The sequence below is a fragment of the Sphingomonas sp. ABOLH genome, assembly GCF_003951715.1.
Lineage (GTDB): Bacteria > Pseudomonadota > Alphaproteobacteria > Sphingomonadales > Sphingomonadaceae > Sphingomonas > Sphingomonas hankookensis_A.
Window position 1 is genome coordinate 1 of the sequence record NZ_QQWV01000017.1, and the last position, 57,671, is coordinate 57,671.

At 67.4% G+C, this 57,671-nt stretch carries 45 protein-coding genes (1 of these 45 running past the window's edge); 30 read left to right on the top strand and 15 right to left on the bottom strand.

Going from position 1 to position 57,671, the window contains the following annotated elements:
* The first annotated feature begins 516 nt into the window (after window positions 1–516).
* Window positions 517–1,380, top strand: coding sequence for a DNA N-6-adenine-methyltransferase (locus CA237_RS09825; protein ID WP_164523858.1), 864 nt, complete (start codon window positions 517–519; stop codon window positions 1,378–1,380).
* Between the two features lie 199 nt (window positions 1,381–1,579).
* Here the strand turns inward: CA237_RS09825 and CA237_RS09830 are convergent, their stop codons facing one another.
* Complete coding sequence (locus tag CA237_RS09830) at window positions 1,580–2,659, bottom strand: hypothetical protein (RefSeq protein WP_164523859.1); 1,080 nt, start codon at window positions 2,657–2,659, stop codon at window positions 1,580–1,582.
* A gap of 634 nt (window positions 2,660–3,293) precedes the next feature.
* Between CA237_RS09830 and CA237_RS09835 the strand changes: the two genes are divergently transcribed.
* Both CA237_RS09835 and CA237_RS09840 read left to right on the top strand, forming a co-directional pair.
* Window positions 3,294–4,211, top strand: coding sequence for a helix-turn-helix domain-containing GNAT family N-acetyltransferase (locus CA237_RS09835; protein WP_126013949.1), 918 nt, complete (start codon window positions 3,294–3,296; stop codon window positions 4,209–4,211).
* Window positions 4,208–4,756: a GNAT family N-acetyltransferase gene (locus CA237_RS09840; RefSeq protein WP_066689554.1), complete on the top strand. Its 549-nt coding sequence runs from the start codon at window positions 4,208–4,210 to the stop codon at window positions 4,754–4,756. The genes CA237_RS09835 and CA237_RS09840 overlap by 4 nt, the downstream gene beginning before the upstream one ends.
* An 11-nt stretch (window positions 4,757–4,767) precedes the next feature.
* Here CA237_RS09840 and lldD read toward each other — a convergent pair whose 3' ends face one another.
* Window positions 4,768–5,904, bottom strand: coding sequence for an FMN-dependent L-lactate dehydrogenase LldD (lldD, locus tag CA237_RS09845; protein ID WP_126013951.1), 1,137 nt, complete (start codon window positions 5,902–5,904; stop codon window positions 4,768–4,770).
* Between the two features lie 281 nt (window positions 5,905–6,185).
* Complete coding sequence (locus tag CA237_RS09850) at window positions 6,186–6,419, bottom strand: hypothetical protein (RefSeq protein ID WP_241215467.1); 234 nt, start codon at window positions 6,417–6,419, stop codon at window positions 6,186–6,188.
* Window positions 6,420–6,860: 441 nt separating this feature from the next.
* Here CA237_RS09850 and ettA point away from each other — a divergent pair, with 441 nt between their 5' ends.
* A complete protein-coding gene (gene ettA / locus CA237_RS09855) occupies window positions 6,861–8,540 on the top strand; it encodes an energy-dependent translational throttle protein EttA (RefSeq protein WP_066689556.1) in 1,680 nt (559 codons plus the stop codon).
* Between the two features lie 5 nt (window positions 8,541–8,545).
* A complete protein-coding gene (locus tag CA237_RS09860; protein WP_066689557.1) occupies window positions 8,546–9,727 on the top strand; it encodes a histidine kinase dimerization/phosphoacceptor domain -containing protein in 1,182 nt (393 codons plus the stop codon).
* Window positions 9,728–10,105: 378 nt separating this feature from the next.
* Here the strand turns inward: CA237_RS09860 and CA237_RS09865 are convergent, their stop codons facing one another.
* From CA237_RS09865 to CA237_RS09885, 5 genes are all read right to left on the bottom strand, one after another.
* Window positions 10,106–10,882: an NYN domain-containing protein gene (locus CA237_RS09865; protein ID WP_066689558.1), complete on the bottom strand. Its 777-nt coding sequence runs from the start codon at window positions 10,880–10,882 to the stop codon at window positions 10,106–10,108.
* A gap of 32 nt (window positions 10,883–10,914) precedes the next feature.
* Window positions 10,915–12,561 carry a YbaL family putative K(+) efflux transporter gene (gene ybaL, locus CA237_RS09870; protein ID WP_066689559.1) on the bottom strand — a complete coding sequence of 549 codons (1,647 nt, stop codon included), beginning with the start codon at window positions 12,559–12,561 and terminating at the stop codon, window positions 10,915–10,917.
* 105 nt (window positions 12,562–12,666) lie between these two features.
* Entirely contained in the window at window positions 12,667–13,008 is a 342-nt protein-coding gene (locus CA237_RS09875; RefSeq protein ID WP_126013953.1) for a hypothetical protein, read from the bottom strand.
* A 24-nt stretch (window positions 13,009–13,032) separates the two neighbouring features.
* Window positions 13,033–13,515, bottom strand: a complete 483-nt coding sequence (greB, locus tag CA237_RS09880) for a transcription elongation factor GreB (protein WP_066689561.1) — start codon at window positions 13,513–13,515, stop codon at window positions 13,033–13,035.
* Window positions 13,512–15,560, bottom strand: coding sequence for a lytic transglycosylase domain-containing protein (locus tag CA237_RS09885; protein WP_232307913.1), 2,049 nt, complete (start codon window positions 15,558–15,560; stop codon window positions 13,512–13,514). Before CA237_RS09885 ends, greB begins: the two co-directional genes overlap by 4 nt.
* 69 nt (window positions 15,561–15,629) lie before the next feature.
* Here CA237_RS09885 and dapA point away from each other — a divergent pair, with 69 nt between their 5' ends.
* From dapA to CA237_RS09925, 8 genes are all read left to right on the top strand, one after another.
* Window positions 15,630–16,514 carry a 4-hydroxy-tetrahydrodipicolinate synthase gene (dapA, locus tag CA237_RS09890; RefSeq protein WP_066689563.1) on the top strand — a complete coding sequence of 295 codons (885 nt, stop codon included), beginning with the start codon at window positions 15,630–15,632 and terminating at the stop codon, window positions 16,512–16,514.
* 71 nt (window positions 16,515–16,585) lie between these two features.
* Complete coding sequence (locus tag CA237_RS09895; RefSeq protein ID WP_126013955.1) at window positions 16,586–19,198, top strand: ATP-binding protein; 2,613 nt, start codon at window positions 16,586–16,588, stop codon at window positions 19,196–19,198.
* A gap of 188 nt (window positions 19,199–19,386) precedes the next feature.
* Window positions 19,387–19,869 (top strand): SsrA-binding protein SmpB, encoded by a 483-nt coding sequence (gene smpB, locus CA237_RS09900; protein ID WP_066689565.1) that lies wholly within the window; start codon window positions 19,387–19,389, stop codon window positions 19,867–19,869.
* Window positions 19,862–20,443: a DUF2062 domain-containing protein gene (locus tag CA237_RS09905; protein ID WP_232307914.1), complete on the top strand. Its 582-nt coding sequence runs from the start codon at window positions 19,862–19,864 to the stop codon at window positions 20,441–20,443. Before smpB ends, CA237_RS09905 begins: the two co-directional genes overlap by 8 nt.
* Before the next feature lie 227 nt (window positions 20,444–20,670).
* Entirely contained in the window at window positions 20,671–22,734 is a 2,064-nt protein-coding gene (locus CA237_RS09910; RefSeq protein WP_066689566.1) for a M13 family metallopeptidase, read from the top strand.
* A 404-nt stretch (window positions 22,735–23,138) separates the two neighbouring features.
* A complete protein-coding gene (locus CA237_RS09915) occupies window positions 23,139–25,526 on the top strand; it encodes an ATP-binding protein (protein WP_066689567.1) in 2,388 nt (795 codons plus the stop codon).
* 57 nt (window positions 25,527–25,583) lie between these two features.
* A complete protein-coding gene (locus tag CA237_RS09920; protein ID WP_066689568.1) occupies window positions 25,584–25,937 on the top strand; it encodes a response regulator in 354 nt (117 codons plus the stop codon).
* 63 nt (window positions 25,938–26,000) lie between these two features.
* Window positions 26,001–27,188, top strand: coding sequence for a hypothetical protein (locus tag CA237_RS09925; RefSeq protein ID WP_066689569.1), 1,188 nt, complete (start codon window positions 26,001–26,003; stop codon window positions 27,186–27,188).
* Between the two features lie 29 nt (window positions 27,189–27,217).
* Here the strand turns inward: CA237_RS09925 and CA237_RS09930 are convergent, their stop codons facing one another.
* Window positions 27,218–27,556 (bottom strand): hypothetical protein, encoded by a 339-nt coding sequence (locus CA237_RS09930; RefSeq protein WP_066689570.1) that lies wholly within the window; start codon window positions 27,554–27,556, stop codon window positions 27,218–27,220.
* Window positions 27,557–27,905: 349 nt separating this feature from the next.
* Between CA237_RS09930 and recA the strand changes: the two genes are divergently transcribed.
* Complete coding sequence (gene recA, locus CA237_RS09940) at window positions 27,906–29,000, top strand: recombinase RecA (protein WP_198158514.1); 1,095 nt, start codon at window positions 27,906–27,908, stop codon at window positions 28,998–29,000.
* A gap of 217 nt (window positions 29,001–29,217) precedes the next feature.
* A complete protein-coding gene (locus CA237_RS09945) occupies window positions 29,218–29,862 on the top strand; it encodes a glutathione S-transferase (RefSeq protein ID WP_066689571.1) in 645 nt (214 codons plus the stop codon).
* On the opposite strand, the gene CA237_RS09950 is transcribed toward CA237_RS09945, so the two are convergent.
* Both CA237_RS09950 and CA237_RS09955 read right to left on the bottom strand, forming a co-directional pair.
* The gene (locus CA237_RS09950; RefSeq protein ID WP_066689572.1) at window positions 29,853–30,587 is read right to left on the bottom strand and encodes an alpha/beta hydrolase; all 735 of its coding nucleotides are present in this window, start codon (window positions 30,585–30,587) and stop codon (window positions 29,853–29,855) included. The two genes, CA237_RS09945 and CA237_RS09950, sit on opposite strands and share 10 nt — an antisense overlap.
* A gap of 87 nt (window positions 30,588–30,674) precedes the next feature.
* The gene (locus CA237_RS09955) at window positions 30,675–32,096 is read right to left on the bottom strand and encodes a PLP-dependent aminotransferase family protein (protein ID WP_066689573.1); all 1,422 of its coding nucleotides are present in this window, start codon (window positions 32,094–32,096) and stop codon (window positions 30,675–30,677) included.
* A 53-nt stretch (window positions 32,097–32,149) separates the two neighbouring features.
* On the opposite strand from CA237_RS09955, the gene CA237_RS09960 reads away from it, so the two are divergent.
* The 7 genes from CA237_RS09960 (at window position 32,150) to CA237_RS09990 (ending at window position 40,310) form a co-directional block, all read left to right on the top strand.
* Complete coding sequence (locus tag CA237_RS09960; RefSeq protein ID WP_066689574.1) at window positions 32,150–34,909, top strand: pitrilysin family protein; 2,760 nt, start codon at window positions 32,150–32,152, stop codon at window positions 34,907–34,909.
* Window positions 34,910–34,986: 77 nt separating this feature from the next.
* Complete coding sequence (locus CA237_RS09965; RefSeq protein WP_164523860.1) at window positions 34,987–35,754, top strand: Plug domain-containing protein; 768 nt, start codon at window positions 34,987–34,989, stop codon at window positions 35,752–35,754.
* Window positions 35,724–36,560 carry a hypothetical protein gene (locus tag CA237_RS09970; protein ID WP_066689576.1) on the top strand — a complete coding sequence of 279 codons (837 nt, stop codon included), beginning with the start codon at window positions 35,724–35,726 and terminating at the stop codon, window positions 36,558–36,560. The genes CA237_RS09965 and CA237_RS09970 overlap by 31 nt, the downstream gene beginning before the upstream one ends.
* Complete coding sequence (locus tag CA237_RS09975; protein ID WP_066689577.1) at window positions 36,514–37,278, top strand: TonB-dependent receptor; 765 nt, start codon at window positions 36,514–36,516, stop codon at window positions 37,276–37,278. Before CA237_RS09970 ends, CA237_RS09975 begins: the two co-directional genes overlap by 47 nt.
* 19 nt (window positions 37,279–37,297) lie before the next feature.
* A complete protein-coding gene (locus CA237_RS09980) occupies window positions 37,298–39,100 on the top strand; it encodes an ABC transporter ATP-binding protein/permease (protein ID WP_232307915.1) in 1,803 nt (600 codons plus the stop codon).
* A 47-nt stretch (window positions 39,101–39,147) separates the two neighbouring features.
* Window positions 39,148–39,471, top strand: coding sequence for a thioredoxin domain-containing protein (locus CA237_RS09985; protein WP_066689578.1), 324 nt, complete (start codon window positions 39,148–39,150; stop codon window positions 39,469–39,471).
* On the top strand, window positions 39,468–40,310 hold the full coding sequence (locus CA237_RS09990; protein ID WP_066689579.1) for a hypothetical protein: 843 nt from the start codon (window positions 39,468–39,470) through the stop codon (window positions 40,308–40,310). Before CA237_RS09985 ends, CA237_RS09990 begins: the two co-directional genes overlap by 4 nt.
* Window positions 40,311–40,333: 23 nt before the next feature.
* On the opposite strand, the gene CA237_RS09995 is transcribed toward CA237_RS09990, so the two are convergent.
* Window positions 40,334–43,882 carry a hydantoinase B/oxoprolinase family protein gene (locus tag CA237_RS09995; protein ID WP_084401451.1) on the bottom strand — a complete coding sequence of 1,183 codons (3,549 nt, stop codon included), beginning with the start codon at window positions 43,880–43,882 and terminating at the stop codon, window positions 40,334–40,336.
* A gap of 107 nt (window positions 43,883–43,989) precedes the next feature.
* On the opposite strand from CA237_RS09995, the gene CA237_RS10000 reads away from it, so the two are divergent.
* From CA237_RS10000 to CA237_RS10025, 6 genes are read left to right on the top strand one after another with little or no spacing between them, the layout of a single operon-like run.
* Window positions 43,990–44,499, top strand: a complete 510-nt coding sequence (locus CA237_RS10000; RefSeq protein ID WP_066689581.1) for a winged helix DNA-binding protein — start codon at window positions 43,990–43,992, stop codon at window positions 44,497–44,499.
* 15 nt (window positions 44,500–44,514) lie between these two features.
* Window positions 44,515–45,180: a DUF969 family protein gene (locus tag CA237_RS10005; RefSeq protein WP_066689582.1), complete on the top strand. Its 666-nt coding sequence runs from the start codon at window positions 44,515–44,517 to the stop codon at window positions 45,178–45,180.
* Complete coding sequence (locus CA237_RS10010) at window positions 45,177–46,142, top strand: DUF979 domain-containing protein (RefSeq protein WP_066689583.1); 966 nt, start codon at window positions 45,177–45,179, stop codon at window positions 46,140–46,142. The genes CA237_RS10005 and CA237_RS10010 overlap by 4 nt, the downstream gene beginning before the upstream one ends.
* Entirely contained in the window at window positions 46,139–47,125 is a 987-nt protein-coding gene (locus CA237_RS10015; protein ID WP_066689584.1) for a DUF2891 domain-containing protein, read from the top strand. Before CA237_RS10010 ends, CA237_RS10015 begins: the two co-directional genes overlap by 4 nt.
* A 58-nt stretch (window positions 47,126–47,183) precedes the next feature.
* On the top strand, window positions 47,184–48,686 hold the full coding sequence (locus CA237_RS10020) for a tryptophan halogenase family protein (RefSeq protein WP_066689585.1): 1,503 nt from the start codon (window positions 47,184–47,186) through the stop codon (window positions 48,684–48,686).
* Entirely contained in the window at window positions 48,683–49,354 is a 672-nt protein-coding gene (locus CA237_RS10025; protein ID WP_066689586.1) for a DUF6445 family protein, read from the top strand. The genes CA237_RS10020 and CA237_RS10025 overlap by 4 nt, the downstream gene beginning before the upstream one ends.
* Here CA237_RS10025 and CA237_RS10030 read toward each other — a convergent pair.
* Window positions 49,329–51,392, bottom strand: a complete 2,064-nt coding sequence (locus CA237_RS10030; protein WP_066689587.1) for a hypothetical protein — start codon at window positions 51,390–51,392, stop codon at window positions 49,329–49,331. The genes CA237_RS10025 and CA237_RS10030 overlap by 26 nt on opposite strands.
* Window positions 51,393–51,564: 172 nt before the next feature.
* Window positions 51,565–54,108 (bottom strand): TonB-dependent receptor, encoded by a 2,544-nt coding sequence (locus tag CA237_RS10035; RefSeq protein ID WP_126013959.1) that lies wholly within the window; start codon window positions 54,106–54,108, stop codon window positions 51,565–51,567.
* Window positions 54,109–54,281: 173 nt separating this feature from the next.
* Here CA237_RS10035 and CA237_RS10040 point away from each other — a divergent pair, with 173 nt between their 5' ends.
* Window positions 54,282–56,504, top strand: a complete 2,223-nt coding sequence (locus tag CA237_RS10040; RefSeq protein ID WP_232307916.1) for a glycoside hydrolase family 3 N-terminal domain-containing protein — start codon at window positions 54,282–54,284, stop codon at window positions 56,502–56,504.
* 35 nt (window positions 56,505–56,539) lie between these two features.
* On the opposite strand, the gene CA237_RS10045 is transcribed toward CA237_RS10040, so the two are convergent.
* The gene (locus tag CA237_RS10045) at window positions 56,540–57,256 is read right to left on the bottom strand and encodes a 2OG-Fe(II) oxygenase family protein (RefSeq protein ID WP_066689589.1); all 717 of its coding nucleotides are present in this window, start codon (window positions 57,254–57,256) and stop codon (window positions 56,540–56,542) included.
* On the opposite strand from CA237_RS10045, the gene CA237_RS10050 reads away from it, so the two are divergent.
* A protein-coding gene (locus CA237_RS10050; protein ID WP_232307917.1) for a 2OG-Fe(II) oxygenase family protein crosses the window boundary here: on the top strand, window positions 57,249–57,671 show its start. Its footprint extends 432 nt past the window's final position; the window shows 423 of its 855 coding nt (coding positions 1–423); the start codon lies at window positions 57,249–57,251; the stop codon falls past the right edge of the window. The two genes, CA237_RS10045 and CA237_RS10050, sit on opposite strands and share 8 nt — an antisense overlap.

Below are 57,671 nucleotides of genomic sequence, written 5' to 3' on the forward strand. Positions count from 1 at the left end.
GTCGTACGAGCGCTCGTACGACCAGTCTCAGAACCGAAAACTTCCCGCACCGCCCGCGCCCTCGTCAAAGACGATAAGCATCCCGGCTACGGCCAAACGGGCAAGGCGGCCCTCAGGCCACGCTTACCCTATGGGCTCCACAAGACGCTCTACAACGGCTGGATGCGTTGGGGTGAGGCGGGCGTGTTGCCCCACGAACCGGGTACTATGTGACTGCGAGGATCACGCACGCGCCAAGACGCAGCGGGACCGCATCTCGGGCGGCTGCATGCGCGGACGCTGCTCCGTCAAGATTTTTCCGCGATCGCGCTGAACGACCGCTATTGGGGGTCGTAGCTCCTATCTGATGGTGGGTGAACGAACGGCGGAAAAGTCACTTTTGTCCTAAAACCGCCGGGCCGCTTTCCACCAAACGCCACTGAAGACTAACACTGCGGGGCTGGTCAATTATGGCAACTCGCACGAACCAGTAGGTCAGGATATGAACCACGGAGGGGTCAGATACTAATCGAGGAATTGCGGGACGTCCGCCGCGCATCGGGTCTATCGCAACGGGCTCTAGCCAACCGAATCGGAGTGGATACGCAGACCATCAAAAGGTTGGAGGGCGGCGTAGGTTCGTTGGCCACATTGATCGCGGCGATGACGGCATTGAACTTCCGGGCAACGGGCGTCGGTCGTGGCAGTTCGCTGTCCGAACAGCTGCGGGATTGTCGAAGCAAGCGCGCATGGTCGTTGGAACAGGTGGCGGCCAAGACTGGCTTGTCGAGGACCACCGTCGCTAGCCTGGAGCGCGGCGGAGGATCGGTTGCCAGTCTCATGAAAGTGCTGGTGGTCCTCGCACCCAATGCTCGTCGGCAAGCGCCTGAGCGCTCGTACTGGGGGCAAGGGGACAAGGCAGATCGGGACAGTCGTTTCACACCGCCCGATTTCATGGATGATATCTACACTGCCTTCGGTGCCGTCGATCTCGACCCGTGCGCTGACGTGCGTAGCCCTGTCATCGCAAATCGCAGGATATTGGTGAGCGAGGGCGGTGACGGACTCGTAGAAGACTGGTCCGGTGGACTGGCTTACGTCAATCCGCCCTTTTCGAACATGCTGGCGTGGTTACGACGCGCCTACGAACAATGGCGTGTCGGCAATGTTCGGACCGTGGTCTGCCTTGTCCCGGTCCGAACCGACTCGGCCTTCTTTCATGATACGCTGATAGCCGAAGCTGATATCTTTCTTTTGCAAGGGCGGGTTAAGTTCCTCAGCCCGCAAGGCAAGTCACAACATACACCATTCTCGCTCATGATCGTGACATTGGGAACGACGGCCGAGCAACGGCGACGGTACGCTGAACTTGCGTCCGGCCATTGGTTGGCGCGCATTTGACGTGTCACGACTGCCAACCGAACAGTTCGCTTTCGAATGCCAAGAACGCCTCCGCGCGCGATACCGACCTTCCGGTGCAACGGCGTATGATCGATGCAATGCGTCTACCAAACCGCGGTTTGACGGTTCGCTGTCTATATCCTCAGCCCATGCAGTGGGGGCGGCGAACATGTTGGGGACGTTCTCGACAGGAGATGCCTCAGACAGTTGATTGGGCCGCCTCGTCAAGCTCGGCAGGGCGGATGAAACGCTTGGGTATTTTGAGCCGGACGAACGTTTGCATGCCATCGCGCTGCGCGGACGTAATCCTTATGTTTTGCAGCACGGGGTGATCGACGACCGTGGTAGCGCTTTGTCCGGGAAGCGCATCCGTCACGGTTTCGGGAAACGGGCGATTAATAATAAACGTGTGCCCGGCAACCAGGCCAACATCAACGATCCGCACACTGGCCATGATACGCCCCGATCGCAGATAGATCGACGTCCGGCTCCCAGCGTTCTCACCAAGAATTATTTCTTGGCCGCCCCCCTCACGCGGATCGCAGCCTCCTAACAGACTTGTTGCACACACCGCCAAATCCGCGCCAGCGAGCGCAATTGCGCGTTCCGCGAGTATATCAATCTCGAACACAGCAGCGCTCGCCGTCATCCTTGCCAACGCACGCTGACGCTTGCGCTGTTCCGATGCGTGGCAGCTGATGCTGCTCATCAACTCACGTGGTGTCCAATCGACAATCCGCTGGGTATATGGCCTCAGCGCATCGTTCAGCATCGACACATTCGCCTCAAGCTGGAGATGACGGCCAGCCAACTTGACATCTACCCGCTGGGGGGCCGTTTTGAGCGACACAAGCGTCATGCCGGCTGCCGATCGCTCGATCGCCGCATCGATCATCCGACGAGCCTGGGCAAACCGGTCTGTGTGCCGTTGCCGGGCGCGGTGAACCTCATGAACCCGTTGAAAAACGAGCTCTGGCAAGTCCGGCAGACCCGGCCCACCCATCTCGCTCGTAAGCCTGTCAGGGGCGAACAGGCAGAGGACTACGGCCCCGATACCAACTTCTATGACGACCCCTGTTTCCCTGAACTGGGCGCCGGCCGCCACGCGCCGCACGAGTTGTACGACCGGTGCCGAAGCGGCCATGGCTTCGCAGGCGGCGATGCGTTGGCGCAGGCGCATCTGAAGATCGCGGATTTCTAACGCAGTCAGTTCGCTCGATACGTCGGTCACATCTGGTCCATCTTCGGTGAGAAGGCATTGGTCGACGGCTTGGTTCATGACTTCGTCCATTCTCCGGAGGTGCGGCTTTTCCACTCTTTCTGCGGAACTTACCTACATTCGCTTAATGCGAGGGACCTTCAGGGCGTTGTTCGGCGCCAGCTGCCTGGACGATGTCTGAGGAGACAATTCGCGTCAGCTTGGATCGAACACGAGGTGGAGAGCTGCCTCAATCACGTTGAACCGAGGCTTGCGCGGTGCCCCACAGTTCATCGCAGGGCGAAAGGACGTCTAAGCCGTATGATCCAACAGCCGGCATGCTAACCGACGTGGCCGTGCCGGGCAGTAGGAGACAACAAGGCCGCGTGGACCGCGAACGAAATGCGATATGGACCACTTCAGCAACGTCTCGTCGACGCCCTGCCAACGGCTTGGAGTTGATCCGACTCAACTCATCGCAAGGCCTCTGGACCGATATACACAACCGATGCACAAGGATGCCGCGATCCTGCAAGAACCGCGGAAATCCGTGGGTTTGTGGTGACGGTATTTCGGGTTCGAATCCTGTCTCCCCGACCACGAAATCCACCACACATCTTTTGCTCGATCGGGCCGAATAGGCGCCGACCGGTTTGGCACGTCGCTTTCCGTCAGTACTTGACTCAGTCAACTATCCTGCGCCAACTAGGACTGCATGGAAGATGCAGACGTCACCGCAGTCCGGCAGTTCAACCGCTTCTATACCCAGACGATCGGCGCCCTCGACGCGCGCTTTCTGGGGACCGAAGCGAGCCTCCCCGAAGCGCGCCTGTTGTTCGAGATCGCGACACGCGAACCGGTAACCGCCAGCGTCCTGCAGGACGCGCTCGGTATGGATGCGGGCTATCTCAGCCGTCTCGTCGCCCGGTTCGAAAAGCGCGGTTGGATCGTCCGGGTCCGCCGCGACGATGACGCCCGCGCGCGCGATTTGCGGTTGACCGAGGCGGGACGCGACGCCTTCGCCACGATCGACCGGCGGCAGAGCGATGCGGTCGGCGACCTGCTGGGCATGGTCGAGGGACAGGCGCGGCGCGATCTGGTCGAGGCATTGACGCGCGCGCGGCTGCTGCTCGATCCGGCGTCGGGCGGGGCGTTCGTCGTCCGGCCGTTCCGTGCGGGTGAACCGGCGCTGATCGCCGCGCGGCAATCGGTCCTCTATCGCGACAGCCATGGCTGGGGTCGCGACGTCGAGGTGATCGAAAGCGAGGTGACCGCGGCGTTCCTGCGCAACTTCAACCCCGAGCGCGAACAATGCTGGGTCGCGGAGATCGACGGCGTGATGGCCGGCGCGGTGTTCGTGACCGACGAGGGAGACGATATCGCGCGACTGCGCCTGCTGCACGTCGAACCCTTTGCCCGCCGGCGCGGCATCGGCGATGCGCTGGTTGGGCACCGTGTCGATTTCGCCCGGACGAAGGGCTACCGCGCACTGGTGCTGTGGACGCAGACCGTGCTGGAGGCGGCACGCCGGATCTATGCGGCGCACGGGTTCGACTGTGTCGAGACGGCGATGCACGAACGGTTCGGCATGCCGCTACAGGGCGAAACCTGGCAGCGGAAGCTGGCCGCATGAACGAAGCGCTGACCATCCGCATCGCGACCGAGGCCGATCTCGAACCGCTTCGGGCGTTGATGGCGCTGGCGATCGATCGCGGACAGGCCGCGGTGCTGACCCCCGGACAGGTCGTCGCCAGCCGCGCGGTGATGGGCCTCGATACGCAGCTGATCCGCGACGGCACCTATTTCGTCGTCGAAGAGGGCGGGGTGCCGGTCGGCTGCGGCGGGTGGAGCCGGCGCGCGACGCTCTATGGCGGCGATCACAGCACCGACCTGCGCGATCCAGCGCTGCTCGATCCGGCGAAAGATGCTGCCCGCAACCGCGCAATGTATACCCACCCCGACCAGGTCCGCCGGGGGATCGGCCGGATGATCCTCGACCGCTGCGAACAGGCGGCGCGGGCGGAGGGGTTTGCCGCGGCCGAACTGATGGGAACGGCCGGCGGCGTGCCGCTCTATGCCGCCTGCGGCTACCACCCGGTCGAGCGCGCCGATGCGCAGGTCGATGGGGTGACCGTTCCGCTCACCCGCATGCGCAAGACGCTGACCGCGTCGGCATAGCGCGCGGCCGGTCAGGCGGTGACGAGGCTGGCCCGGTCGATCTCGGCGATCGAACGGGCACCGGTCAGCGCCATGGCGACGCGTATTTCACTCTCGAACAGGTTCAGCAGGCGGGTAACGCCGGCTTCTCCGGCGGCGGCAAGCGCATAGATGAAGGCGCGCCCGATCATCGTCGCATCGGCGCCGAGCGCCAGCATCCGCACCACGTCCAGCCCCGAGCGGATACCGGAATCGGCCAGAATCCCGATCTGTCCCCTCACCGCATCGGCGATGGCGGGCAGGGCGCGCGCGGTGGAAAGGACGCCGTCGAGCTGTCGTCCGCCATGGTTCGACACGACGATGCCATCCGCCCCGAAGCGTACCGCGTCGCGCGCGTCGTCGGGGTCCAATATCCCCTTGATGATCATCGGGCCCCGCCAGACATCGCGGATCCATTCGAGATCGCGCCACGATATCGCCGGATCGAAATTCGCACCCAGCCAGCCGATATAGTCGGCAAGCGCGGTCGGCGTGCCGCGATAGGTGGAGATATTGCCCAGGTCGTGCGGCCGCCCGAACAGCCCGACGTCCCATGCCCAGCGCGGATGGGTGAGCGCCTGGACCATCCGGCGCAGCGGGGCGTGGGGGCCCGACATGCCGCTATGCGCATCGCGGTAGCGCGCGCCCGGCACCGGCATGTCGACGGTAAAGACCAGCGTCGTGACGCCCGCCGCCTGCGCCCGTTCCAGCGCGTCGCGCATGAAGCCGCGATCCTTCAGCACATAGAGCTGGAACCAGATCGGCGCGCTGGACGCGGCCTGTACCTCGCGGATCGCGCAGACCGACACCGTCGACAGGGTGAAGGGCACGCCCTTCGCCGCCGCGGCGCGTGCCGCCTGCACCTCCCCCCGGCGGGCATACATGCCGGTCAGGCCGACCGGGGCCAGCACCACCGGCATCGCCATGCGCGTGCCGAACAGATCGATGTCGAGCCGCAGGTCGGCGACGTCGCGCAGCACCCGCTGGCGCAGCGCGATATCGGACAGGTCGTCCACGTTCCGCCGCAGCGTGTGTTCGGCATAGGCACCGCCGTCGATATAGTGGAACAGGAACGGTGGCAGCCGCCGGCGTGCGATGGCGCGAAAATCGGTGGGCGCGGACACGATCATGGCGGGGCCTTACAGGGGGCGTCGGACGGGAGGGGTGGCCGCCGCACGTTCGCGTGACCGGACATTCTCGTCAATCGCGCTGTCGGCAATCTGCCGGAACGCTACCGCGCCGCAGCGTGCAATATTCGCTCACCGACAGGTCGCAAAGGTGCCGCAATCGCGCCACCGTGATGCTGTCCGCGTAACGACCGTTATCGGCCACGAAAAAGGGGCGCCACCGTTGCCGGGGCGCCCCTTCTTCATTCCGGCTTCCCGCGTCGGTGAGGACGCGGGAACGGGAATTACATGCCGTTGTGCTCGGCGGCGTTCTCGATCGCGTCCGACGCGTCTTCGGCGTTTTCCGAAGCGTTCATCAGGTCGGCAGCGACGGCTTCGTTCGAGGTGTTCTCGGCCTGCGCTTCGAGGTTGTCCGCCAGCATTTCCAGGTTGTCCGACGCGGCGTCGGCAGCGTTGTCGGTCGGGGTGTTCTTGCAAGCGGCAACCGACAGGAGGCCGGCGGCGGCGGCGACGAGCATGATCTTCTTCATTCGGGTTACTCCCAGAAAATTCCATTTCGCGAATATCCCGGCGTCACCGCCGTCGCGAGATAGCCGCAATAGCGCCTTGTACGCCGCCGTCAATCTCCAATTGTGGCAAGATTGCGGCTTTGCGACCAATGGTGGACCGCGCCAGCGTTACGACGAAGTGACATTTTGGCAGGAAACAGAGCCGAAAATGGCGGAAAACGCGATGTCATGCTGCAATCGCGAAAGGGTGCCGCCGTCGATCGGCCCGGGCCGCCGGAACGACGCCGCCACCGGATCGAGTCGCTGCCGAATGGACGACGGCGACGGTCGAATCGGGCCGACCGCCCGCGCGCCCGGTCCATGGCGCCCGCGTTGCCAATTCGCCGGCCCATCGCTACATCGCGCCAGAACCTTTTATATCACCCGATATTCGAAACGGAGCCGTCGGCAATGGCCGTGCAGTACAGCTATGTGATGAAGGGTCTGACCAAGACCTTCCCCGGCGCCAACAAGCCGGTGCTCAACAATATCCACCTGCAGTTCCTGCCCGACGCGAAGATCGCGATCATCGGCCCGAACGGCGCGGGCAAGTCGACTCTGATGAAGGTCATGGCCGGCATCGACACCGAATTCACCGGCGAGGCCTGGGCCGCCGAGGGGATCAAGGTCGGCTATCTGCCGCAGGAGCCGAAGCTCGATCCGACCAAGACGGTGATGGAGAACGTCAAGGACGGCGTGCGTCCGGTCGCCGACCTCGTCGATCGCTTCAACGCCATCTCGGCCGAAATGGGCGATCCGCAGGACGATACCGATTTCGACGCGCTGATGGAGGAGATGGGCGAGCTTCAGGCGAAGATCGACGCGGTCGACGGCTGGAGCCTCGACAACCAGCTCGAAATCGCGATGGAAGCGCTGCGCTGCCCGCCGGGTGATGCTTCGGTCGAAAATCTGTCGGGCGGTGAAAAGCGCCGCGTTGCGCTGTGTAAGCTGCTGCTCGAAAAGCCGCAGATCCTGCTGCTCGACGAACCGACCAACCACCTCGACGCCGAAAGCGTCGCGTGGCTGGAAAACTACCTCAAGGAATATACCGGCAACGTCATCCTCGTGACCCACGACCGGTACTTCCTCGACAACGTCGTGAACTGGGTGCTCGAGCTGGATCGCGGCCGCTACTACACCTACGAAGCCAATTATTCGGGCTATCTGGAAAAGAAGGCCAAGCGCCTCGAACAGGAAGAGCGCGAGGAAGCCGGCCGGCAAAAGGCGATCCGCGACGAGCTGGACTGGATGCGGCAGACGCCCAAGGCGCGCCAGACCAAATCCAAGGCGCGTATCCGTGCGTTCGACGAACTGGTCGAAAAGCAGGAAAACCGCGCGGTCGGCAAGGCGCAGATTCTCATCCAGATCCCCGAACGCCTCGGCGGCAAGGTGATCGAGGCGAAGAACCTGACCAAGGCCTATGGCGACAAGCTGCTGTTCGAAGGTCTCGACTTCAACCTGCCGCCCGGCGGCATCGTCGGCGTGATCGGGCCGAACGGCGCGGGCAAGTCGACGCTGTTCAAGCTGATCACCGGCCAGGAGCAGCCCGATGGCGGCTCGATCGAGGTCGGGCAGACGGTGAAGCTCGGCTATGTCGACCAGTCGCGCGACGACCTCGACCCCAACAAGAATGTCTGGGAAGAGGTCTCGGACGGCCTCGACGTGTTCCGCTTCGGCAAGCAGGAACTGGGCACGCGCGCCTATGTCGGCGCGTTCAACTTCAAGGGGCAGGACCAGCAGAAGAAGGTCGGCCAGCTGTCGGGCGGTGAACGCAACCGCGTCCACATCGCCAAGATGCTGAAGGAGGGCGGCAACGTCCTGCTGCTCGACGAACCGACCAACGACCTCGACGTCGAGACGCTGCGCGCGCTCGAAGAGGCGCTGGAATCGTTCGCGGGCTGCGCCGTGGTCATCAGCCACGATCGCTTCTTCCTCGATCGCCTGTGCACCCACATCCTCGCGTTCGAAGGCGACAGCCATGTCGAATGGTTCGAGGGCAATTTCGAAGCCTATGAGGAAGACAAGCGCCGCCGCATGGGCGATGCGGCCGATCGTCCGACGCGGCTGGCGTACAAGAAGCTGACGCGCTGATCGTCATGCCGGTGGTCGAGGAAAATGGGGCGGGGTCGGACGATCCCGCCGATGCGATCCGCTATCGCCTCGACCAGCAGCGTATTCTGGCCGAGTTCGGCGGCATCGCGCTGCGCAGCCGCGACATCGACGAGATCGTGCGGGCGGCGGTCGAACTGGCCGCGCGCGGCATGCGGACGCGGCTCGCCAAGTTCCTGCATCACGACGACCAGGGCGGCGCGCTGATCGTCCGTGCCGGCATAGGCTGGAACGAGGGCGTGGTCGGGCAGGCGGAGATGGGCGACGATCTCGCCTCGCCCGCCGGCTTCGCCTTCCGCACCGGCGAGGCGGTGATCTCCAATCACCTGAGCGACGAAAAGCGCTTCCGCACGCCGGACTTCATGGCCGACCATGGCGTCAAGCGGGCGATCAACGTGCTGGTCGAAGCGAACGGCAAGCGCTTCGGCGTGCTGGAGGTCGACAGCCGCAAGGATGGCCGGTTCGAGGAAGACGACCTCGCCTTCATGCAGGGCTTCGCCAACCTGATCGGGGTCGCGATCGAACGGCTGGAGGCCGAAGCCTCGCTGCGCGCCGCGATCGAGCATCAGGAACTGCTGACGCGCGAGGCGTCGCACCGGGTCAAGAACAGCCTCGCCATGGTGTCGGCCATGCTCAACCTGCAGATGCGCGAGGATGACGACCCGCGGGTGCAGCGGATGCTGGGCGACGCGCAGGCGCGGATCGTCGCCATCGGCCAGGCGCATGACCAGTTGTGGCAGGGCGACCGGGTCGGCGTCGTTGCGCTGGAGCGGCTGCTATGCGGCATCGTCGACCAGTTGAAGGAACAGGCGCCCGACCACGCGATCGACTGCGACATCGCGCCATTGGTGGTCAGCGGCGACACCGCGATCCCGCTCGGGCTGTTGCTGACCGAACTGGTCACCAACGCGATCAAATATGCCTATGGCGAGGGTGGCGGGGCGGTGCGGATCGCGACGCGTTGCGACGACGGGCAATTATGGCTGGAAGTCGTCGATCGCGGGCAGGGGCTGCCGGCCGGCTTCGATCCGACCGCGGCGCGACCGACGAGTCTGGGCATGCGCATGGTCGGCAGTCTGGCACGGCAGCTGGGCGGGACGCTCAGTTTCGAGAATGCAGCGCCGGGGACGCAGGTGACGTTCGTGATGCCTTTGCCGGAGTCGGTGTAGGGCATTTGCTATCCCCTCCTCCAATCCGTTCACTTCGAGCAGGTTCGAGCGAAGTCGAGAACCGACCGTCGAGAAGACCTTTCCGCGTTCCCCACCGTTCGTCCTGAGTAGCCACTGAGCCTGTCGAAGTGGCGTATCGAAGGACCGCCACCGGTGCTTCGATACGGGTTTTCGACTTCGCTCAGCCCCTACTCAGCACGAACGGATGCGGGCGAAATCCCGCCTGTTACCCGTTCGGTTCGAGCAGCTTCGAGCTCGTCGAGAAGCGTCTGTCGAGAACGGCCCGATTGTGGCCCCGCCTTCTCGACGGACGGTTCTCGACAGGCTCGAACCTGCTCGAAGCAAACGGAGTGCGTGAGGAAAGGGCAGGCGTCCCCCTCAAACCCGCTTGACGAACACCCCCGTATCGCGCCGCTCCACCTCGAACTCCTTCACCTTCTCGATCAGGTCCGACAGCCGCTTGAACCCGTAGTTCCGCGTGTCGAAGCTCGACCGGTTGGCCGCGCGCTGGCCGACTTCGGACAGGCTGGCAAAGCCCTTCTTGTCGACCTTCGACGCGTCATAGGCATCGGACAGCAGCTTCACGAGCGCGGCATCGACCTTCTGCTGGCGCCGCGCCGGGGCAGGGGCGGGCTTGGCGGCAGGCGCCGCAGCCGGCGCGGCGACGCCGCCGATCGCCGGTGGCAGCGGCATGTTCGCCACGTCCTCGACATCCAGCGACGCGACGTCGATAAAGCGGGTGCAACTCTCGCGAAACCCTTCGGGCGTCCGGTCGGTGCCGAAACCATAGACCGGCACCCCTTCCTGCCGGATGCGCTGGGCCAGCGGCATGAAGTCGCTGTCCGACGACATGATCCCGAAACCCGTAATGCGGCCGCGCAAAAGCAGGTCCATCGCGTCGATGGTCATGCGCATGTCGGTCGCGTTCTTGCCCTTGGTGATGTCGAACTGCTGGAACGGCTCGATCCCGTGGCGCATCAGCAGCGCCTTCCAGCTTTTCAGCCCCGGCTTCTCCCAATTGCCATAGGCGCGGCGGACATTGACCGTGCCGAACTCGGCCAGCACTGTCAGCACGGAATCGAGATAGGCGGCGCCGGCATTGTCGGCATCGATCAGCAACGCGACGTTGCCGGTGGGGGCGTGATGGGTGGCCATGGCGTTCGTCTATCCTGTCCCGGCGGCGGCGGCTATGCCTCCTGCAACCGCTGTTCCTCGGCCCGGCGCAACATGGTGCGCGCCAGCTCCTCCTCGCCCAGCACGACCTGATCGACGCCGTGGCGCGTGAGATACTGCACCTCCTCTGCCGAATGCGCCCGCGACAGGATGTAGAGGCCGGCGTTCATGCCCCGGGCATGCTGGACGATCGCGCCCGCCTCGAACCCGCCGGGGATGGCGATCAGCAGCTTGGTCGCCTCCGCTACCCCCGCGTCGCGCAGCACATTGGGGTCGAGCGCATTGCCCAGCACCACGCTCCACCCATGCGCCTGCGCCGTGCGCGCGGTATCGGCCTGGTCCTCGATCACGACGAAGGCGCGGCCGGCATCGCGCAGCCCTTCGGCGATCAACCGCCCGACCCGCCCCGCGCCGATCAGCACGACATGATCCTCGCGCGCTTCCTCGCGCGCCGCCTCGCGTTCCTGCGCGGGGCTCGGCTCCTCGCCGCGTCCGGCGACCGCGCCGAACAGGAACGGGTTGACCATGATCGACAGGATCGCGCCCGCCAGGATCAGGTCGCGCCCCTCGCTCGGCAGGATGTTCAGGCTGGTGCCGATGCCGGCGAGTATGAACGAGAATTCGCCGATCTGCGCAAGGCTGGCGGCGATGGGCGCGGCGGTGCGGTTGGGGTGGCCGAACAGGCGGACGATGGCGAATGCCGCCGCCGACTTGCCGATGACGATGATGGCGATGGTCGCGATCAGGGGGCCGGGCTGTTCGACCAGCACCTGCGGATTGAACAACATGCCGACCGACACGAAGAACAGCACCGCGAACGCATCGCGCAAGGGGAGCGTTTCCTGCGCCGCACGCCGGCTGAGCGGCGTTTCGCCCAGGATCATGCCGGCGAAGAATGCGCCCAGCGCAAACGACACGTCGAACGCCAGCGCCGCCCCGAACGCCACACCCAATGCGATGGCCAGCACCGCCAGCCGGAACAGCTCACGCGATCCGGTATGCACCACCCAGTGCAGCGCCCAGGGGATTACCCGCCGCCCGACGACCAGCATCAGCGTGACGAAGCCGGTGACCTTCAGCAGCGTCATCACGATCGCGGTCACGATCGCACCGGGCGCGGCGGCCTTGGCCGGGTCGACCGCGGCGGCGACGACCGGCAGCAGGACGAGCGCCAGCACCATCGCCAGATCTTCGACGATCAGCCACCCGACCGCGATCCGCCCGCGCTCGGTCTGGACCAGCGCGCGGGCCTCCAGCGCGCGCAGCAGCACGACGGTACTCGCGACCGACAGGGCGAGGCCGAACACGATGCCGGCCATCAACGACCATCCGAGAAACTGCGACAGGCCCCAACCCATCGTCGTCGCGACGGCAATCTGCACCACCGCGCCCGGGACGGCGATGCGCCACACCGACAACAGGTCCTTCAGCGAAAAATGCAGCCCGACCCCGAACATCAGCAGGATGACGCCGATCTCCGCCAGTTCGGTGGCGATCCCCGAATGCGCGACGAAGCCGGGCGTGAACGGCCCGATCAGCACACCCGCCAGCAGATATCCGGCGATCGGCGAAACGCGCAGCTTGAGCGCGACCGCCCCCAGCGCGAACGCCGCGACCAGTGCGGTGACGATGGTTCCGATCAGCGGCGTGTAATGGGGCATTGCGTCTCCTCGGTCGGGTTCCTCCCAAGCGAACGGACGGCAGGGCGGCTGGGTTCGTCAACGTACCAAATTTACCGCCCGATGGCAGTCGGTAACGCCGCGTCGTTACTCGATATCGTCGGCATATCCTGCCAGTGCGGCGATGGCGGCCGGGTCGTCGGCATGGCGCTGGCGAAGCGAGCGCAGGGCGGCGTCGGTGCCGGTACAGGTCCGCTCCATCCCGTATTTCAGGAACACCGCACGCGCCGGGCCGGTCGCTTCCTCGCCGCGCAGATGGTCGCATTCATCGCGTTTCAGGCGAAAGGCGACGACATCGGCGGGGAGGGCGGGGACATTGCCGGTCGACGCGTCGGTTCTGTGGGTCTCGACATGGATGACGGGTGCGTCCGATGGGGCGCCTCCGCAACCCGACAGCAACAACCCGATCGTCGCCATGAGCAACCGCACATCATTCCCCCGCCAAGCGTCGAATCACGGATAGACGATCGCCATCACCTCAACTTCCTTCGCCCCCGCCGGCAGGGCGACCGTCCGCACGTCGCCGACCGCGCTGCCGCGCAAGGCCCGCGCCATGGGGGAGTTCCACCCGATCCGCCCCTTGCCGGCATCGGCCTCGTCGTCGCCGACCAGTTCGAGCGTGCGGTGGTTGTCGTCCTCGTCGGCGATGGTCACCGTCGCACCGAACCATGCCCGGCCGCGCTCGGTCTGCGTCGCCGGATCGACCACCCGCGCCGCCTTCATGCGCTTGGCGAGAAAGCCTAGCCGCCGGTCGATCTCGCGCAGCCGTTTGCGGCCATAGATATAGTCGCCATTCTCCGACCGGTCGCCATTGCCCGCGGCCCAGGCGATGACGTCGACCAGCTTCGGCCGCTCCTCGCCCAGCAACTGGTCATATTCGGCCTTCAACACGGCATAACCCGCCGGGGTGATGTAATTCGGACGCGGTTCGCTCATCCCGGTCGGTTCTTCCCCAGATACCAGCTCAGATTGTTCGGCCCCTTCGACCGTGCCTTGTCGGCATGGATCAGGTCATAGACGACCGCATTTTCCAGCACGCGCTGCACATAGCCGCGCGTTTCGGTGTACGGAATCTTCTCCACCCAATCGACGATGTCGACTCCCGGCGTGCGCGGGTCGCCATTGGCGCGCAGCCATTTGTTCACATTGCCCGGCCCGGCATTGTAGGCGGCAATGGCGAGCGGATAATAGCCGCCATAATAATCGAGCATCCGCTGAATGAAGCTCGACCCCAGCGCCATGTTATACGCCGGATCATTGAGCGAGGACGGATTGTAGGAAAGCCCCAGCTTCCCTGCCGTCTCGCGCGCGGTGCCCGGCATCAACTGCATCAGCCCGCGCGCGCCGGTGCGGCTGACGGCGGTGCGGTCGAACTGGCTTTCCTGCCGCGCGATCGCGTGGATCAACGTGAACTGATCGCGCTGCGCCCCGCTGACCTGCACCGACGGATAGCCCGCCAGCGTATAGTCGCTATGCCCGTTCAGCAGCGCGCTGCGCCCGACCATGACGCTCAGGTCCGGGCGGTCGATCGCCTGCGCCAGCTCGACCGCCAGCGCATGATCGGTGTCGCTGCGTGCGTCCTCGGCGATCTTGCGGACGAACAGCCCTTGATCGCCATATTGCCCGGTGCGGCCCAGATAGCGCGTCGCCTTGACCACATCGCTGTTCATGTACGCCGCGCGCACGGCCGCCGGGACCGCTGCGGGATCGGCGGTATTGCCCGGTGCACGCAGGGGGCGGCCGATCCGCTCGCTGGCCAGCTGTCCGTAATATAGGTCGCCCAGATCGGCGGCCTGCGCGTACCAGCGGTCGGCGGTGGCGCGGTCGCCCGCTGCCTCCGCCGCGCGCCCCGCCCAGTAATAGCCCTTGGTCCGGACGGTCGGCGTGCGCGATCCGCTGGCATAGCGGGCGAACATGCCGGTCGCATCCGCCGGCCGGTTCAGCTTCTGCAGCGCGACCGTCCCCGCCAGCCACGCGAGGCTGGTATAGTCGTCGCGCTCGCCATAGGCCGCGTCGGCGATCACCGTCCCCGCCGGGAACGCATCGTCGATCTGCGACGCGATGCGATAGGCGAGGTCGAACTGGCTGTCCGCCTGCGCCGCCTTGGCATTGGTCAGCAGGACCTCCAGCCATTCCTCGACATCCCCCGGACTGCGCGACAGACGGCGCGGCTGCGCGAGGTAGGAGCGGGCCGCCACCGACTGACCCGTAGCGCGCAGCCAGCTGGCGCGGTCGCCGATATAGCCCGGATCGGTCCGGTCGACGCCCGGCTGTTCGCCCCGGACGCTGGCATCCGCCGCATTGGTGCGGAACGCCATGCGCGCATCGAAGGTCGGCCGCATCGCCGCCGAGACATAGCCGATCTGCCGCCCGGCGGCGGTCGTCGCGCCCTGCCACAACAGCCGGTCCATCCGCGCGTCATGATCCTGCGGGGTCAGCGCCGAGGCGAACCGGCCGAGCAGCTTCGCCTCGTCATTGGTGCGCAGCGCCCCCCGGCGCCATGCCGTGCGCGCCGCTTCATGCGCCTCGGCCATCCGCCCGCTCGCCGCCAACGCCTCCGCCATGCGCAGCCGCCCGGCGGCGGTCAGCGGCGGATAGCGGTCGAAGAAGCGCAGCACCGTCGCCGGGTCCTGCGCGCCGTCCGCCAGCACCGTCTCCGCCGCCGCGCGCCGGCTGGTTTCCCCGGGAAAACCGGGATGCGCCAGCAGGAACCGGGCATAGTCGGTAAAGGGATAATTGTCGGATTGCTGCAACCGTTTCCAATCGGCCAGCACCGGCTGGATCGGGTCATAGGCCGGGGCCGATGCCACCGGCTGGACCATCGGTCGCACGGTGATCGGCGCTGGCTGCACCATCGACGGCGGCAGCGGTTGGACGGAGATCTGCGCGGCGGGATGGAACATCCCGGCGGCCATGGCGGCGCTCGCGACGCCGGTGAGCAGGAACGCGCTCTTGAACACGGTGGTCAGCATACTGGACATGATATGGAAGCCCGCCCTATCTGTCGCCACCTTTTCGGCTCGAAACCCTGTCTGCGGAGCGCGTTTTCCATGTTTTCCGGTTCGATTCCCGCGCTCGTCACCCCGTTCGCCGACGGTCGGTTCGACGAAGCATCGTTCCGCGCCCTGGTCGACTGGCAGATCGAGAGCGGGTCGAGCGCGCTGGTTCCCTGCGGCACCACCGGCGAAGCGGCGACGATGACGATCGAGGAGCATGACCATGTCGTGCGCGTCTGCGTCGATCAGGCACGTGGCCGCGTACCGGTGATCGCGGGCTGCGGGTCGAACGACACCGCCGTCGCGCTGCACCACATCCATGCCGCGAAGGCCGCGGGCGCCACCGCCGCGCTGCTCGTCCCGCCCTATTACAACCGCCCGAATCAGGAAGGGGTGTTCCGCCATTTCGAGGTGCTGGCGTCGCAGGGCGGCCTGCCGATCGTGCTCTACAACGTGCCCGGCCGCACCATCACCGACATCGCGGTCGAGACGGTCGAGCGGATCGTGAAGGCGTTCCCCGACGTAGTGGTCGGCATCAAGGACGCGACCGGACAGATGGCGCGCGTCGCCGAACACCGTGCGCGCTGCGGCACCGGTTTCGCCCAGCTGTCGGGCAATGACGACATGACGCTCGCCTTCATGGCGATGGGCGGGGTCGGCGCGATCTCGGTCACCGCCAATGTCGCGCCCGCCATGTGCGCCGAGTTTCAGGACGCCTGCGCCGCCGGCGACTTTGCCCGGGCGCTGACCATTCAGGACCGGCTGTTCCCGCTGCACGCCGCATTGTTCAGCGATGCGTCGCCCGGTCCGGTCAAATATGCGATGGGCCGCGTCCGCCCGGGCTTTCCGACCGACCTGCGCCTGCCGATGACGCCCGCGTCCGAAGCCTCGCGCGCGGCGGTCGATGCCGCGCTCGCCCATGCCGGGCTGGTGCGCTGAGGATGGGAAGGTCGAAGCGGGGGGATGCATCCATTGCCGTAGCGGGGGCTGCGGCGTAACACGCAGGGCCTATGCCAAACGGACCTCTCTCAACCCAGACGGTGACCGGTGCGGAAATCGCCGCCCGCGACTGGTCGACGACCCCGCTGGGCCCGATCGAGGGGTGGCCGGTGTCGCTGCGCTCGCTGCTGGCGATGATGCTGTCCTGCCCGACGCCGATGTTCCTCGCCTGGGGGCCGGAGCTGCGCTGCTTCTACAACGATGCCTATCGCCCGATCCTGGGGCTACGGCTCGACGGCGCGCTGGGCGAACGCTTCGATATCGTCTGGGCCAGCATCTGGGACGAACTGGTCCCGCTGGTCGACCAGACTCTTGCCGGCGGCAGCATCGTCGCCACCGACATGAAGCTCGACCTCGCCCGCACCGGCGAGCCGGAGGAGAGCTGGTGGACCTTCACCTATTCCCCGGCCTTTGACGATGCAGGGCAGGTCGCCGGCCTGTTCTGTGTGACGGGGGAGACGACGTCGCGCATCGTGGCCGAGCGGGAACGGGCGGCCGCCGACGAACGGCTGCAACTGGCCCTGTCCGCCGGGCGCAATATCGGTGCGTGGGACTGGGACGTGCAGGCCGACATGATCCGCGCCGACAGCCGGTTCGCGCTGCTCTACGGCGTCGATCCGAAGATGGCGGAGCAGGGCGCGCCGATCGCCCGCTTCTTCGAAGGAATCCATCCCGACGACCTGCCGATGGCCCAGCGCGCGATCGAACGCGCGATGGACCCGACCGGCGACGGCACCTTCATTTCGGAATATCGCGTCGTCGACCAGGGCGGCAATTGCCGCTGGGTGTCGGCGCAGGGCCGCTGCACCTTCGACGATAGCGGGCGCCCGCTGCGCTTTCCCGGCGTCAGCTACGACATCGACGACCGGAAACAGGCCGAACTGGCGGCGCTGGCGGCCAAGGCGGAGCGCGAATTCGTCCTGTCGCTCAGCGCCCGGCAACGCGCCGCGACCGATCCGGACGCGATCATGCGCTTCACCGCCCGCGCGCTTGGCGAATGGCTCCGCGTCGACCGGGTCGCTTTCGCCCGCGTCGCGGCCAACCGCGTGCGCTATATGGGCGGGTGGAACGACGGGGTCCTGCCGCCGCTGACCGGCGAACATTCGCTCGACCGCTTCGGGCAGGGCAATACCGCGCTGCTGCGCGCCGGGCGGACGATCGTATCGGACGAATTCGCGATCGACCCCGATTTCGTCGGTAGCGAGGCATCATCCTATTCAGCCGTCTCTGGCTTCTGCGTGCCGCTGCGGCAGGACGGGCGGCTGGAAGGGCTGCTGATCGTCGGTCATGGCGCACCGCGTCACTGGCTGCCGGGCGAAATCGCGCTGTTGCAGGAAGTGGCGGAGATCAGCTGGGTCACCGTCCAGCGCGCCGACGCGCTGCTTCGGTTGCAGGCGAAGGTCGGGCGGCAGGATGCACAGCTCGAACGCGTCGCCACCGAACTGCACAATGCCGCCAGCGCCCGCGCCGCCGCCGAGACGCAGGTGCGCCAGTTGCAGAAGATGGAGGCGGTCGGCCAGCTGACCGGCGGCATCGCGCACGATTTCAACAACATGCTCGCGGTCGTGATCGGCGGGCTGGACATGATCGAGCGCCGCATCGCCAGCGGGCGCGGCGATGTCGAGCGTTATGTCGAGGCGGCGAAGGACGGCGCTACCCGCGCCGCCGCGCTCACCCAGCGCCTGCTCGCCTTCTCCCGCCAGTCGCCGCTGGCGCCCGAACCGGTCGAGGGCAACCGCCTGATCGCCGACCTGACCGAGCTGCTGACCCGGACGCTCGGCGAACGGATCGCGGTGGAGACGGTGCTCAGCGCCGGGCTGTGGCGGGCGGAGGCCGATCGCGGCCAGCTCGAAAATGCCATCGTCAACCTCGCGGTGAATGCCCGTGATGCGATGCCCGATGGCGGCAAGCTGACGATCGAGACCGCCAATGCCCATGTCGGCGACGATTATGCGCGCGAGGCCGACATGGCCGCCGGGCAATATGTCATGATCGCCGTCACCGATACCGGCACCGGCATGGCGCCCGACGTGCTGGCCAAGGCGTTCGAGCCGTTCTTCACCACCAAGCCGGTCGGGCGCGGCACGGGCCTTGGCCTCAGTCAGGTGTTCGGCTTCGTCCGCCAGTCCCGCGGCCATGTCCGCATCTATTCCGAACCCGATGTCGGCACGACCGTCCGCCTGTACCTGCCGCGCTTTTATGGCGAGACGCCGACACCCACGCCGCGCGCCGCGCTCCAGCCGATCCGCCGCGGCAGCCCGGACGAAACGGTGCTGGTGGTCGAGGACGAATCGCGCGTCCGCAGCTTCTCGGTCGAGGTGCTGCGCGACCTGGGCTATGGCGTCCTCCATGCCTCCAACGGACCGGAGGCGCTCGAACTGCTGGCACAGGGGGTGCGCGTCAGGCTGCTGTTCACCGACGTCGTGATGCCGGGCATGACCGGCCGCGAACTGGCCGACCGGGCGCTGGCGATGCGGCCCGACCTGCGCGTGCTCTATACCACCGGCTATACCCGCAACGCGGTCGTCCATAACGGCGTGCTCGACCCCGGCACGCGGCTGCTCCCCAAGCCGTTCGGCGTGGACGAACTGGCAAGAAAGGTACGCGAAGCCCTCGACGCGTAATCAAGATCCTCCCCGCTATGCGGGGAGGGGAACCAGCCGCAGGCTGGTGGAGGGGGGCCGCCGCACACACAACGGCAGCGTTCGCGGCCAACCCCCTCCACCCCCGCTTCGCCGCGGTCCCTCCCCGCGAGCGACGAGGAGCACGACGGACGCTTCCCTCCACGCCCCCGACACCCTATGTCCCGCCCATGAGCCGTCCGCGTCCCCAGTTGTTCGACAAGAAGAAGACCGTCGCCGAAAACCGCCGCGCGCGGTTCGATTACGAAATCGACACGGTCTACGAAGCCGGCATCGCGCTGACCGGGACCGAGGTGAAGTCGCTGCGCTTCGGCGAAGGGTCGATCACCGAAAGCTATGCCGATGTCCGCGACGGACAGGTGTGGCTGATCAATTCGAACATTCCCGAATTCAGCCACGGCAACCGCTTCAACCACGAACCGCGCCGCCCGCGTAAACTGCTGCTTCACGAACGCGAGATAAACAAGATGCACGGGGCGGTGGCGCGCGACGGCATGACGCTGATCGCGCTATCGGTGTATTTCAACGGAAAAGGGCGGGCGAAGGTCGAACTGGCACTGGCCAAGGGTCGCAAGAACCACGACAAGCGCGAACATATCAAGGAGCGGGACTGGAAGCGTGAACAGGGAAGGTTGCTCCGCGACCGTGGCTGATGCAGGCGGCGACGACGACCGGCGGCTGGGCAGCCGTGCGCTGCGCTGGGTCCGTGCGAACCTGCCGACCCGCGAATCGATCGAATCGATCCGCTTCCTGCGCCCCGTCGCGCACCGCGTCCTCGCCCCCGAACTCTGGCGCTTCACCCGCCGTTCGGTTCCCCGTGGCGTGGCACTCGGCATGTTCACCGGCATCCTGATCCCGCTGGGACAGATTCCCGCATCCGCCGTCCTTGCGCTTCCGCTGCGCGCAAACGTTCCGGCGGCGGCGCTGACCACCTTCTTCACCAACCCCATCACCACGCCGCTGCTGTTCATCCTCTACTACAAGGTGGGCGCCTGGCTGCTCCACATCGACCGCGTGGTGCCGGGCGACCCGATCGGCGACGCGGTCGCCGCACCGCCCGGCTGGCTCGAATGGCTGGTGGCAGAGGTCGGTCCGGCGACCGCGCTCGGCATGGTCGTATGCTCGGTCATCGGCGCGGTGCTGGGGTACGCGATCGCCGCGCTCGGCTGGCGGTGGTGGATCGCGGCGAAGTGGAAGCGGCGCGGGCATGGGCGATCCGCCATCTAACCCTCCGTTCGGTTCGAGCAGCTTCGAGCTTGTCGAGAAGCGTCCGTCGAGAACTGCTTGTTTGCGGCAACCCCTTCTCGACTTCGGTTCTCGACAGGCTCGAACCTGCGCTCGAAGCAAACGGATTGGGAAGGAGCAAGGGATCGCACCCAACCCAAGCTAGATATTGACGATCGATAAGCCCGGGTGCAGCATAACGTATCACCCGATACGAAGAGGCTTATTCGATGCGGCGTAGTTTCGTCCTCACCACCCTGCTTGCGGCGTCGGCCCTGTCGGCCTGCGCGACCACGCCGCCACCGCAAACCGGCAATGCCGATCCGATCGCGGTAACCGAAACCGCCGCCCCCGCGCCCAAGCCCGAGATCGGCGATTTCGGCTTCGACGTCGCCGGCATGGACCGCAGCGTGAAGCCCGGCGACAATTTCTACAAATATGCCAACGGCACCTGGGAAAAGATCACGCCGATCCCGGCCGACAAGTCGAACTACGGCATGTTCACCGCATTGGACGACCTGTCGAAGTCGCGCACCCGCGAACTGCTCGACGCGGCGAAGGGTGATCCCAATTCGAAGATCGGCGTCGCCTATGCCACCTATCTCGACCAGGCCGCGATCGAGGCGAAGGGGCTGGCCCCGATCCAGCCGTGGCTGACCGAGATCAAGGGGCTTTCGTCGAAGGCCGGCTATGCCGCGCTGGCGGCCAAGGCGTCGCAGGCCGGCGTCGGTGCGCCCTTCAGCGCCTATGTCGGCCCGGACGACAAGACCCCGACCGTCTATGCGCTGCAGACGTCGCAGGGCGGGCTCGGCATGCCCGACCGCGATTATTACCTGTCGACCGATGCGAAGCTGGTCGAACAGCGCAAGGCGTATCAGGCGCATCTCGCCAAGATGCTGACGCTGGCCGGCGAACCCAATGCCGCCGCCCGCGCTGCCGCGATCGTCGCGTTCGAGACGCAGATCGCCCGCGCGCACTGGACGCGGATCGAAAGCCGCGACGCGAACAAGACCTATAACAAGATGACCGTCGCCGACCTGCAGCGTCGCGCGCCGGGCTTCGACTTCGCGACCTATTTCCGCACGCTCGGTGCGAACACCCCCGACGTGATCGTCGCCCAGCCGACCGCCTTCACCGGCATGGCGAAGGTGATCGGCGCGGCGCCGCTCGCCGTGCTCAAGGACCAGCTGCTCGTCCGCTCGCTCGACGGGTTCGCCGGCGTCCTGCCGCAGGCGTTCGACCAGGAAAGCTTCACCTTCTACGGCACCGTCCTGTCGGGCACGCCGCAGCAGGAGGAGCGCTGGAAGCGCGCGGTCGACTTCACTTCGGAAGCGGTCGCCGACGATGTCAGCAAGGCCTATGTCGCCAAATTCTTCCCGCCCGCGACCAAGGCGGCGGCCGACGAACTGGTCCGCAACGTGACGGAGGCCATGGGGCGCCGGATCGACAATCTCGACTGGATGGCGCCGGAGACCAAGGCGAAGGCGCGGGCGAAGCTCGCCGCCTTCACGCCCAAGATCGGCTATCCCGACCGGTGGCGCGACATGAGCGACCTGACGATCACGCCGGGAGACGCCTTCGGCAACATGTTGCGCGCGAACCAGTGGCAGCAGCGCTACAACGTGCAGCATCTGGGCAAGCCGATCCAGAAGTGGGAATGGTTCATGACCCCCATGACCGTGAACGCGTACGCGAACCCGGTGATGAACGAGATCGTATTCCCCGCCGCGATCCTGCAGCCGCCCTTCTTCGATCCGAACGCCGATCCGGCGGTCAATTACGGCGCGATCGGCGCGGTGATCGGCCACGAGATCAGCCACCATTTCGACGATCAGGGCCGCAAATACGACGTCAATGGCAGCCTCACCGACTGGTGGACGCCGCAGGACGTGAAGCGCTTCGAGGAACGCACGGCGGCACTGGTCAAGCAGTATGACGCCTATGAACCGCTGCCCGGCCTGCATGTGAAGGGCGAACTGACGCTCGGCGAAAACATCGCCGACCTCGCCGGCCTGACCGCCGCGTGGGACGCCTATACCCATGCCTATCCGAACGATCAGAAGGTGATCGACGGCTTCGGCCCCGAACAGCGTTTCTACCTCGGCTGGGCGCAGGTGTGGCGGCGCAGCTACCGCGAGGCGAATCTGCGCCAGCGGCTGCTGACCGACCCGCACAGCCCCTCCGAACAGCGCGCCTGGGTCGTGCGCAACCTCGACCCCTGGTATCAGGGCTACAAGCCGGCGGCGGGCGAATATCTCTTCCTCGCCCCCGAACAGCGCGTCCGCATCTGGTAAGCGGACTGGCACGTTCCATGACCGTACCCCGGCGAAGGCCGGGGGCCAGTTACGGAACATGCGTTTGTTCCTCACGACCGTAACCCAACTGAACCCCGGCCTCCGCCGGAGTACGGGAATGGGGCGGGGCGATACCTCACCTCCCTCCGTCACCCCGGGCTTGACCCGGGGTCCCGCTTCTTATTCTCGACCGTCGAAAGAAAGCGGGACCCCGGATCAAGTCCGGGGTGACGAGATAGTGCGGCGATCCTGTCTTCCTCAAACCTCGTTCCGCCTGCCCGGGGGTACGGATAGCGAAGCGCACGCCCACACGACCCACCAAACCCTACCCGATCGCGCCCCTACGTCCGATCACCCGAACCGCCGCTTGACGCCGCCCCCCCAAGCGCCGCAACAGCTTCGACATGCTGTCGAAATCCCCGTCCGCCTCTTCGCCGGTCCTGCCGCTCGCCATCGCGCTGGTCGCCGGGGCCATCGCGGCCGGGATCATCCTGTGGACGATCGGCAGCCTGCCCGTGGCGATCGGCTTCGTCGCGGCGGCGGTCGTGTTGGCCGGCGTTGCGCTGGGCGTCCGCCACTGGACCGGATCGGCTGAAGCCACGGAGCCGGTGGTCGACTGGTCGCTGGCGCAGACGCTCGCCTCGGTCAGCCCGCACGCGCTCGCCGTCACCGACCGCGCCGGCCGCCTCGTCTGCGCCAACGACCGCTATGCCGCGCTGTTCGGCGGCTATCCGACTCCGCCCGGCGTGCTGGGCGATGGCGTCGATGCCAGCGCGCTGGCCGGCGCCGCCCGGTCGGCGTGGCGCGACGGCGATGCCAGGGTCACCGTGCGACAGGGCGACGCCCCGCTGGTCGCGACGCTCGCCCGCGCCGGGGAAGCGATGCTCGTCTGGCGTTTCGAAGGCGGACAGGCGATCGCCGAGGCGGTGACGATGCGCGCGATGATCGCGGGCGATGTCGGCGAACGGCTGGGCGGGGCGGGGGTGATGGTCGCGCTCCTGAGCGCCGATGGCCGTATCCGCGCCGCCAACCGCGTCTTCCGCGCCCGCGCCGTCGGCAACGAGGACGCCACGATCGAGGGCCGCGATTTCGCCCGTTTCCTCGTCACCGACAGCCGCGGCCGCGTCCGTTTCGAACGCGAAGGGCTGGGCGGCGACCCGCTTCGCATCGTGCAGGTGCCGTTCGTCGACGATCCCGACGGCCCGATGCTGGTCGCGATGCTGGACGAGGAAGAGGCGCCCGTCGGGCTGATGCCGATCGCCGCGCCGGGATCGGCGGCGCAGGTCCGCGCGCTCGTCTCGCTGCTGCCGGTCGGCATGGCGCTAGTCGATCGCGACGGCCGCTTCCTGCACATGAACGACGCCTTCGTCCGCGCGACCGGCGTCAATCCGGTCGCGCCGCCGCTCTATCCCGGCGACCTGGTGGTGCGCGAGGACAAGGCCGCGCTCGCCGATGCCGTCCGCCGCTTCGCCGGCGGGGCGCAGCACAGTGCCGACATGGCGGTCCGCCTCAACGACCGGTCGGAGGAGCCGATCGCGCTGTCGATCGCCGGTGCGCGCGGGCTGGGCGAAGCCGCCGTCGTCCTCTCGCTGCGCGATACCGGCGAGGAGGGCAAACTCAAGCGGCAGGTGGCGCAGGCGACCAAGATGCAGGCGGTCGGCCAGCTCGCCGGCGGCGTCGCGCATGATTTCAACAACATCCTGACCGCGATCATCGGCCATTGCGACCTGATGCTTATGCGCCATTCGCCCGGCGACAGCGACTATGACGACATCCAGCAGATCCGCGCCAATTCGAACCGCGCCGCCAGCCTGACCCGCCAGCTGCTCGCCTTCTCGCGCCAGCAGACGCTGCGCCCGCAGGTGCTGCAGCTGCCCGACGTGATTTCGGAGGTGTCGAACCTCCTGAAGCGCCTGCTCGGCGAGACCGTCCAGCTGGTCGTCAACCATGGTCGCGGGCTGGGCTCGGTCCGCGCCGATCCGGGCCAGCTCGAACAGGTCGTCGTCAACCTCGCGGTCAATGCCCGCGACGCGATGCTCTCGCAGGGCGGCAACCGCAACGTGCTGACCATCGAGACGCTGGCGACCAGCGCGCAGGAAGTCCGCGCGATGGACGACGACGTGCTGCCGGTCGGCGATTATGTGACGCTGAAGGTATCCGACACCGGCACCGGTATCCCCGCCGACGTGCTGCCCAAGATCTTCGAACCCTTCTTCACGACCAAGGAAGTGGGGAAGGGCACCGGCCTCGGCCTGTCGACCGTCTATGGCATCATCAAGCAGTCGGGCGGCTATATCTTTGCCGAATCGCGTCCGGGACAGGGGTCGACCTTCACCATCCACCTGCCGGTCCACGCCGCCGCCGCCGAACCGCCGCGCCTTGGCACCAATCCCAAGCTCAAGAGCGAGCCGACCGAGCCGGCCTGGGGATCGGGCACGATCCTGCTGGTCGAGGACGAGGACATGGTCCGCGCCATCGCCGAACGCGCGCTGGCGCGGCAGGGCTATACCGTCATGACCGCCGAACATGGCGAGGCCGCGCTCGAACTACTCGCCGACCGGCCGCATATCGACCTGCTGATCTCCGACGTCGTCATGCCGACGATGGACGGCCCGACGATGGTCCGCCATGTCCGCAAGGTCTATCCGACGCTGCCGATCCTGTTCATGTCGGGCTATGCCGAGGAACAGTTGCGACGGTCGATTGATCTGGATCAGGTTTCTTTCCTCCCGAAACCCTTTTCGGTACAGCAACTGGCGACGGCGGCGCGCGATGCGTTGGCAAAGTCCTGACCGGCGCGACGAAATCGGTTGCGGCGTTCCCGCTTTGACCGCTAAGGGTCGGCGCGTATGACGTCGCCTGCGCGTATCCTCCTGGTTGAGGACGAACCCCTGATCGCCATGATGCTCGAGGATTTCCTCGACATGCTCGGCCGCACCGTCGCCGGGACCGCCGACAGCGTGGCGTCCGCCGTGTCGGCGATCGACCAGGGTGGCATCGACGGCGCGATCCTCGACGTGCATCTGCGCGGCGGGGAAAAGAGCTGGCCGGTGGCGGACAAGCTGGCGGCGGCGGGCATCCCGTTCGTGCTGGCGACCGGCGGGTCGGGCGACACGATCGAACCGGCGCACCGCGACCGCCCGGTCCTGTCGAAGCCGTTCACGATGGACGCGGTCGAGCAGGCGCTGAACGACCTGGGGTGATCTGGGGCGTCGAGTTGGCGACGACCCATTGACACATCCTGGTGGGACAGCGAGCATGATACCATGCTGTCCTCGATCCTGCTGGTGGCCGCACAGACGACCGTCCCGCCTACAGTCGTTCCGACCGAAGAGATCGTCGTCGTCGGTCACCGCGCGACGGATGCACTGGCAGCCTGCCTGTCGCGCCAATGCCCGCCGGCCGAGGATGTAGAGGCTTCACTGCAAGCGTCGGTTGAGATGTTCTCCGGCGGACAATATGCCAAGGCCCGGCATACGCTGCTGCGGTCCATCGCGCGTAACCGCCGTCATGCCGCTCAACTGCCCGGACCGGTTTCCAGTCTGTATGCAACGCTCGCTACTGTCGCGGAACATGAGGGGTATCAGCGGGAATGGGTTTCCGCGTCGCGCAGCAACGTACAGGTTCTTCGCAAATATATGGGCGAGGACAACCCTTCGACATTGGTCGAGGAGATGGGCTTCGCCCGTGATCTGGTGGAAAACGGAAATGTCTCCACCGCATCCGGTATCCTGACCAAGGTTCAGCGCCTGGCGCTGAATACCGGAAAGAAGGATCTCGCAGCAGGAGCCACGTTCCGCCGGGCGTGGCTGGAAATGGGGTCGGGCAACGAGAAGCGCGCGATTCAACTGATGGACGAAGCCGTTGCGATCGCCGGCCCGGCCAACCGCGCCATGGCCGATCTGCGCGCGATATTCGTGGCGCGCATCGCCCTGCGCAAGGGGGATGCCGGTGCGATCGATGCGCTCGCCGCACGGCTCCGCCAGTCGGCTGTCGCCCGTCCGATGCTATTGTCTTCGCGACCGGTGGAGGACGTCAACGCCCCCGATGGTATGATTTCCAACGGGGCGGCGAATGGCGATATCGCATTGGCGGATGTGGGATACTGGATTCGGCCGGACGGACGAACCGCGGATGCGGAGATATTGACCCCGTCCGGACTGGGTCGATGGGAACGTGCCGTGCTGCAACAGGTCCGCGAACGGCGGTATATTCCGTTGGATGTACCCTCGGGGCATCCCGGCATTTACCGGATTGACCGTTTCACGATCCGATCGACCTTCAACTTCGTAACCGGTACGCGCATCGCGCAACGGTCGGGGCCGGCAACCACGCACATCGTCGACCTGACGGAGACCGAAGCGATGAGCGCCGCGCAGAAGCGCCGGGTCGCGGAGGCAGCCACGGCACCGGCAGCAGACCAGATCGCCCCGGTCGGCTCGCCGATGCAATAGGCGCCACGGCACGGGGGAAGAAGAGCCACTCAATGCTCCACCATCCCGCCCTCTGGCAGCCGCTCGCGCACTTCTGCCGCGATCGGCTGCACCAGGTTGCATTGTCGCGCCGACACGATCTTCGCGCCCCGCCGTACGACCAAGCCCGAGTCCGCCTTCGGATGGTTCAGCCCGTCCGCCCCGAACCCGGTCCGCACGATCCGATCGAACAGCGTGTAGGAATGACCCTTGTTGCGCGCGGTAACCTGCAACTCGCCCCCGCCCGAATAGCCGGTGCTCGCCCAGTACAGGTCGGACGCGACCAGTTCGATCCGCCCGGGTTGGCCATAGCGATAGACCGATGTCTTGCCCTGCGAACAAATCGACACGCGCTTGCGGCCGATCGTGCAGACGGCCAGCGGCGTTTCCGCTGGCGTGCAAAGCGAAGCGTCGCTGTCGTCAAGCGGTGTTCACGATGCCGGTAATGGCCCGGTCGCCGCAGTGGACAGCAGTCCGCCGATCCCAGTCGCCAGCGCCAGCCATGTCCGTGTCGTCATGTCGCTCTCCCTCCTTGGTGGCCCATCGTCTTTCTTGATGGCGGCACGGTCTACCAGCACCACGATCGCGTTTATCGCCGAAGCGAACAACTCTTGCGGAATGGGAACAAAACGAATACATGCAAATCCAACAAAGGCGCGTTGAACCCTCGACGCGGTTGCTCTACGCGAAAGGCTGGACATGGCGGCAAATCTGAAGGCGGTCGATAGCAAGATGGCGGCAGCGAACGACAAGGCGGCGGGCGAACGGCAAAAGGCGCTCGACGCCGCGCTGGCGCAGATCGACCGGGCATTCGGCAAGGGTTCGGCGATGAAGCTGGGCCAGAAGGAAGCGATGCAGGTCGAGGCGATCTCGACCGGGTCGCTCGGCCTCGACATCGCACTCGGCGTCGGCGGCCTTCCGCGCGGGCGCGTGATCGAAGTGTACGGGCCGGAAAGCTCAGGCAAGACGACGCTCGCGCTGCATGTGATCGCCGAGGCGCAGAAGAATGGCGGCACCGCCGCGTTCGTCGACGCCGAACACGCGCTCGACCCGGTCTATGCGAAGAAGCTGGGCGTCAACATCGACGAACTGATCGTGTCGCAGCCCGATACCGGCGAACAGGCGCTCGAAATCACCGATACGCTGGTCCGTTCGAACGCGATCGACGTGCTGGTGGTTGATTCGGTCGCAGCGCTCGTGCCGCGCGCGGAAATCGAGGGCGAGATGGGCGACAGCCATGTCGGCCTGCAGGCGCGCCTGATGTCGCAGAGCTTGCGCAAGCTGACCGGATCGATCAGCCGTTCGCGCTGCATGGTGATCTTCATCAACCAGCTGCGCATGAAGATCGGCGTGATGTACGGCAACCCGGAAACCACGACCGGCGGCAACGCGCTGAAATTCTACGCCTCGGTCCGGCTCGACATCCGTCGCACCGGCCAGATCAAGGACCGTGACGAGATCATCGGCAACGCGACCCGCGTGAAGGTGGTGAAGAACAAGGTCGCGCCTCCGTTCAAGCAGGTCGAATTCGACATCATGTACGGGCAGGGTATCTCGAAGATCGGCGAGATCCTCGACCTGGGCGTGAAGGCCGGCCTCGTCGAGAAATCGGGCGCGTGGTTCAGCTATGACAGCGTGCGGATCGGGCAGGGGCGTGAGAACGCCAAGACCTTCCTGACCGAACATCCGGAACTGCGCGACAAGCTGGAGGCCTCGATCCGGCAGCGGACCGAAAAGGTGGCCGAGGAAATGATGACCGGTCCCGATGCCGAGGATGGCGACGACGACATGTGAACCAACATCGGGCGGCCAAGGTGCCGCCCGATGGCTGTTTGTGGCAGGCTAAGTAGTTGTAAAATAGCTTTATTTGCGCAGGGGCGGGGACGCCGCAAACATACGAAATCCGTAACCTTCGCCAACTTCCGCGCCGCCGTTCGTCCGATCCGCTGCAACCGATCGCGGCCTGTCGCATTGCCTGCCTCATGTTCCGCAACGCCTTGGGAATTCAGCGATGATCGTCGTCCACCACCTCGAAAATTCCCGGTCGCAGCGGGTGCTCTGGCTGCTGGAGGAACTGGGCCTTCCCTATGCGGTGAAGCGCTATGAGCGGAACAAGGCGACGATGCTCGCACCGCCGGAACTGCGCCGCGTCCATCCGCTGGGCAAGTCGCCGGTGATCGAAGACAGCGACGCCGGCAGCGCCGGGGGATCGCTGGTCGTCGCCGAAACCGGGGCGATCGTCGAATATCTGGTCGAAAAGGCCGATGGCCGGCTGGGCATGCCCGTGCATCGCCGCAACGCGCTGCACTACCGCCATTTCCTGCACTATGCCGAAGGCTCGCTGATGCCGCCGCTGCTGGTCAAGCTGGTGCTCGGCCGCGTGCCGTTGCTGGGCAAGGCCGCGCAGAAGAAGGTGCAGCCGATGATCGACGTCCATCTCGACTATGTCGAACAGCACCTCGCCAGCCATGACTGGTTCGCCGGCGACGCGATGACCGCCGCCGACGTGATGATGAGCTTCCCGCTGGAGGCCGCCCGCAATCGCGCCGGGCTCGACGGTTCGCGCCCGCACATCATCGCCTGGCTCGACCGCATCCATGCTCGCCCGGCCTATCGCGCCGCGCTCGCCGCCGGCGGGGCCTATGCCTATGCCTGATCGGCTCGGCGGACATGATCCGCGATCAGCGCCGCCAGCCGGTCCGGCTGTTCGTAGGGGATGAGGTGCGCGGCGTCCGCCACCACCTCGACCCGGCCATCGGGATAATGCGGCAGGTTCAGCCGCCGCTGCGCCGCCTCGCCCAGATCGCCGTCCTCCGCCCCCGCGACGATCAGCGCCGGCACCCCGATGCGACCGACCCGTTCGCGCCAGTCCTCGCGGCTGCCATGCTCCAGCCACCCGGTCCATGCCGCCGCCCGGGCATGCCGCACGTCCGCAACCGCCTGTTCCCGCAGCACCGGCGGTAGCGGCGCGGCGCAGTTGGCATCGACGAACGCCGCCGCATCCTCCTGCGATATGCTGCCGTCCGCGAACCACTCGATCATCCGCGCCCGCCGCGCCTCGTCGATCGGTTCGGGCGCCGGCGGCGAAGCGGCGACCAGCACGACCCCGGCCACCGCCGGCCCCTCCTGCGCCGCGACGATCGTCGCGATCTTGCCGCCCATGCTGTGCCCCACCAGCACACACCGTCCGGCATCGGCCACCACCGGCCGCACCGCCGCGACCATGCCCGCCACGTCCCCGCCGCCGCGATCCGCCGCCGATCCGAAACCCGGCAGGTCGAGCGCGATCGATGGAACATCCCCCAGCCGCTCCCGCACCAATCGCCACGATCGCGCGCGCATGCCCAGCGCATGCAGGAAGATCAGGGTGGGGCGGGACATGGCAACTCGCGGCAGAGGGATCGGACCCGACCTCAAACCGCTATCGCGCCGGCGGTTCCGTCACGGGCGCCCCGCAACCGCGACCGGCTACGCCTGCAGGCAGGCCGCCAGCGTTTCGATCGCAAGGGGCGTCGTCGTCGTGACGTTGAAGCGCATATAGGCATTGTCGCTCTTCCCCAGCGAGAAATGCGATCCCGGCGCGGTCAGGAAACCGTGCTTCAGCATCGTCCGCGCGACCTCGATCCCGCTTCGCTCCGGCCCCAGCTCGGCCCACAGGAACATTCCCCCGCCCGCCGGCGCGACAGTGCAGGATGCCGCCGCCAACGCGTGCCGGAGGGTGGTGGCGCGCTGGGCGAGCGCGGTGCGGATGCGCTCGCAGCGCCGGCGATACAGGCCGTCGCTCAGGAACCGGTACAGGACGCGCTCCTGGGTCAGCATGTTGCCAAGCCCCTGGACCGGTCGGAACAGTCGCAACAGCTTCATCCGCGCCTCGTTCGCGACGATGAAGCCGGCGCCGACCTCGGGCGCCAGCACGTGCGACGACCCACCGACATGGATCACATGGTCCAACTGGTCGAGGACCGCCAACGGCACCACCGGCCGCCCGCCCGATGAGGGCGACAGGTCGGCATAGCTCGCATCGTCGACCAGCATCATGTCGAACTCGGCGGCGATCTCGATCAGCTTGCGCGCCTTGTGCAGCGAGATCGAACTGCTCGTCGGATTGTGCAGCACCGACGTCAGCAGGAACATCGCCGGTCGATAGCGCTCGCACAGCAGGCGCAGCACGTCGAGGTCCGGCCCGTCCGCCTCGCGCGGTACGCGCATGATCTCGGCACCCTGGGCCAGCAGGACCGATGTATGGATGAACGATGCGGGGTCCTCGACCAGCGCGAACGCACGCGGCCGGATGAAGGCGCGGATGACGAGGGTCAGTCCCGCCACGCACCCCGGAACGGTCATGATCGACGACAGCGCAGCATCGATCCCGTCGATCCGCAGCTTGTTCTGCACCTGCTCGCGCAGCGGCAGATAGCCGGCCGGATCGCCATAGCTGCCCAGGCGATAGCCGCCCGACGCGACACCCCGCACGACCCGATGCAGCTCGTCGAGCGACCCGTCGTCGTGCGACAACACGCCGCTGCCGGGGCAGCGATCGGGTGGCAGGCTGGAATGAATGAGCTGGAACGGCTCCAAGTCGACCGTCGGCCGCGCCGCGCTGTCCCCGACCGGCCGCGGGGCCGGGGCCGCGACGTAGAATCCCGCGCCCCGGCGGGCATGGAGATGTCCGCCGGCAACCAGCTTGTCATAGCCGCGTTGTACCGTGTCGCGACTGACCCCATATTCGGCTGCCATCGCGCGGATCGAGGGAAGCCGCTGATCGGGGATTAGCCTGCCGTCGCCGATGCTCGCTGCGATGGCGCGGACGATGCGCTCCACCTGGCCCGTCTCCGGTACGGATGCCGCGTCGAAATTGTCCTTGTCGTTCGGGTAGGACAGGCTGGTCATCTTTTCCGACTTTGGCCTGAAGCAAACCGGCCCGCAATCGGTAATGTCGGGGGATGGCAGCTTCCTTTCCGTTTATTGCGCTGATCGCCGCTTCGATGGGCGGATGGGTCGCGGCACCGGCGCCGCAACCGCGCGCAGGGGTGGCAAGGCCACCGGTAAAGGCGCCTGCTGTCCCGCAACGGGCGATTACCGATCCGATCACCCGGTTCACGCTGGCGAACGGCCTGACGGTCGTGGTGCAGACCAATCGTCGCGTCCCGCTGATCACCGCGACGCTGGTCTACAATGTCGGGTCGAAGGACGAGAAGCCGGGACAGCACGGCTATGCCCATCTGTTCGAACATCTGATGCTCGACGGCAGCGAGCATTGGAACCGGCATTCCTTCGACTCGCTGCGCGATCTCGGCGCCTCCGACTATAACGCGGTCACCAACCAGGACGAAACCCGCTTCTACGAGACGTTTCCGAGCGCGGCGCTGGAACGGGTGCTGTTCCTCGAAGCCGACCGCATGGGCCATATCGGGGGGGCGCTGACCGCCGATCGCGTCCGGCGCGAGGTCGGCGTAGTCCTGAACGAAAAGCGCCAGCGCGCTGCCCGGCCCGACGGCACCACCGACGCGATCAGCTTTGCCGACCTCTATCCCGCCGACCATCCCTATCGTCACAGCACGATCGGGGAGGAAGCGGATCTGAACGCCGTCACCGTGGAGGCGGCGCGGCAATGGTTCGACCGCTTCTACGGTCCCTCGAACGCCACGCTGATCCTGGCCGGCGACGTGACCGGCGACGACGCGCGGCGGCTGGTCGAGAAGTATTTCGGCGGTTTGGCGCCCCGGCTGCCGCTCGACCGGCTGCTGACGCGAAGCGTGCCGCTGGCCGGCGCGGTGCGGCGCGAAATCCATCGCGTCGTGCCGAGGGGGCGCATCGACGCGACCTACATCGCCCCGCCGCAAGGATCGCCGGACATCGCGTCGTTCGACCTCACGGCCCATATCATGGCGGCGGGTGCCCGCTCGCGCCTCAACCGGCGGCTGGTCGAGCAGCTGGGCATCGCCAACGGCGTCTTTCCGACGTTCGAGGAAGGGCAATTGTCGAGCCGCATGGGGTTCGTGGTCGACGGCATTCCCGCGGAGCAGATGGTGCGGGCGGAGGCGGAGATCGACGCGGTCATCGCGGAGTACGCGGCGAACGGTCCGACGCCGGCGGAACTGGCGGCGGCCCAGGCGGCGCGCATCCAATATATGGTCGGGTTGCAGGGCAGCACGTCGGGCAAGGCATTCCTGCTGGCGCGGGCGGCGGGGCAGACGGCCGATCCCAACTATGCCGAAACCTATTTCCGCCAGCTGCGAGAGGCTACGCCCGATAGGGTGCGCAAGGCTGTCGCGCCGGTCTATGGCGGCCCTGGCTATCGGCTGATCGCACGGCCGAAGCCGCAATTGCGGGCGGTGAGCGGCGGCTACGACCTGACCCGGGGGGCGCCACCGATGGGGCCGATGGCGCCGATCGTCTTTCCGGCGGTGGAGCGGGTGCAGCTGTTCAACGGATTGCAGGTCTTGCTGGTGCCGCGTCCGGGATCGATGACCGATGTCGTGCGCCTGCGCTTCGACGATGCCGGTTTCGCGGGGCCGTCGCGACAGATCGCCTCGCTGGCGTTCGACCTGCTGGCCGGGACGCAGACAACCCCGGACCAGCGCGCCCGCGCCGAACGGGCGGAGCGGCTGAACAGCCGGTTCGGCGCGATGGTCGAGCCCGATCATGCCGATCTGACGATGAACTGGAGCGCGGCGGAACGGACGCACGGCATCGCCTTGCTCGGCGATCTGCTGACGAAGCCCGACCTGACGCCGGAAGCGGTCGCTGCCGCCAAGCAGGCGCGAACGGCGAAATTGCGGGAAGCACAGTCGAACGGCAACGCCCTTGCCGAACGCGCCCTCAATGCGGCGTTGTATGGCGAGGGGCATCCTCTTGCGGGTGGTCAACCGGTCGGGGGGATCGATGCGGGGCAGGTGCGCGAATGGGTTCGCGGGCATGTCCGGCCCGATCGTGCGACGCTGTATGTCGCGGCAGACACGACCATGGCGACGCTGCGACCGCTGCTGGAGGCGGCGCTGACCGGCTGGACCGCGATCGGGCCTGCCGCGCCGACCCCGGAAATGCCACCCGCACGAGGCGCTCCGACGCCGTCGCTGACCGTCATCGACCAGCCCGAAGCGTCGCAGACCTATATCATGGCGGGCCGCCTCCTGCCGCGTGCAGAACGGCCGGACGGGATCGATGCGACGGCGGCGTGGGCCGCGAACGAAGTCTATGGCGGCAATCCGACCGCCCGGATCGGCAGCAACCTGCGGGTCGACAAGGGCTGGACCTACGGGATTGGGTCCGGGCTGTACGCCACCCGTGGCGAGCGGCATTGGATTTTGGCCGGCACGGTCGAGCGCGATCACAGCGGCGATGCGGTGGCCGAACTCATCAAGGAGATGCGCGGCCTGACCGGCGACCGTCCGCCGGAGCAGGCGGAGCTCGACCGTATCGCATCGGCCGCCGCGAACCAGAACGCCGCCAGGCTGGAGGGGGACAGCGACCTGTTGGCGGCGATGGCCGATGCGCAGTCGGACGGGCTGCCCCATGACGATGTCGTGCGGCAGCCGGCGCGGCTGCGCGCACTGACGCTCGAGCAGCTGCGCGCGGCCTCCGCCCTGCTGGCGGACCCGGACAAGGTTCATTGGGTTCTGGTCGGCGACTGGCAGCGCATCCGCGACCAGTTCGCCCGCATGAAGCTCGGGACGCCGGTCGTCGTCCCGTTGGGGCCATAGCGTCGAAATTGCCCGGTGGGTCGCGGGGCGGCGATGCCGGACAAGGCAAACCTTCATCAAAAAGGGGGATGGGGAACATGGGGAAACATCATATCGCTGCCGCAAGCCTGCTGGCACTCGCCACCGCCGCCGTGCCGGGAACGGCATTGGCGCAGGCAAAGACGCAATCGCAGCCGGCGATGCCGCTGGGCGACGCCTTGCAACGGATCGCAGCGGAATGGGGCTCACCGCTGAACATCGATCCGGACGCGATCCGCGGGCTGACCGCACGCCCGGTGCAGAATGCGCAGTCGGAGCGCGATGCGGTCGCGCAGGCGACGCGCGGGCTGCCGGTGGCGATCGACGTCAATGACGCGGGCGTCATCACCGTCCTGAACGACGTCGTCGTCATCGCCCGGCCGAACGAGGCGGAAACCAGCGTGCTGGTGCGCGGGTCGACCAGCTCCTCGCGCCTCGGCCAGTCGCTGCGCGATCAGCCGCGCAACACGCAGGTCATCTCCGCCAAGCTGCTGGAGCGGCAACAGGCACAGACCCTGTCCGAAGCGCTGAGCAATGCCGGCGGCGTCGTCGTGAACAGCGCGACCGTGCAGGGCGGTGTCAGCTTCACCGTGCGCGGGTTCGATTCCAACGGGGCGGTCAACGGCCTGCCGTCGTCGTCCAGCGCGATGTTCGCGGCGGGTTCGACGCTGCCGCTGGCGAATGTCGAGCGGATCGAGGTGCTGAAAGGCCCGACGCGATCCTGCTGGGCGGCGACAATCTGGGCGGAACGATCAATATCGTCACCAAGAAGCCCAATGCCGAGGAACGGCTGTATGTGTCGAGCGATGTCGGATCGTTCGGGCTGATCCGCGGGACGCTCGACGCCAATCGCGCGATCTCCGGCGACAATCGCTTCAGCGCACGCATCGTCGCGACGGCGGCGACCGCCGACCGCAATTTCGGCGGCTATCGCGGGACGGAGGATTATCTGTTCGCGCCCGGCCTGCGGTACAAGAACGGCAGCACCGACATCATCGTGTCGGCGACGCTGGGCAACCAGATCTTTGGCATGCCGCCCTACACCGTGCTGAACACCGCCACCGGCAAGCCGTTCGACGTCGCGTTCGACCGCCCGCTCGTCGGCGGCAAGGATCAGGGCGTCCAGATCGAAACGACGCAGTTCAATGCGGAGATCACCCAGAAGCTGACCGATTGGCTGACCGTCGTCGGCCGTGCCCAGCATCAGAAGATCAATTTCGCGCTGGCGCAATATTCGCCGTTCGTCGTTCTCGACAATTCGGGCGTGTTGCTGATTTCGACCGGCGGTACGCGTCAGACGTCGAAGAACGATGCCTTCGACACGTTCGCGCGGATCACGTTCGATACCGGCCCGCTGTCGCACAAGCTGGTCGGAGGCATGACCCAGGTCGATGCGACGGTCGATTCGATCTATGCCAGCGACGGCAACATGTTCCCGTACAATTTCCTGATGCCGGAACCGCTGCCGCCGCTGGCGGTGAACTTCAACGCGACCGCCACGTCGATCATGAAGCAGCGCGGCTATTACGGCCAGTATCTGGTGGGGATCGGGCCGATCCACCTGACAGCCGGGCTGCGCCGCAGAGATGAAGTCGCGCTCGATCTTCAATGGGGTTCCGGCCCGGCCCTATGAAGGCGGCAAGACGGTTCCGAACTATGGCGCGGTCGTCGATATCACCGACCATTTCTCGGTCTTCGGCACGCTGGCCTATGGCTATATCCAGAATTTCCTGACCGACCGTTTCCGCAACCGCCTGCCCGACAATCAGACGCGCAACGCGGAAACCGGCATCAAATGGGACCTGTTCGACGAACGCGTCCTGCTCAACGCATCGTGGTTCAGCATCCGACAGACCAATTTGCTGGTCCCCGATCCGGTCAATCGCCGGTTCCAGGTCGCGATCCCCGGTCAGCTGGGGCAGGGGATCGACGTGAACCTGACCGGCAATCCCATCCCGGGGCTGTCGCTGTCCGCTGCCTTCACCCGGACCAAATACCGCTTCCTCGTGCCGTCGGCGGTGCTGGGCGACACCGTCAACGGCCAGCCGCGCGACGTGTACAGCCTGTACGGATCGTATGAGCACAAGATCGGCGAGCGGGCGAAGGCCGGTATCGGCGTGCAGGTCGCCGGACAGTCGAGTTCGGCGATCGACATGTTCGACCGCTATCGCACGCCGGGTGCGGTCCTTGCGCATCTCAACGGCTTCCTGTCGGTCGGCGATCTTGACATCAACATCGGCGTGCGAAACCTGTTCGATCGCGGCACGTACCAGCCGACGCGCTTCACCAATTATCTTCCGCTGGGGGAGACGCGGACCTGGCGCCTGACGGTCGGTTACCGTTTTTTCTGATCGACAGGGCCCCTGACGCATGATGCCGCAACCCACGCAGAGCGGGGAGGTCCGTCGCGAGACGGGCCTTGCCCCACCCCAGGACGCTACCGCACGGTGGCGCGATGCGTGGCGGCTGGTCAGCGGCTATTGTCGGTCGCCGGACTGGAAATTCGCGTGGTTCGCCCTGATCACGCTGCTGTTCTTCCAGTTCGGCACCGCCTTCATCCTGCTGCGCACCAACCAGTGGCAGCGGCAGTTCTTCGACGCGATCGAACAGCGCGACCAGGCACAGCTGGTCCCGCTGATGATCGTGTTCCTCGCCATCATGGCGATGCAGGTCGCGATGATCCTGACCGAGAACCTGATCGACGGGCTGCTGTCGATCCGCTGGCGGACCTATCTGACGCGCGACTATCTCGATCGCTGGATGCGCCGCAATCGCTATGCGGAGATCGAACGGCTGCGGATCATCGACAATCCCGACCAGCGTATCGCCGACGACCTGAACAACATCACCGCGGCGGTCGGCATGTCGGTCGGCGTGCTGCACATCGCGCTGCGCCTGCTCGGATCGATCGTCAGCGGCGTCACCTTTGCAATGATCCTGCTCGAAACCGCGCCGCCGATCGAGTTTTCGCTGGGCGGCAACGCCTTTTCGATTCCCGGCAGCACGGTGTGGTACGCCGTCGCCTATGCGCTGATCGGATCGTATCTGACGGCCAAGATCGGCCAACCCTTCGTCCGGGCGATGATGCGCCAGCAGCACCGCGAAGCCGATTTCCGCTCCGGCCTGATCCATGTCCGGCGCAATGCCGCGCAGATCGGGCTGGCCGGCGCGGTCGCGACCGAACGGCAGGCGATGGAACGGTCGTTCGACGCGGCGCGCCTGAACTTTCGATCGGTGATCTACAGTTCGCTCGGACTGACCGGCGCCAGCAGCATCTATGACCGGATGGGCACGGTGCTGCCGCTGTTCATCATGGTGCCGACCTATTTCGCCGGCGGCATGAGTTTCGGGCAGCTGATGGCCGGGCGCGATGCCTTCGCGCAGCTGGGCATGCAGCTCGGCTATTTCGTCAAAAGCTATCAGCTGATCGGTCAGCAGGTCAGCTATTTCAACCGTATCAAGGGGCTGGACGACGCGCTGGACGAAGCCGGTCCGGTCGGGATCGCGGTCGGTGCGGGAACGGCGCCGGGCATCGTCCTGACGACGCAAGGCCTTGCGCTGCGCCGCCCGCACGGCGAACCGATGGTGACGATCGGCGACTGGTCGGTCCGCACCGGCGAACGCTGGGCGCTGCGCGGTCCGTCGGGCGCGGGCAAGTCGACGCTGGTGCGTGCCCTTGCCGGCCTGTGGCCCGATGGCCATGGCAGCGTCGCGCTGGCGAACGATCGCCGGGTGATGTTCGTGCCGCAGCGGCTCTACTTGCCGCTCGGGACGCTGAAGGCCGCGGTCTGCTTTCCCGACCGGCCGGAGGAGCATGACGACGGCGTGGTCCAGGCGCTGCTGCGCCGCGTGCGGCTGGGCAATCTGACCGATCAGATCCATGCCGTGCGGCTGTGGCAGGAGGAGCTGTCGCCGGGCGAGCAGCAGCGGATCGCGCTGGCCCGCATCCTGCTGCATCGCCCCGACGTGCTGGTGCTCGACGAAGCGACCAGCGCGCTCGACGCCGACAATACCCGCAATTTCTACGACAGCGTGGCCGGTGAAATCCCGGGCGCGACGATCATCAGCGTCATCCATGACGAAACGCTGCTGAAGCACCACACCCACAGTCTCACCATCGTCGACGGACAGGCGCAGGCCGCCGCCATCGAGCAACCCACCGGGCACGGCTGACGCCGCGCCCGGACGGCGCGGCCATGCCGCAAAGGATCACGACAGCCATGGTTCGCAAGGTTACCGATGTCACCGGTATGGATTTCGTCGACGTCACCGCGCAGGAGGGGGCGACCCTGTTCGACCTGTGGTCGCCCGCTTGCGCGCCCTGCGCCGCGCTGTCTCCGATCCTCGACGATCTGGCGCGGGACTTTGCGGACGATCTGCGCATCTGCAAGGCGAATGTCGCCGCCGACACGACGCTGGGCGAGCATTTTTCCGTCCGTTCGCTGCCGACGCTTTCGCTGTATCGTGACGGCGCGGAGGTCGACCGCGTCATCGGTTTCCGGTCGCGGGCGCAGCTGACCGCGTGGATCGAGAGCCTTTTGTGAGCGGCGCGTTCGGGGGCGATCCGGCGGTCAAGGCGGCGCTGCTCGACCGGCTGCGGGCGCATGCGGCGGACGATACGCTGCGGTTCGGGGCGACGGCATGGGACGGGCGGGGGGGCACGCCGCTGGGCGTATCGACCCGGGGCGGCGACAGCGCCGATTATGCCGATCGCTTCGGCTATCCGCTGGCCCTGGCGGGATTGCTCGATCCGATGACCGCCTATGCCGGTCCCGATCGGGCGGTCGATGCGGCGCTGGCCTGGGTGGAGCGCGTGCCGGCCGGTGCCGACCTGTCCCCGGTGCCCGAACGAATCGTCGATCATCTGCTGGGTGAGATGGCGGCCGACCGGCTGGCCGTATCCTGTCGTGCCGAACTCGGCCAGCTATACCATGCCGAGGCATCCGGGACGCCGCCGGCGCGACGCGACTGGGCGGAACTGCGCCGGCGGATCGAGCGGGCGGCGGAGGAGGAGCCGCCGTCGAGCGATGCGCGGGTCGCGCTGACCGCCTGTGCCACCGCCTGCTGGCCACTGACGACCAGCAGCTCGGTCCTGCCGACGCTGATCGCCGTCTGGCTGAAGGACGCCAGTCGCGTGCCGGACCCCGAATTCGGCGAAGCGGTGCGTGAACGGGCGCATGGCATGCTCGACCAGATCTATCGCGAAACCCAGCCGTTGCGCGACGCGGGCGAGGCGGTGGACATTCCCGCGCGGTTCCGCGCCCGTGCGCCCGCGCTTGCCGCCGCGTATGAGGCGCAGCTTGCGCGCGCCAATGCGCGCTACATCGATCGTGCGCGGTCGGTGCCGGACATGGTGCTCGCGCATCTCGCCGCCGTCGGCTGATCCCGGCGAACGGGTAGGGCGGCTCAGGCGGCGCCGTAGCCGCCGCCCCCCGGGGTTTCGATAACGAAGCGGTCGCCTGGCCGCAGGTCGACCTGATCGACGCCGCCCAAGGGCCGGATGCTGCCGTCGTGCCGTTCGACCCGCTGCGTGCCGACCGCGCCGTCGCCGCCGCCGGCGAGGCCGAAGGGCGCGACCGTCCGGCGGGAGGCGACGATGGTGGCGGTCATCGGCTCCAGCGCGGTGATCGCACGGACCACGCCGTCGCCGCCCGACCGTGCTCCCTTGCCGCCCGATCCCCGGCGGATCGCGAACCGGTCGAGCCGGACCGGGTAGCGATGCTCGAGGATTTCCGGGTCGGTGATCCGCGTGTTGGTCATGTGGCTGTGCACCGCGGACGTGCCGGCAAAGTCCGGCCCCGCGCCGGTCCCGCCGCAGATCGTTTCGTAATATTGATAGCGGTCGTTGCCGAACAGGAAGTTGTTCATCGTCCCCTGCGCCGCCGCGCAGGCGCCCAGCGCGCCGAGCAGCGCGTTGCAGACAGCCTGACTGACCTCGGTATTGCCCGCGACCACGGCGCGGCCCGGCGGCGGCGACAGGAACGTGTCGTCGGGGATGACGATGGTGAGCGGCGCGAGACAGCCTTCGTTGAGCGGCAGGTCTTCACCGACCAGGCAGCGAAAGGCGTAGAGGAGGACCGCGCGCGTGACCGCGGGGGGTGCGTTGATATTGCCGGTGCTGGCCGGACCGGTGCCGGTGAAGTCGATCGTCGCCGCACGCGCCGCATGGTCGATGGTGACGCGGACCTTGAGCGGCGTGCCGTCGTCCATTGCATAGTCGAACGCTCCGTCCGCCAGACGGGTCAGCACGCGGCGGATGCTTTCCTCGGCATGGGCCATGACATGCCTCATATAGGCTTCGACGACGTGCCAGCCGCTGGCGGCGACCAGCGCGGACAGTTCGGCGATGCCGGTCGCGTTGGCGGCAAGCTGCGCCTTGATGTCGGCCACATTGGTATCGGGGCTGCGGGCCGGATAGCGCGCGTCGGACAGCAGCGCACGGAACGCGTCCTCGCGCAGCTGCCCGCCATCGACCAGCAGGAAGTCGTCGATCACCACGCCTTCCTCCTCTAGCGTGCGCGAAGCGGGGGGCGTCGAGCCAGGGGTCAGCCCGCCGATATCGGCGTGATGGCCGCGATTGGCGACGAAGAAGCGGATGTCGCGCCCCGCATCGTCGAACACCGGCGCGATCACCGTCACGTCGGGCAGATGGGTGCCGCCGTTGAACGGATTGTTGAGCGCGACGACGTCGCCCGGCTTCAGCGTCTTCCCCCGGCTGGCGAGGATGGTGCGCACGCTCTCCCCCATCGCCCCCAGATGCACCGGGACATGCGGCGCGTTGGCGACCAGCCGCCCCTGCGCATCGAACAGCGCGCACGAAAAGTCGAGCCGTTCCTTCATGTTGACGCTGCTGGCGGTGTTGCGCAGCACGACGCCCATCCGCTCGGCAATGCCCATGAAGCGGGTATTGAACAGTTCGAGCTGGATCGGATCGACGACCGCCGGATCGAGCGCGCCGCGCGCGGCGGCCCCGTCGTGGCGCAGGACCAGTTCGCCGCCAGCGCCGACCTCGACGGTCCAGCCCGGTTCGACCATCGTCGTCGCGATCGCTTCGCGGATCAGCGCGGGGCCGGCGATCCGGTCGCCGGGGCGCAGGCCGGCACGGTCATGGACCGGCGTGCGATGGTCCGCGCCGCCGGTCCACACGGTCACATGGTCCAGCGGCGCGGGCAGGCCACCATCGCGCGGCGGCAGCGGCACGGGCGCAACCGGTTCGCCGGCGACAATCGCCTCCACCACCACACTGTCGATGACGATGGCGCGCTCGGGACTGACGAAGCCGAACCGGGCGCGATGCGCCTGTTCGAACGCCGCGCGCATCGCATCCTCATCGGCCCAGTCGACCGGCAGCGCGGTATCGGTGCCGGCATAGCGCAGATTGACCGTCACCACCCGGCGAGCGTCCGCACCGACCTCCCGCGCGGCGTCGTCGCCAAGCGTCGCGACCAGCGCGTCCAGCGCCGCGCCCAGCGGCTGTTCGACCGAACGCTGCCGGATCGCGACCTTGTCGGCCAGCCCCATGCCATAGGCGGACAGCACCCCGGCGAACGGATGGATCAGGACCGTGCGCATCCCCAGCACCTCCGCCACGCGGCAGGCATGCTGCCCGCCCGCGCCACCGAAACATTGCAGCGCGAAAGTCGCGACATCCTCCCCCTGTTCGAGTGCGACGCGCTTGATCGCGGCGGCCATCTGCGCGACCGCGACGTCGAGGAAACCTTCGGCAACCCGACGCGGATCGTCCATGCCCGTCCGTACGGCGAGATCGAAAAAGCCGCCCCGCGTCGCGGCGAGGTCGAGCGGTTCGTCGCCGTTCGGGCCGAACACCGCCGGGAAATAGGCCGGCTGAATCTTGCCGACCAGCACGTTCGCATCGGTCACGGTCAGCGGCCCGCCCCGCCGGTAGCAGGCCGGCCCCGGATCGGCTCCCGCGCTGTCGGGCCCGACGCGGAACCGCGACCCGTCATAGTGCAGGATCGAACCGCCGCCCGCCGCCACCGTCTCGATCGACATCATCGGCACGCGCATCGCGACACCGGCGATCTCGGCGTCCAGCACCCGCTCGAACCGGCCGGCATAGAGCGCGACGTCGGTCGAGGTGCCGCCCATGTCGAACCCGATTACCCGGTCGAACCCGGCGGCTTCCGCTGTCCGCGCCGCCGCGACGACGCCGCCTGCCGGTCCGGACAGGATCGCGTCCTTGCCCTGGAACGCCCGCGCATCGGCCAGCCCGCCGCTCGACTGCATGAAGTGCAGCGGAACGGGGCCGAGCGCGCCTGCCACCCGGTCGACATAGCGGCGCAGCACTGGCGACAGATAGGCATCGACCACCGTCGTCCGCCCGCGCGCGACGAGCCCGATCAGCGGGCTGACCGCATGGCTGGCCGAGACCTGCGCGAACCCGGCCTGCCGGGCGAGTGCGGCGACCCGCGCCTCGGTCGCGGCATGCGCCCAGCCATGGGTGAGCGCGATCGCGACGGCGTCATACCCCTCCACCCGGCGGGCGGTCAGCAGGGCGAGCGTCCCGGCATCGTCGAGCGGTAGGACCTCCACGCCGTCGCGATCGATCCGCCCGCCGATTTCGATCACATCGTCGTACAGCGGCGCGGGGCGGCGGATCGCCAGGTCGAACAGGCGCGGCCGGGTCTGGTCGCCGATCGCCAGCAGGTCGGCAAAGCCGCGATCGACCACCAGCAAAGTCCGTGCGCCCTTGCGTTCCAGCAGCGCGTTGGTCGCGACGGTCGTACCCATCTTGACCGCGGCGATGGCCTCGGCCGGCAGCGGGGCGTCGTCCGCCAGCTTCAGGATGGTGCGGATGCCGGCGACCGCCGCATCGGCATAGCGTTCCGGGTTTTCGCTCAGCAGCTTGGCGGTCTGCAACGATCCATCGGGCGCGCGGGCGACGATGTCGGTGAAGGTGCCGCCCCGATCGATCCAGAAAGACCAGCCCGCCATGTCCATCCTCCGTGACGAATCGTCGATAAATCGTCGACAAATGATCAAGCTGGATTGACAGATTTGCGCGCCGGCGCAACCCTCCGCCGGAGAAAGGGGATCGGGGCATGGCACAGGACAGGCGGGCTATCGTATCGTCGGCGCATCTTGCCGATGGCGCCGCGCCCGCTTTGTCCGAGTTGGAGTTCAGCCTGACGCTGGCGGCGGCATCCTATCAACGCTGGATCGCGCGTTGCGCGGCGGCCGCCGGTCTGGCGCTGTCGCCGCTGGAGGTGCTGATTCTCCATACCGTCCGCCACCGCGACCGGGCGAAGCGGATCGCCGACATCACCCTTGTCCTCGATATCGAGGACACGCACCTCGTCACCTACGCCATCCGCAAGCTGGAGCGCGCCGGGCTGATCGCGACGCACCGTGCGGGGAAGGAAAAGCTGGTCGCGGCGACCGATGCCGGCCGCGATTTCTGCGCGCAATATCGCGAAATCCGCGAGCGGGTCCTGGCCAGCGCGATCGTCGCCGACGGGCCCGACAGCGCGCAACTGTCCGACGCGGCCGACCTGCTGCGCCGCCTGTCGGGGCAGTATAACCAGGCGGCCCGCGCCGCCGCGACCTTGTAAGGGGGGAGGGGCGCCATGCTGGTCCTGTCGGGGATCGCGATCATCATCATCGGCTTCGCGCTGCGGGTGAACCCATTGCTGGTCGTCACCGTCGCGGCGCTGGCCAGCGCGGCCGCCGCCGGCCATGGCCCGGTCGAGGTCGTGGCGATGATCGGCAAGGCGTTTGTCGATGCCCGGTTCCTGGCGATCCCGTTCCTCGTGCTGCCGACGATCGGCCTGCTGGAGCGCGCCGGGCTGCGGGTCCGGGCGCGCGCCATCGTGCAGGGGCTGCGCCGCGCGACGGCGGGCCGGGTGCTGATCGGCTATCTCGCGCTGCGCCAGATCACGGCGGCGCTCGGCCTGATCTCGCTTGGCGGGCATCCGCAGATGGTGCGGCCGATCGTGGCGCCGATGGCCGAGGGTGCGGAGGAGCGCGACGAACACCGGCCGCTTGATCCGCAGACCCGCGATCACATCCGCGCCCATGCCGCCGCCGTCGACAATATCGGCGTGTTCTTCGGCGAGGATGTGTTCATCGCGGTCGGATCGATCCTGCTGATCCGTGCGATCCTCGAACAGGATGGCGTGACCGTCGCGCCGCTCGAAGTGGCGGTGTGGGCGATCCCGACCGCGATCGCCGCATTCCTCGTCCATGGCGCGCGGCTGCTGCTGCTCGACCGTCGCCTGAAGCGTCGCGCATGATCGGGCTGGACGCGCTCGGCATCGCGGCGGCGACCCTGCCGGCGGCGGTCGCGATCCATCATGCGCTCGACCGGGCGGAGCCGACGCGGTGGCGCAATGCGGGCTTCTGGGGCGTGTTCGCTCTGCTGCTGGGGGTGGGGCCGTGGCTGCCCGACCTGGCGAATGGCTGCCTCGTCCTCGTCATGGTCGGTCTTGCCACCTGGGGACTGCACCCGGTGCCGCCCGCACCCAGTTCGGCGGAGGCGCAGGGCGTGCAGGCGGCGCGGCTGGGCAACTGGCTGTTCGTGCCGGCGCTTGCGATACCGCTGGTGACGCTCGCAGGGACGCTGTCGGTCGGCGACGGTCGCATTGCAGGCGCCCCAGTGATCGATCCGAAACAGGTGACTTTGGTCGCGTTGACCATCGGCGCGGTCGTCGCGCTGGTGCTGGCGATGCGGCTTACCCGCCTGCCGCGGTCCGCGCCGGTGGCGGAGGCGCGGCGGCTGGTCGATGCGATCGGCTGGGCGATCGTCCTGCCGCAAATGCTGGCGGCGTTGGGCGGCGTCTTCGCGCTGGCCGGTGTGGGGAAGGTTGTGGCGGACGGGGTCGTGAATGTCGTCGCGCTCGATACGCCGCTGCTCGCCACCATCGCCTATTGCGTCGGCATGGCGCTGTTCACGATGGTGATGGGCAATGCCTTTGCCGCCTTTCCGATCATGACCGCCGGCATCGGGCTGCCGATCGTCATCCGCCAGTTCGGCGGCGATCCCGCGATCGTCGCGGCATTGGGCATGTTGTCGGGCTTTTGCGGCACGCTGATGACGCCGATGGCGGCCAATTTCAACATCGTGCCGGCCGCGATCCTCGAATTGCGCGACCGTTTCGGCGTCATCCGCGTGCAATGGCCGACGGCGATCGTCCTGCTCGTCTTCAATATCGCAGTGCTGGCGCTGTGCGCCTTTCCCGGAGGACTGGTTCGATGACTCCCGATCAGGCAGCGGCGTTCGCCCGCATCGCGCTGGGCCATGTGACGCGCGAATATCCGCACAAGGCGGACCATGTGATGACCGGCGATGCCGACGCCTATCTGCCGCGCCGGGTGCATCCGATCTTCTTCGGCAGCTTCGACTGGCATAGCTGCGTCCATGGCTATTGGCTGCTGACGCGCATCCGCCGCCTGTTCCCCGATCTGGCCGAAGCCGCCGCGATCGACGCGCTGTTCGCCGATGCCTTCACCGCGGAGAAGGTGGCGGCGGAGCGCGCCTATCTCGACCAACCGATGTCGCGCGGGTTCGAACGACCCTATGGCTGGGCGTGGTTGCTGATGCTGCACAGCGAACTGATCGTCGCCGGCAGCCCGCATGCCGCGACGCTGCGTCCGCTGGCCGATGCCTTTGCCGAGCGCTGGCGCGCGCATCTGCCGCTGATGACCTATCCGGTGCGGGTTGGCATCCATGCCAATACCGGTTTCGCGGTGGTGCTGGCCGATCGCTATGCGCGGGTGACGGGCGATACGGCGCTGCGCGAATTGATGGCGGAGCGGGTGCGGCACTGGTTCGACACCGACCGCGCGGCGCAGGCGTGGGAGCCGAGTGGCGAGGATTTTCTGTCGCCGGTGCTGATGGAGGCGATGGCGATGCAGCGCGTGCTGCCCGCCGACGCCTTTGTCGCGTGGTTCGCCGACTTCCTGCCCGCGCTGGGGGCAGGTGAGCCGGCGACGCTGCTCACCCCGGCGCGGATCAGCGACCGCAGCGACGGGCGCATCGCCCATCTCGACGGCCTGAACCTCAGCCGCGCCTGGGCGATGCGCGCGCTGGCACCCGCGATCGGCGGTACTGCGGGCGGCGTGCTGGAGGCTGCCGCCGATGCGCATCTGTCCGCCGCGCTGGGCGAGATTGCGGGCGACTATATGGGCGAACACTGGCTCGCGACCTTTGCCTTGCTGGCGCTGACCGGGGTCGATTGATCGCGGGCCCGGCGATGCCCGCTTCTCACCACGGAAGCGGCGGTATACCACGGCGACCATGCAAGCACCGGATCGCGTTCGTCGTGTCGTCATCCTGGGGGGCGGGACCGCCGGCTGGATGACGGCGGCCGCGCTGTCGCGCAGTTTCGGCGATACGGTCGCGATCACCCTGCTCGAATCCGATGCGATCGGCACCGTCGGCGTGGGCGAGGCGACGATCCCGACGATCCACTGGTTCAACGAGCTGATCGGGATCGACGAGGCAGAATTCTTGCGCGCGACGAAGGCGACGTTCAAGCTCGGCATCGAGTTCGTCGACTGGGCCGCGCCGGGACATCGCTATTTCCATCCCTTCGGACAGTTCGGGGCGACGCTGCCCGGCGTCGCTTTCCACCATCGCTGGCTGAAGGCGCAGGCGGAGGGCATGGACGTGCCGCTGTCCGCACTTTCGCTCGCGACGCAATTGGCGGCAGAAGGACGGTTCGCCAAGCCGGTGGGCGATCCGCGGTCGATCCTGTCGACGCTCGGCTATGCCTATCATTTCGATGCCGGGCTTTACGCCGCCTTCCTTCGACGGCGCAGCGAGGGCGCGGGCGTGGTCCGGGTCGAGGGACAGTTGCGCAACGTCGAGCGCGATAGCGACACCGGCCTGCTTACCGCGCTGGTCACCGAGCGCGGCGAACGCATCGCGGGCGACCTGTTCATCGACTGCTCGGGCTTTCGCGCGCTGCTGATCGCGGGGGAGATGGGGGAGGGCTATGAGGACTGGTCGCACTGGCTGCCCTGCGACCGCGCGGTCGCGGTGCCGTGCGCCCGGGTCGCGGCGACCACGCCGTTCACGCGATCGACCGCACGCGCGGCAGGGTGGCAATGGCGCATCCCGCTCCAGCATCGCACCGGCAACGGCTATGTCTATGCCAGCCGCTACGTGTCGGATGACGAGGCGGCGGCGACGCTGATGGCGAACCTCGATGGCGAGGCGCTGGCCGAACCGCGCTTCCTGCGCTTCACCGCCGGCACGCGGCGGCGGCCGTGGCGGGGCAATGTGGTCGCGATCGGGCTGTCGTCGGGATTCCTCGAACCGCTGGAATCGACCAGCATCCACCTGATCCAGAGCGGCATCGCCAAGCTGCTGACCTTGTTCCCGAACCGCGACCATGACCCGGCGCTGGCCGACCGGTTCAACACCGTGTTCGCCCGCGACATGGACGGGGTAAAGGATTTCCTGATCCTGCACTATCACGCCAACACCAACCCCGCCCCCCTGTGGCAGCACTGCCGGACGATGACGCTGCCCGAGACACTGATCGCGCGCGAGGAACAGTATCGGCGATCGGGGCGGATCATCCTCGATGCCGACGAATTGTTCCGCGACGCGAGCTGGCTGGCGGTGCTGAACGGTCAGGGGATCGTGGCGCAGGGCTATAACCCTCTGGCCGATGCGATCGACAGCGCGACGAATAAGGCGCAGGTCCGCCAGATCGCCGACGTGGTCGCGCGGGCCGCGCCGACGCTGCCGCTGCACGATGCCGCGCTGGCCGCGATCATCGGCACGGCATGACCGCGCCCGATATCGTCGCTCGGCGGGTCGGGACGGAGCGGCAACCGATCGCGATCGTCGACCATTTCCATCCCGACCCGGCAGCGTTGCGGGATATTGCCGCCGCCGCCCGGTTCGAACCGGCGCGACGGCAATATCCGGGCATCCGCGCGGCATTGCCGGGCGATTATTTCCAGGCGGTGCGGCCGGCGCTGTCGCAGGTGCTGGCACATGTCTTCGGTCATCGTGGCGGCGTCGCGCTGCTCGATGCCAGTTTCTCGATCGTGACCGTGCCGCCCGAACGGCTGTCCGTCGAGCAGCGATTGCCGCATTTCGACGCGGTCGAGCCGGACCGGATCGCACTGGTCCATTATCTGGGCGCGGGCGATAGCGGCGGCACCGCATTCTACCGCCATCGCACGACCGGGTTCGAGACGATCGACGCGACGCGTGCACCCGCCTATCTCGACGCGGTGACCCGCGAGGTGCGGCGGGTGCCGCCGCACGGCTTTATCGCCGGATCCACCCCGATGTTCGAACAGGTGTCGGCGATCGATGCGCGCTGCAACCGGGCGGTGATCTATCGCAGCGCGTTGCTGCACAGCGGATCGATCCCGCCCGGCGCGGTGCTGAGTGCCGATCCGCGTGAAGGGCGGCTGACGGTTACCGCCTTCCTGTCGCTGGGCTGAGCGCGCGCGGTGGCTGCACCGCCAGATAGACGGTGCTCCACAATTGTGCGGCGTTCGATTCATCCACGTCCTGCTTGCCGGCGCCGAACGCCATGACCCGGTATCGCCCGCCGCTATAGTCCCACGACCAGAGTTCGGAGCTCTGCGTCGCGCGGGTGGCGGCGATCGCGCGCCACAATGTCGCCTGCGCACGGGTCAGGACCGCGCGGGTCGCGGGCGGCAGGTCGCGGCGGGCGAGCTGCCGCTCGAGGCCGGCGGCGAACAACGCCTGCTGCCACGACCACACGACCGCGCCGTGATAGGCGGCCGGGGTGAAGCGCCCCTGTACGCTCGCGTCGGTCTGCGCCGGATTGGCGACGAGCATGCCGATATCGGTCATCAGCCCGGCGGGAAACGGTCGCATTGCCGCGGTGACATAGGTTTCCAGATCGGCGGGGGACGGTTCCGCGAACATCAGCGTGAAGCCTTCGTCGGAATGGACGATCGGGATCGGCCGGCCGGCGTCGTCGAGGGCGATCGCATGGAAGACCAGCGGCGCAGTGCCGAGGGCGGTGAGCGCGGGCGCGGCCGGGATGCCCAGCGTGCGGGCATAGTCGTCGATGCGCGGCCGGGCCTGGGTCGCGGGTATCGAGACGCGGAAGAGGGGCGGGGCGCGGTCGCGCCAGACAGCGGCCATCGCATCGGCCCGCGACAGCGCAGCGCGGTCCTGCGCCGTCAGGTAGCGGTCGAGCAGTCCGGCGCGCAGCAGCCGCGCCGCCGATTCGAGCGCGGCGGGCACGAACACCGCGTTGACGTCATAGGCATAGCGGCCGCGGCCCAGCCCCTCTTCGCTGTCGCGCCACTGGCCGGTCAGGCGGCCCTTGGGAATCGCGATCAGGCGCGAGGGTTCGGGGCGGTCGGCGAAGGGGCGTGCGCTGTCGATAACGTGGCGAAGGTTACGCACTAACGCCTTTCCGGCGGGGGCGGTGGTGCCGGGGATGGCTTCGCTGGCGATCGGGCGGTCGAGGAAGGCGCGGGCGGTGGCGGTGTTGCCGTGGTCGAGGAGATAGGCGGCGGCGACGGGGGCGAGCATATAGTCGTCGTCGACCATCGCGTAATCGAGCACGGCCGCGTCACTGCGCTGATTAAGTTTACGCCGGTCGACCACGGCGAACTCGCCAATGCCCTCTTCATGCGCGACATCGCCGCGCGCATCGAGCCGGGCGAGCACCGAACCCAGCCCCGCCTCGATCGCCTGCGGCTGCAACACCGGCATCAACAGGCGCAGCGACATCAGCGTGTCGCGACCGAAATAGGTCTGGAACCGCCACGACCCGGCGAGGAATTTTTCGCGATAGCTGAGGAAACGCAACGCGTTACGCGCGCCGGGATCGTTGGCGGCACGTGCGTTGAGCAATTCGTTCGCGGCAAGGCCGTGCAACGGCGTCTCCCCGCTCGACGCCAGGATTTCCATGCGCAGCGGCCGGCCGGCTGCGGCGACCAGCACGCCGCCCCGGATCGAGCCGGAGAGCAACCTTATCTGCAGCAGATAGCCGGGCCTGCCATCGAGGCGCGGGCGGCTCCAGCGGATCGTGTTGCCCGACACGACCGGATCGACCGCGACGTCGGCCGGAAAGCGACCCACCGACTGATAGTCGCGCAGGAAGCGGATCGACGACAGGACCGCCTGTTTCACCCGCAGTTCGGGCGCGTCGATGCTGGCGATGGTCTGCACGGCCGGTTGCGGACCGGCGATGCCCGGCGCGGTGGTCGGGCGCGGCGCCTGTTCCAGACGCCAGGTCGCCGCGCGCCCGACAGGTTCGAACCACAGCCCGACCCCGCTGTTCCCGGCGGGAAAGGCGACGAGGATGCGCGGATCGGTGCCGTTGCGCAGCAGCAGGTGCGCGGCGACCGGCCCTTCGCGGACAAAGGCGTTGAGATTCTGCCCCTCGGTCAGCTGATAGGCGAGTTCGGGCGCCCTGGCCGGTCGCTGTGCCACCGCCAGTCCCGTTCCCGCCAGCATCACGCCGGCCAGCATCCATCGCGCCACGGTCTTCATGTGTCGAACCTCTTTTGCGAAGCGCGCGACCCCGAAAAGGCCCCGCGCTCTTTCGTGACGTCATCGTACCCCCGCACCGGCGGGGGTCCAGAGCCAAGCAAAACAACGGCCTGCATTCGTGACCCTGGACCCCCGCCTGCGCGGGGGTACGGAAAGGCGACGACAGGGCCCGTCAGAACCGGAAGGTCAGCGTGCCCCCATAGGTCGGACCGACGATGCCGCGGGCATAGAAATAGCCGTCGGTAATCGCCTGGGTCTGACCCTGACGCGGATTGCCCTCGGTCAGGCCGACCACGTCGAACACGTTGTCGGCGTTCAGGTTCAGCTGCACCCGTTCGCTGAGGTTCAGGTTCACGCCGATCCCGGTCACGCCGTAGCTGGGCAGGGCGATGCCGTTGCCGTTGTCGGCAAAGATCTTGCCGACGAACTTGTAGCGGGCATAGACGTCGCCCAGCCCGTCGGGCAGCGTGAGCGTCGGCAGGATCGTGAACAGCTGCGCCGGCGTCCGTTCGGGGCGATTGCCCTCGAACGCCGCGCCCTGATCGACGCCGTCCAGCTGCAGGTTGAGCAGCTGCGGGTCCTGGAACACACCCTGGAAATCGACCGAGAACCAGTTGGTCGGCCGCACCACCAGGTCGATCTCGACCCCCTTGGTGCGCAGGTCGGCGTTCAGATTCTGCTGCTGCGACGGGTTGGTCGGGTTGGCGAAGTTGTAGTTCTGATTGTCGAAATTGGTGCGGAACACCGTCGCCGAGCCGGAGAAGAGGCGACCATATTGGTAGCGCACGCCGGCTTCGTACAGCTCGATCGTGGTGATCGGATCGACATTGTTGGTCTGGAACCCGTTGGCATAGCGGGCATAGACCGAGAAGTTCGGCGTGATCAGATAGTTGGCGCCGACCGTCCACGACGCCTTGCGCTGCGTGCGCTGCCGTGTGGTGAAGGTGCCGTCGAAGCTGGCGCCGACATTGCGGATGACGCCGCCGACGCCGGGCTGCACCGGCTGGTTCACCGCCAGCTGGTTGCCGTCGAGCGCGGTCGCGTCGTCGCTTTCCCAGCGCACGCCGCCGTCGACGCGCAGGTCGCCGAACGCGACTTCGTCGTTGACGTAGAGCGAGACCGCCGAGTCCCGCCGCTCGCGGATGCCGGCACCCCAGTCGCCATAGGAGACGAGGCCGTTGTCCGACAGCGTGCCGATGACCTGGTTGTTACCGTCCAGCGCGACGATGTCGTACACGTCGCTGTTGGTCTTCACGTCGTTGACCATGCTGGCGGTGGCCGACTGATCCTGCTTGCGGATCACGTTGTAATACATGACGCCGGCGGTCAGCGAGTTCTTGAACCGGTCGTTTTCATATTCCCAGCGACCGCCGACATTCGCGCCGAAATCGCGGCCGTCGATATAGTCGTGGTTGAGCGTGGTCCGCTGGAGGAAGCCGTTGCCGGCCAGCGCGGCGAGCTGTGCGGTCTGGTTCGACCCCAGCACCACGCCGGTCCGCAAATTCTTGATCCCGAAGCGCGTCGCCGCCGGATAGGCCGCGCGGCCGAGCGTCAGCAGGTCGTTGATCGGCGAGGAGGCGCCGGGCGTCAGATAGTTCTGCGCGCTGGTCAGGCCGGCATTGCCGGTGCCCGATCCTGGGAACAGGCCGTTGAAGTCGTAGGAATATTTCAGGTAGCGGGCATGGGCGAACAGGTCGATGGTCTCGCCCACCGGCTTTTCGATGTCGAAGCGGACCTGCGCGGTCTTCGCCTTGATCCCGTCGCGATAGCGGAATTCGCGGAAGCCGCTGGGATGGGCGAAGGTCGACACCGGCACCGCGATATTGGCGAAGGCATCGCCGCCGACATTGCCGTCCTGCGTATCCAGCCCCGGAATGCCGCGGATCTTGCCCCCGTCGAGGCGGTAGGGCATCGTCGCATAATAGGCGTTTTCGACATCGCCGCCCTTGGCCGACAGGCGCGCATAGCCGCCATCGTCGAAGCGATATTCGAGCATCCCCTTCAACCGCCAGCCGGCATAGTCGAACGGGTTTTCGCGCACGCCGGGGCTCGACTGGATATAGCCGCCGACATTGAAGGCGAGGTTTTCGGCCAGCGGCTGCGAATAATAGAAGTCGCCGCGCTTCATGCCGTAATTATAGGCGGTGACGCGTGCGGCTCCTTCGGCTTCCCTGAAGTTCGGGCGCTTCGAGATGAAGTTGATCGTCGCGCCCGCGCCGTTGACGGTCAGTACGCCCGACGACCCGCCCTTGACTGCTTCGAGGCGATCGATGGTCAGGTCCTGGTCGAAGAAGAAGTCGGCGCCGCCGCCGCCATAGAGGATCGGCATGCCGTCCTCCTGCAGCTGGACGAAGCGCTGGCCGCCGCCCTGCAGGCCGCGTACCGAATAGTTGTTCGATACCTGACCCGCCGTCGCTTCGACGAAGATGCCGGGCACCAGTTCGAGCATGTCGGCGGTCGAACGCGGCGCGCGCCGGTCGATATCGGCGCGGTCGGCGAGCGTGATATCGGCCGATGCGGTGATGAGCGGACGATCGCGCGAGGTCGTGCCGGTGACGACGATCACGTCCTGTTCGTCATCGGCGGTCGTGGTGCCGTCGGTCGCCTGCGTCGCGGCCGGATCGGCCGGCGCGGTCTGCGCCCAGGCGATCGTCGGCAGCATAGCGGCGCCAGCCAGCAATGCTGCACGCGCGGCTGCGCGATTGAATGTCAGCATGTTCCCTCTCCACCCAGATATTCCGTTGGTCCCGGCATTGCTGGGACCGGTTACATCTAGACCCCGGCGGAAAGGCCGGCAATCATGGTATACCGGGAACCGTATCAGAAAGTCGTTCTGTGGCGATTGCGCAACATTGGCTGGAACGGGTGCGGCCAAGTCGCCGTAAAGTCTTGCGAACCGCGTTGCTGGGCGCGGGCATGGCGGCGGTCGTGCGACCGGTGCGGGCGGCATCGTCGCGGGTCGAGGCGCTGATCACGCGGATGACCCTGGCCGAGAAGGCGGGACAACTCAGCTGTTTCAACGACGAGGTTCGGCCGGTCGGCGCGGTGTTCAATCCGGTCGTCGATCCCCGCGGGCGCGACGCGATGCTGGCCGATATCCGCGCCGGGCGGGTCGGCATGCTGTTCAACGGCTATGGCGTAGCGGGTGCGCGGGTGGCGCAGGCAGCGGCGTTGCAAAGCCGGCTGCGCATCCCGCTGGCCTTTGCCGCCGACGTGCTGCACGGCTGTCGCACGATCTTTCCGATCCCGCTGGCCGAGGCGGCGGCGTTCGACCCCGACCTGTCGCGGCGTGCGGCGCGAGCGGTCGCGCGCGAGACAACGGCGGGCGGCATCCATTGGACCTTCGCGCCGATGGTCGATGTCGCGCGCGACCAGCGCTGGGGCCGGGTGGCGGAAGGGGCGGGGGAGGATGTGCTGCTCAACCGCGTGCTGGCGGCGGCGCGGGTCGAAGGGTTTCAGGGACCGGACCTGACGCGCCCCGACGCGCTGCTGGCGACGCCCAAGCATTTCGTCGGCTATGGCGCGGTGCGCGGCGGCATGGAATATGCCGCGGTCGACATGAGCATGGCCGAGCTGCGCGAGACGTTCGTGCCGCCCTTCGCCGCCGCCTTTGCCGCCGGGGCGGGCGCGACGATGGCGTCGTTCACCGATTTTGGCGGGGTGCCGGTCAGCGCCAACCGGCCGCTGCTGACCGACCTGTTGCGCGGCGAACTGGGCTTCGACGGGGTGTGCGTGTCGGATTACGATGCCGACCGCGAGCTGATCGCGCACGGTATCGCGGCGGACGAGGCCGATGCGGCGCGGCTGGCGATCCTCGCCGGGATCGACATGTCGATGCAGAGCGGGTTGTTCGTGCGGCACCTGCCGGCGCTGGTGACGAGCGGCCGGGTGCCGGTGGCGGCGGTCGACCAGGCGGTGCGGCGGGTGCTGACGCTGAAGGAGCGGCTGGGCCTGTTCGACGATCCGTTCCGATCGATCGATGCGCGGGCCGAGCGGCGCGAGACGGGGAGCGTGGCGATCCGGCGGACCGCGCGCGAGGTGGCGACGCGATCGATCGTGCTGTTGCGCAACGATCGCGACCTGCTGCCGCTGCCGCGCACCGGGCGGCGCATCGCGCTGATCGGGCCGTTCGGTGCGGACCGGGCGAATTTGAACGGGCCATGGTCGTTCGCGGGCGATGCGACGGACGGGATCGATATCGCGCAAGGCGTGCGCGCGATGCTGGCCGATCCGCAGGCGCTCAGCGTCGAGGCGGGGTGCGGGATCGTCGATCCGCTGCCCGGCGGGATCGAGCGCGCGGTGGCGGCGGCGCGCGCGGCGGACGTGGTTCTGCTGGCGATCGGCGAGGGCGCCGACATGTCGGGCGAGGGCAACAGCCGCACCGCTATCGTCGTGCCGCCGGTGCAGCAGGCGCTGGCGGAGGTGGTCGCGGCGACCGGGCGGCCGGTGGTGGTGCTGTTGCGCCATGGCCGGGCGCTGGCGCTGGACGGGGCGGTGCGCGATGCGCCCGCGCTGCTCGCGACGTGGTTCCTGGGGGAACAGACCGGTCCGGCGATCGCCGACATCCTGTTCGGCGTCGTGGAGCCGACCGGACGGCTGCCGGTCAGCTTTCCGATGGCAAGCGGACAGCAGCCCTGGTCCTATGACCGGCGCAGCACCGGGCGGCCGGCCCCCGACAGCGATCCGATGGCGGCGGGCCGCAGCCATTGGCGTGATGCGCCGGACCGCGCGCTATACCCGTTCGGGTCGGGCATGGGGTATACGCGCTTCGCGCTGTCCGAGCTGCGCCTGCCGGCCATGGTCGCGGCGGGGGCGGCGGTGCCGGTATCGGTGGCGGTGCGCAACATCGGCGCGCGGACCGGAACGGCACTGGTCCGCGTCGACCTGCACGACCGGGTGGCGAGCAGGAGCCGACCGGTGCGCCAGATGAAGGCGTTCGCGCGGGTGACGCTGGCACCGGGCGCCGAGACGCGGGTCGCGCTGGAGATCGCCGGCGACGCGCTGGCGCTGGTGGCGAGCGACGGGACGTGGCGGATCGAACCGGGCGCGTTCGACTGCTGGGTCAATGCGGGGGACGATGCCGAAATTGCGGGGGCGTTCGAGGTGCGGTGAACGGAGGGCTCGGAGGCCGCGCCGGTGAGGCGGGATCAGGGTTGCGGTTCGGCGCGCAGCCAGCCCGTGATCGAATAGCGCCGCGCCGGGGCGGCACGGGTCACTTCGCTGACGCTGTGTTCCTGCGGCACGGCAAAGATGGTCATCCGGTTGAACCCCGGCGCGACCGCGCGCAGTTCGCCGTCCGGCCCGTGGAACAGCAGCAGCCCGCCCCATTCGGGCCGCCATCCCGGGGTGAGGCCAAAGACATAGGCGGCCCGGCGATGCTTGCCCGCGACGGCATCGTCATGGACGGTCAGGAAATCGCCGGGGGCATAGGCGGTCGCCTGCGCATCGGCGAACCGTACGTCACCCGCCCCGGTAATCGCCCGCAAGGCGTCCAGCATCGCCGGCGACGACATCCAGCGGGCGAAACCGCCAAGCGGGGTCGTATCGCCCGCGCGGTCCCGCACGGCGTCGGACACGCGGATGCTGTCGAAGCGGAACTGAAAGCCGGCGCGCGCGGCGGCATAGACCGCGAGGTTCAGCGCCTCGGCCCGTTCCGGCGGGATCGCCCCCCATCCGGCGCGGTCGAATTCGACGACCTGGTCGCCGCTCAGCACCAGCTTGCGCCAGTCGGTCCGCTGGCGCAGATGCGCCGAAAGCAGCAGCGCGGCATCGCCGGCCAGGGCATTGTCGATCACCACGCGCCCGTCGCGGCGATAGCGTTCGGCGAGCATCGCGAGATCGAGGGTCGGGTCGAGCGTGAACATCGGTGCCGGATGGCATGGCACCGATCGCGCGGCGAATGAAGCCCCCGTGTCGGGCGACGGCTTGCGCCATCGCGCCGGCTGGGCGAAACCTTTCGCGTATGACCACCCGGTATTCCGCATGATCGAACTGCTCGCGCTCAACCCGTCGCTCGACCGGACGGCACTTGCCGCGCAATTCGCGGCGGACGGACGGGTGCAGATCCGCGATGTGCTGACCGATGTCTCGGCACGCGCGCTCCACCGCGTCATCGCCGAACAGACGCCATGGGGCATCGCCTATGATGTCGGCACCGACAAGCCGGTCGGGCTGACCGCCGCCGAGTTCGCCGCGCTCGACCCGGCACGCCGCACCGCCATCCGCGAGGCGATCGAGCAGGCGATGCGCGGGCGCGACTATGGCTTTTCCTATGCGCGC

Coding starts and splice junctions, on each gene's coding strand:
- CA237_RS09920 (WP_066689568.1), top strand. CDS start 25,584: ATGACGTCGCCTGCGCGTATCCTCCTGGTTGAGGACGAACCCCTGATC.
- CA237_RS09830 (WP_164523859.1), bottom strand. CDS start 2,659: ATGAACCAAGCCGTCGACCAATGCCTTCTCACCGAAGATGGACCAGAT.
- CA237_RS09965 (WP_164523860.1), top strand. CDS start 34,987: ATGGGGAAACATCATATCGCTGCCGCAAGCCTGCTGGCACTCGCCACC.
- CA237_RS09840 (WP_066689554.1), top strand. CDS start 4,208: ATGAACGAAGCGCTGACCATCCGCATCGCGACCGAGGCCGATCTCGAA.
- CA237_RS09885 (WP_232307913.1), bottom strand. CDS start 15,560: ATGTCCAGTATGCTGACCACCGTGTTCAAGAGCGCGTTCCTGCTCACC.
- ybaL (WP_066689559.1), bottom strand. CDS start 12,561: ATGCCCCATTACACGCCGCTGATCGGAACCATCGTCACCGCACTGGTC.
- CA237_RS09850 (WP_241215467.1), bottom strand. CDS start 6,419: ATGCTCGTCGCCGCCGCCGCCGGCCTCCTGTCGGTTGCCGCTTGCAAG.
- CA237_RS10045 (WP_066689589.1), bottom strand. CDS start 57,256: ATGTTCACGCTCGACCCGACCCTCGATCTCGCGATGCTCGCCGAACGC.
- CA237_RS10030 (WP_066689587.1), bottom strand. CDS start 51,392: ATGAAGACCGTGGCGCGATGGATGCTGGCCGGCGTGATGCTGGCGGGA.
- CA237_RS09860 (WP_066689557.1), top strand. CDS start 8,546: ATGCCGGTGGTCGAGGAAAATGGGGCGGGGTCGGACGATCCCGCCGAT.
- CA237_RS10035 (WP_126013959.1), bottom strand. CDS start 54,108: ATGCTGACATTCAATCGCGCAGCCGCGCGTGCAGCATTGCTGGCTGGC.
- dapA (WP_066689563.1), top strand. CDS start 15,630: ATGTTTTCCGGTTCGATTCCCGCGCTCGTCACCCCGTTCGCCGACGGT.
- smpB (WP_066689565.1), top strand. CDS start 19,387: ATGAGCCGTCCGCGTCCCCAGTTGTTCGACAAGAAGAAGACCGTCGCC.
- CA237_RS10005 (WP_066689582.1), top strand. CDS start 44,515: ATGCTGGTCCTGTCGGGGATCGCGATCATCATCATCGGCTTCGCGCTG.
- CA237_RS09980 (WP_232307915.1), top strand. CDS start 37,298: ATGATGCCGCAACCCACGCAGAGCGGGGAGGTCCGTCGCGAGACGGGC.
- CA237_RS10025 (WP_066689586.1), top strand. CDS start 48,683: ATGACCGCGCCCGATATCGTCGCTCGGCGGGTCGGGACGGAGCGGCAA.
- CA237_RS10015 (WP_066689584.1), top strand. CDS start 46,139: ATGACTCCCGATCAGGCAGCGGCGTTCGCCCGCATCGCGCTGGGCCAT.
- CA237_RS09865 (WP_066689558.1), bottom strand. CDS start 10,882: ATGGCCACCCATCACGCCCCCACCGGCAACGTCGCGTTGCTGATCGAT.
- CA237_RS09915 (WP_066689567.1), top strand. CDS start 23,139: ATGCTGTCGAAATCCCCGTCCGCCTCTTCGCCGGTCCTGCCGCTCGCC.
- greB (WP_066689561.1), bottom strand. CDS start 13,515: ATGAGCGAACCGCGTCCGAATTACATCACCCCGGCGGGTTATGCCGTG.
- CA237_RS09955 (WP_066689573.1), bottom strand. CDS start 32,096: ATGACCAGCCTGTCCTACCCGAACGACAAGGACAATTTCGACGCGGCA.
- CA237_RS10010 (WP_066689583.1), top strand. CDS start 45,177: ATGATCGGGCTGGACGCGCTCGGCATCGCGGCGGCGACCCTGCCGGCG.
- CA237_RS09910 (WP_066689566.1), top strand. CDS start 20,671: ATGCGGCGTAGTTTCGTCCTCACCACCCTGCTTGCGGCGTCGGCCCTG.
- CA237_RS09835 (WP_126013949.1), top strand. CDS start 3,294: ATGGAAGATGCAGACGTCACCGCAGTCCGGCAGTTCAACCGCTTCTAT.
- CA237_RS09995 (WP_084401451.1), bottom strand. CDS start 43,882: ATGGCGGGCTGGTCTTTCTGGATCGATCGGGGCGGCACCTTCACCGAC.
- CA237_RS09960 (WP_066689574.1), top strand. CDS start 32,150: ATGGCAGCTTCCTTTCCGTTTATTGCGCTGATCGCCGCTTCGATGGGC.
- recA (WP_198158514.1), top strand. CDS start 27,906: ATGGCGGCAAATCTGAAGGCGGTCGATAGCAAGATGGCGGCAGCGAAC.
- ettA (WP_066689556.1), top strand. CDS start 6,861: ATGGCCGTGCAGTACAGCTATGTGATGAAGGGTCTGACCAAGACCTTC.
- CA237_RS09895 (WP_126013955.1), top strand. CDS start 16,586: ATGCCAAACGGACCTCTCTCAACCCAGACGGTGACCGGTGCGGAAATC.
- CA237_RS09975 (WP_066689577.1), top strand. CDS start 36,514: ATGAAGTCGCGCTCGATCTTCAATGGGGTTCCGGCCCGGCCCTATGAA.
- lldD (WP_126013951.1), bottom strand. CDS start 5,904: ATGATCGTGTCCGCGCCCACCGATTTTCGCGCCATCGCACGCCGGCGG.
- CA237_RS10020 (WP_066689585.1), top strand. CDS start 47,184: ATGCAAGCACCGGATCGCGTTCGTCGTGTCGTCATCCTGGGGGGCGGG.
- CA237_RS09985 (WP_066689578.1), top strand. CDS start 39,148: ATGGTTCGCAAGGTTACCGATGTCACCGGTATGGATTTCGTCGACGTC.
- CA237_RS09925 (WP_066689569.1), top strand. CDS start 26,001: ATGCTGTCCTCGATCCTGCTGGTGGCCGCACAGACGACCGTCCCGCCT.
- CA237_RS10000 (WP_066689581.1), top strand. CDS start 43,990: ATGGCACAGGACAGGCGGGCTATCGTATCGTCGGCGCATCTTGCCGAT.
- CA237_RS09945 (WP_066689571.1), top strand. CDS start 29,218: ATGATCGTCGTCCACCACCTCGAAAATTCCCGGTCGCAGCGGGTGCTC.
- CA237_RS09950 (WP_066689572.1), bottom strand. CDS start 30,587: ATGTCCCGCCCCACCCTGATCTTCCTGCATGCGCTGGGCATGCGCGCG.